The organism is Helicobacter saguini, assembly GCF_000762875.2.
GTDB classification, from domain to species: domain Bacteria; phylum Campylobacterota; class Campylobacteria; order Campylobacterales; family Helicobacteraceae; genus Helicobacter_A; species Helicobacter_A saguini.
Genome location: NZ_JRMP02000015.1, coordinates 1 through 57671 on the forward strand (window position 1 = coordinate 1; position 57671 = coordinate 57671).

52 protein-coding genes and 2 pseudogenes (1 of these 54 running past the window's edge) are annotated in these 57671 nt (G+C 35.1%); 16 read left to right on the plus strand and 38 right to left on the minus strand.

What is annotated here, in order from left to right; genetic code table 11:
• Positions 1 to 620: 620 nt before the first annotated feature.
• On the minus strand, positions 621 to 1514 hold the full coding sequence (locus LS64_RS08880; protein WP_034573982.1) for a tetratricopeptide repeat protein: 894 nt from the start codon (positions 1512 to 1514) through the stop codon (positions 621 to 623).
• Between the two features lie 240 nt (positions 1515 to 1754).
• On the opposite strand from LS64_RS08880, the gene LS64_RS08885 reads away from it, so the two are divergent.
• The gene (locus tag LS64_RS08885) at positions 1755 to 3971 is read left to right on the plus strand and encodes a carbon starvation CstA family protein (protein WP_034573980.1); all 2217 of its coding nucleotides are present in this window, start codon (positions 1755 to 1757) and stop codon (positions 3969 to 3971) included.
• Positions 3972 to 4068: 97 nt separating this feature from the next.
• Here LS64_RS08885 and LS64_RS08890 read toward each other — a convergent pair whose 3' ends face one another.
• Both LS64_RS08890 and LS64_RS08895 read right to left on the minus strand, forming a co-directional pair.
• The gene (locus LS64_RS08890) at positions 4069 to 5391 is read right to left on the minus strand and encodes a lytic transglycosylase domain-containing protein (protein WP_237416259.1); all 1323 of its coding nucleotides are present in this window, start codon (positions 5389 to 5391) and stop codon (positions 4069 to 4071) included.
• Positions 5392 to 5598: 207 nt separating this feature from the next.
• The gene (locus tag LS64_RS08895; protein WP_034573978.1) at positions 5599 to 7011 is read right to left on the minus strand and encodes a S41 family peptidase; all 1413 of its coding nucleotides are present in this window, start codon (positions 7009 to 7011) and stop codon (positions 5599 to 5601) included.
• Between the two features lie 241 nt (positions 7012 to 7252).
• Here LS64_RS08895 and LS64_RS08900 point away from each other — a divergent pair, with 241 nt between their 5' ends.
• A complete protein-coding gene (locus tag LS64_RS08900) occupies positions 7253 to 7576 on the plus strand; it encodes a hypothetical protein (protein WP_034571728.1) in 324 nt (107 codons plus the stop codon).
• Positions 7577 to 7583: 7 nt separating this feature from the next.
• Here LS64_RS08900 and folE read toward each other — a convergent pair whose 3' ends face one another.
• From folE to LS64_RS08915, 3 genes are all read right to left on the minus strand, one after another.
• On the minus strand, positions 7584 to 8132 hold the full coding sequence (gene folE, locus LS64_RS08905; protein ID WP_034574311.1) for a GTP cyclohydrolase I FolE: 549 nt from the start codon (positions 8130 to 8132) through the stop codon (positions 7584 to 7586).
• Positions 8133 to 8380: 248 nt separating this feature from the next.
• Entirely contained in the window at positions 8381 to 10201 is a 1821-nt protein-coding gene (locus tag LS64_RS13345; protein ID WP_237416258.1) for an MBOAT family O-acyltransferase, read from the minus strand.
• Between the two features lie 65 nt (positions 10202 to 10266).
• Positions 10267 to 11391 carry an acyl-CoA dehydrogenase family protein gene (locus LS64_RS08915; RefSeq protein ID WP_052062572.1) on the minus strand — a complete coding sequence of 375 codons (1125 nt, stop codon included), beginning with the start codon at positions 11389 to 11391 and terminating at the stop codon, positions 10267 to 10269.
• Positions 11392 to 11520: 129 nt separating this feature from the next.
• Here LS64_RS08915 and LS64_RS08920 point away from each other — a divergent pair, with 129 nt between their 5' ends.
• Positions 11521 to 13572 carry a hypothetical protein gene (locus LS64_RS08920; protein WP_034572799.1) on the plus strand — a complete coding sequence of 684 codons (2052 nt, stop codon included), beginning with the start codon at positions 11521 to 11523 and terminating at the stop codon, positions 13570 to 13572.
• 19 nt (positions 13573 to 13591) lie between these two features.
• Here the strand turns inward: LS64_RS08920 and mnmE are convergent, their stop codons facing one another.
• From mnmE to LS64_RS08990, 15 genes and pseudogenes are all read right to left on the minus strand, one after another.
• The gene (gene mnmE, locus LS64_RS08925) at positions 13592 to 15052 is read right to left on the minus strand and encodes a tRNA uridine-5-carboxymethylaminomethyl(34) synthesis GTPase MnmE (RefSeq protein ID WP_237416257.1); all 1461 of its coding nucleotides are present in this window, start codon (positions 15050 to 15052) and stop codon (positions 13592 to 13594) included.
• 36 nt (positions 15053 to 15088) lie between these two features.
• Complete coding sequence (locus tag LS64_RS13350) at positions 15089 to 16648, minus strand: Jag N-terminal domain-containing protein (RefSeq protein ID WP_034572802.1); 1560 nt, start codon at positions 16646 to 16648, stop codon at positions 15089 to 15091.
• A 46-nt stretch (positions 16649 to 16694) separates the two neighbouring features.
• Positions 16695 to 18446, minus strand: coding sequence for a membrane protein insertase YidC (gene yidC / locus LS64_RS08940; protein WP_118949282.1), 1752 nt, complete (start codon positions 18444 to 18446; stop codon positions 16695 to 16697).
• Between the two features lie 9 nt (positions 18447 to 18455).
• Positions 18456 to 18839 (minus strand): membrane protein insertion efficiency factor YidD, encoded by a 384-nt coding sequence (gene yidD / locus LS64_RS12820; protein ID WP_052062581.1) that lies wholly within the window; start codon positions 18837 to 18839, stop codon positions 18456 to 18458.
• Between the two features lie 68 nt (positions 18840 to 18907).
• A complete protein-coding gene (locus LS64_RS08945; protein ID WP_052062580.1) occupies positions 18908 to 20284 on the minus strand; it encodes an outer membrane beta-barrel protein in 1377 nt (458 codons plus the stop codon).
• Positions 20285 to 20293: 9 nt separating this feature from the next.
• On the minus strand, positions 20294 to 21403 hold the full coding sequence (locus LS64_RS08950; protein WP_138127313.1) for a hypothetical protein: 1110 nt from the start codon (positions 21401 to 21403) through the stop codon (positions 20294 to 20296).
• The gene (locus tag LS64_RS08955) at positions 21378 to 22571 is read right to left on the minus strand and encodes a hypothetical protein (RefSeq protein ID WP_138127315.1); all 1194 of its coding nucleotides are present in this window, start codon (positions 22569 to 22571) and stop codon (positions 21378 to 21380) included. The genes LS64_RS08950 and LS64_RS08955 overlap by 26 nt, the downstream gene beginning before the upstream one ends.
• A complete protein-coding gene (locus tag LS64_RS08960) occupies positions 22555 to 23529 on the minus strand; it encodes a hypothetical protein (RefSeq protein WP_052062577.1) in 975 nt (324 codons plus the stop codon). Before LS64_RS08960 ends, LS64_RS08955 begins: the two co-directional genes overlap by 17 nt.
• A 208-nt stretch (positions 23530 to 23737) precedes the next feature.
• On the minus strand, positions 23738 to 24361 hold the full coding sequence (locus LS64_RS08965; RefSeq protein WP_052062576.1) for a YigZ family protein: 624 nt from the start codon (positions 24359 to 24361) through the stop codon (positions 23738 to 23740).
• Positions 24362 to 24913 carry a flavin reductase family protein gene (locus LS64_RS08970; protein ID WP_034572842.1) on the minus strand — a complete coding sequence of 184 codons (552 nt, stop codon included), beginning with the start codon at positions 24911 to 24913 and terminating at the stop codon, positions 24362 to 24364.
• A gap of 303 nt (positions 24914 to 25216) precedes the next feature.
• Positions 25217 to 27052: pseudogene (locus LS64_RS08975) on the minus strand (TonB-dependent receptor domain-containing protein); the annotation flags it as partial.
• 224 nt (positions 27053 to 27276) lie between these two features.
• On the minus strand, positions 27277 to 27405 hold the full coding sequence (locus LS64_RS13680) for a hypothetical protein (RefSeq protein WP_272916639.1): 129 nt from the start codon (positions 27403 to 27405) through the stop codon (positions 27277 to 27279).
• Positions 27406 to 27509: 104 nt separating this feature from the next.
• A complete protein-coding gene (locus LS64_RS08980) occupies positions 27510 to 29114 on the minus strand; it encodes a DUF6056 family protein (RefSeq protein WP_272917823.1) in 1605 nt (534 codons plus the stop codon).
• A 240-nt stretch (positions 29115 to 29354) separates the two neighbouring features.
• Entirely contained in the window at positions 29355 to 31019 is a 1665-nt protein-coding gene (locus LS64_RS08985; protein WP_237416256.1) for a BspA family leucine-rich repeat surface protein, read from the minus strand.
• A gap of 28 nt (positions 31020 to 31047) precedes the next feature.
• Positions 31048 to 31665 (minus strand): hypothetical protein, encoded by a 618-nt coding sequence (locus LS64_RS08990; RefSeq protein WP_052062444.1) that lies wholly within the window; start codon positions 31663 to 31665, stop codon positions 31048 to 31050.
• A gap of 138 nt (positions 31666 to 31803) precedes the next feature.
• Between LS64_RS08990 and fliN the strand changes: the two genes are divergently transcribed.
• The 7 genes from fliN (at position 31804) to LS64_RS09025 (ending at position 37095) form a co-directional block, all read left to right on the plus strand.
• Entirely contained in the window at positions 31804 to 32199 is a 396-nt protein-coding gene (gene fliN / locus LS64_RS08995) for a flagellar motor switch protein FliN (RefSeq protein WP_034574226.1), read from the plus strand.
• 21 nt (positions 32200 to 32220) lie between these two features.
• Positions 32221 to 32877 (plus strand): flagellar biosynthetic protein FliO, encoded by a 657-nt coding sequence (locus LS64_RS09000; RefSeq protein ID WP_052062443.1) that lies wholly within the window; start codon positions 32221 to 32223, stop codon positions 32875 to 32877.
• A gap of 12 nt (positions 32878 to 32889) precedes the next feature.
• Positions 32890 to 33750: an energy transducer TonB gene (locus LS64_RS09005; RefSeq protein ID WP_034571432.1), complete on the plus strand. Its 861-nt coding sequence runs from the start codon at positions 32890 to 32892 to the stop codon at positions 33748 to 33750.
• A gap of 115 nt (positions 33751 to 33865) precedes the next feature.
• Positions 33866 to 35176 carry a bifunctional phosphoribosyl-AMP cyclohydrolase/phosphoribosyl-ATP diphosphatase HisIE gene (gene hisIE, locus LS64_RS13830; RefSeq protein ID WP_064773707.1) on the plus strand — a complete coding sequence of 437 codons (1311 nt, stop codon included), beginning with the start codon at positions 33866 to 33868 and terminating at the stop codon, positions 35174 to 35176.
• A complete protein-coding gene (locus tag LS64_RS09015) occupies positions 35177 to 36208 on the plus strand; it encodes a DUF2393 family protein (protein ID WP_052062442.1) in 1032 nt (343 codons plus the stop codon).
• Between the two features lie 146 nt (positions 36209 to 36354).
• Positions 36355 to 36828 (plus strand): hypothetical protein, encoded by a 474-nt coding sequence (locus LS64_RS09020; RefSeq protein WP_034571430.1) that lies wholly within the window; start codon positions 36355 to 36357, stop codon positions 36826 to 36828.
• Positions 36829 to 36882: 54 nt separating this feature from the next.
• The gene (locus LS64_RS09025) at positions 36883 to 37095 is read left to right on the plus strand and encodes a hypothetical protein (RefSeq protein ID WP_138127317.1); all 213 of its coding nucleotides are present in this window, start codon (positions 36883 to 36885) and stop codon (positions 37093 to 37095) included.
• Here the strand turns inward: LS64_RS09025 and LS64_RS13360 are convergent.
• Complete coding sequence (locus LS64_RS13360) at positions 37031 to 37456, minus strand: hypothetical protein (protein ID WP_034571428.1); 426 nt, start codon at positions 37454 to 37456, stop codon at positions 37031 to 37033. The genes LS64_RS09025 and LS64_RS13360 overlap by 65 nt on opposite strands.
• 4 nt (positions 37457 to 37460) lie before the next feature.
• Here LS64_RS13360 and LS64_RS09030 point away from each other — a divergent pair, with 4 nt between their 5' ends.
• The 4 genes from LS64_RS09030 to LS64_RS09045 all read left to right on the plus strand — a co-directional run bounded on the left by LS64_RS09030 (position 37461) and on the right by LS64_RS09045 (position 40337).
• Complete coding sequence (locus LS64_RS09030) at positions 37461 to 38441, plus strand: glycosyltransferase family 8 protein (RefSeq protein WP_275051262.1); 981 nt, start codon at positions 37461 to 37463, stop codon at positions 38439 to 38441.
• A gap of 74 nt (positions 38442 to 38515) precedes the next feature.
• Positions 38516 to 38755, plus strand: coding sequence for a hypothetical protein (locus LS64_RS09035; RefSeq protein ID WP_034571424.1), 240 nt, complete (start codon positions 38516 to 38518; stop codon positions 38753 to 38755).
• Positions 38756 to 38812: 57 nt separating this feature from the next.
• Positions 38813 to 39472: a hypothetical protein gene (locus tag LS64_RS09040; RefSeq protein ID WP_034571422.1), complete on the plus strand. Its 660-nt coding sequence runs from the start codon at positions 38813 to 38815 to the stop codon at positions 39470 to 39472.
• A gap of 37 nt (positions 39473 to 39509) precedes the next feature.
• Positions 39510 to 40337, plus strand: a complete 828-nt coding sequence (locus LS64_RS09045) for a prephenate dehydrogenase (protein WP_034571420.1) — start codon at positions 39510 to 39512, stop codon at positions 40335 to 40337.
• Between the two features lie 7 nt (positions 40338 to 40344).
• Here the strand turns inward: LS64_RS09045 and LS64_RS09050 are convergent, their stop codons facing one another.
• The 4 genes from LS64_RS09050 to LS64_RS09065 form a co-directional block, all read right to left on the minus strand.
• Entirely contained in the window at positions 40345 to 40608 is a 264-nt protein-coding gene (locus LS64_RS09050; protein WP_034571418.1) for an RNA recognition motif domain-containing protein, read from the minus strand.
• 18 nt (positions 40609 to 40626) lie between these two features.
• Entirely contained in the window at positions 40627 to 41622 is a 996-nt protein-coding gene (pseB, locus tag LS64_RS09055; protein WP_034571416.1) for a UDP-N-acetylglucosamine 4,6-dehydratase (inverting), read from the minus strand.
• 94 nt (positions 41623 to 41716) lie between these two features.
• Positions 41717 to 42196, minus strand: coding sequence for a DUF2147 domain-containing protein (locus LS64_RS09060; RefSeq protein WP_034571414.1), 480 nt, complete (start codon positions 42194 to 42196; stop codon positions 41717 to 41719).
• Positions 42197 to 42262: 66 nt separating this feature from the next.
• Complete coding sequence (locus tag LS64_RS09065) at positions 42263 to 42646, minus strand: group III truncated hemoglobin (RefSeq protein WP_034571410.1); 384 nt, start codon at positions 42644 to 42646, stop codon at positions 42263 to 42265.
• Between the two features lie 291 nt (positions 42647 to 42937).
• On the opposite strand from LS64_RS09065, the gene LS64_RS09070 reads away from it, so the two are divergent.
• Positions 42938 to 43897, plus strand: a complete 960-nt coding sequence (locus LS64_RS09070; RefSeq protein ID WP_052062763.1) for a FecCD family ABC transporter permease — start codon at positions 42938 to 42940, stop codon at positions 43895 to 43897.
• Between the two features lie 13 nt (positions 43898 to 43910).
• On the opposite strand, the gene LS64_RS09075 is transcribed toward LS64_RS09070, so the two are convergent.
• The 8 genes and pseudogenes from LS64_RS09075 to LS64_RS09105 form a co-directional block, all read right to left on the minus strand.
• The gene (locus LS64_RS09075; protein ID WP_064773706.1) at positions 43911 to 45635 is read right to left on the minus strand and encodes an HAD-IIIC family phosphatase; all 1725 of its coding nucleotides are present in this window, start codon (positions 45633 to 45635) and stop codon (positions 43911 to 43913) included.
• A 2-nt stretch (positions 45636 to 45637) separates the two neighbouring features.
• Positions 45638 to 46118, minus strand: a pseudogene (locus LS64_RS09080) (VOC family protein).
• Positions 46111 to 46338 (minus strand): acyl carrier protein, encoded by a 228-nt coding sequence (locus LS64_RS09085; protein WP_034571691.1) that lies wholly within the window; start codon positions 46336 to 46338, stop codon positions 46111 to 46113. Before LS64_RS09085 ends, LS64_RS09080 begins: the two are co-directional and overlap by 8 nt.
• 2 nt (positions 46339 to 46340) lie before the next feature.
• A complete protein-coding gene (locus LS64_RS09090) occupies positions 46341 to 47144 on the minus strand; it encodes a class I SAM-dependent methyltransferase (RefSeq protein ID WP_237416255.1) in 804 nt (267 codons plus the stop codon).
• 3 nt (positions 47145 to 47147) lie between these two features.
• Positions 47148 to 47705 (minus strand): TylF/MycF/NovP-related O-methyltransferase, encoded by a 558-nt coding sequence (locus LS64_RS09095; RefSeq protein ID WP_202391513.1) that lies wholly within the window; start codon positions 47703 to 47705, stop codon positions 47148 to 47150.
• A complete protein-coding gene (locus LS64_RS12955; protein WP_202391512.1) occupies positions 47665 to 47850 on the minus strand; it encodes a hypothetical protein in 186 nt (61 codons plus the stop codon). The genes LS64_RS09095 and LS64_RS12955 overlap by 41 nt, the downstream gene beginning before the upstream one ends.
• Positions 47844 to 49001: a hypothetical protein gene (locus LS64_RS09100; RefSeq protein ID WP_118949277.1), complete on the minus strand. Its 1158-nt coding sequence runs from the start codon at positions 48999 to 49001 to the stop codon at positions 47844 to 47846. The genes LS64_RS12955 and LS64_RS09100 overlap by 7 nt, the downstream gene beginning before the upstream one ends.
• A gap of 215 nt (positions 49002 to 49216) precedes the next feature.
• On the minus strand, positions 49217 to 49429 hold the full coding sequence (locus LS64_RS09105) for a hypothetical protein (protein ID WP_138127319.1): 213 nt from the start codon (positions 49427 to 49429) through the stop codon (positions 49217 to 49219).
• A 205-nt stretch (positions 49430 to 49634) separates the two neighbouring features.
• On the opposite strand from LS64_RS09105, the gene LS64_RS09110 reads away from it, so the two are divergent.
• Positions 49635 to 51986, plus strand: a complete 2352-nt coding sequence (locus LS64_RS09110; RefSeq protein WP_034574631.1) for a ribonucleoside-diphosphate reductase subunit alpha — start codon at positions 49635 to 49637, stop codon at positions 51984 to 51986.
• 13 nt (positions 51987 to 51999) lie between these two features.
• Here the strand turns inward: LS64_RS09110 and LS64_RS09115 are convergent, their stop codons facing one another.
• The 4 genes in view from LS64_RS09115 to LS64_RS09130 are tightly spaced (at most 34 nt apart) and all read right to left on the minus strand, a layout consistent with a single transcriptional unit that may run on beyond the window.
• Positions 52000 to 53697 (minus strand): ABC transporter substrate-binding protein, encoded by a 1698-nt coding sequence (locus LS64_RS09115; protein WP_034572560.1) that lies wholly within the window; start codon positions 53695 to 53697, stop codon positions 52000 to 52002.
• 20 nt (positions 53698 to 53717) lie between these two features.
• The gene (locus tag LS64_RS09120; RefSeq protein ID WP_081948345.1) at positions 53718 to 54557 is read right to left on the minus strand and encodes an NAD(P)-dependent oxidoreductase; all 840 of its coding nucleotides are present in this window, start codon (positions 54555 to 54557) and stop codon (positions 53718 to 53720) included.
• A 25-nt stretch (positions 54558 to 54582) separates the two neighbouring features.
• Positions 54583 to 55716: a metallophosphoesterase gene (locus tag LS64_RS09125; protein WP_034572557.1), complete on the minus strand. Its 1134-nt coding sequence runs from the start codon at positions 55714 to 55716 to the stop codon at positions 54583 to 54585.
• 34 nt (positions 55717 to 55750) lie between these two features.
• On the minus strand, positions 55751 to 57671 hold the 3' portion of the coding sequence (locus tag LS64_RS09130; protein WP_081948344.1) for a bifunctional proline dehydrogenase/L-glutamate gamma-semialdehyde dehydrogenase. The gene runs 1772 nt beyond the window's last position; only the last 1921 of its 3693 coding nucleotides appear in the window; its start codon lies off the right edge, out of view; its stop codon occupies positions 55751 to 55753.

Genomic DNA, 57671 nt, shown 5'->3' on the forward strand with positions numbered 1-57671 from the left:
AAAAGACTATATGATTTTTTACACTAATCTTAGTGATAAACATTTAGATTCTAATGTAGAAGATTCTAGAAAAAAAGTTTATGCTAGATTTATAAGTGTGAAAGCTTACTAAATCTCCCAAATAATCAACTAACTTCTTATATTTCCTGTGAATAAAATAAGAACCAACCAAAAGAGCCACAATGACAATACCACCGACCCATATTTGATTATTTTCTAGCTTATTCATATTAATCATAGCATAGCCAACAATCCCAAAAATAGAAGTAACAAAAAGCATTAAAAAAGCCTTATGAATGGATATATTTTCTTTAACCTTATCCTTTTTACTCATAAACTTTTTAATCCTTAAAATCACTACCTACATTTTTCATAAGCAAAACTATATCATAAATTTTGAAAAAAATGATATATATATGTAAAAATTTTCAATTTTTTATATACATATAGCTTTTTTTATGTTATTCAAAATCTTAAAGAAAGCTTAAAAATTGCCTTTAGACTTGCTTAAAACCATTCTGCTCTCGCATTCAAATAGAATCTAGATTCTATTGTTTATAAAAAATGGTGTTGGGAATTTAAAAATATAGAATCTAATTTAACTTATTCTAAGCCATTTCTTACATATCATTATAAGCTTCACAGGCGGTTTTATAGCCTAAGTCGCAGGATTTTTTAAAATTTTCTTTTGCTTTTTGAAAATCTTTTGTAACATTATCACCATTATAATAATATGTCCCTAAATTAAAACACTCCATAGCATTATTTTTAGCACATTTTTCCATCGCCACTTGCATTTTTTGTGTAAAATTAGCACTTACACCATCTTTACTACCATATATCGCATCCCTATTTTCACTACACACGATGTAGCTATCATCTTTATCACACACGATTTTAAAATACTTTTTTGCCTTGCTAATATTCTGTGGCAGCCCATTTCCACTTTCATACATACTACCTAAATCAAAACAAGCCTTTATCTCATTAAGAATGCAAGCTTTTTCATACAAATTTATATCATTTTTGCTTATCGCCACATAATAACAAGCCCATCCAAAGTCTTTATCACAGGCATTTATGTAGTTTTTAAAATCTTTATTTGGCTTAAAATTAGGACATTTTTTAGATTCTAATTTACAGATTTTTACTAGATAATAAAAGCTTTTGTTAAAATCTTTCTTAATATTTAATTCGTTTTTACCATCAAAATATATAGTATGCAACGCTTCACACGCTTCTTTAAAGTCTAAATTACAGGCTTTGTTATATAGCTCTAATCCTTTTTGCACATTTTGTTTTACATTATCCTTGCCATAAAGATAGTAGCCAGCAAGCCACACGCAACTTTCCCTACCATTATTATCGCATTGCTTCTTAAAATCATCTATTTTAGATTTCTCACTTATATATTCATTTTGCACGTAAATTTTATTTTTTTTGTTATCTTTATTTAAATTATCCGCTACTAAAACAATGCAAAATATGAGAAATACACACAAGATTCTAAACATTAATAGCCCCTTAAAAAGCATATATTATAATTAATTTTCCTTTAAAAAGTTACAATTTTTCACATAAATTCATAATCTTAAAAATTAGATTCTAATATGTAATTTTGCTACATTTCTAAACACTCTTACATTTTTCTTTTGTTTTTTGTTACTTTTTATTGCAAAAGTTAGTTTTTTTTATATGATATATAAAGGTTTATAGAATCTAGATTCTATACCAAACTGCAAAAAAGGAAGAGTATGAAGCCGCTTAGTAAAATTATCTGGCTTGTTATAGCTATTGTTGGGGCTTGTTGTTTTGGCGTGTTGGCACTGCATAAGGGCGAGAAAATCTCCGCACTCTATCTTGTCATCGCTGCTATTTGTATTTACGCGATTGCGTATCGCTTTTATAGCGCGTTTGTCGCGTATCGTGTGCTAGGCTTGGATAAAAATCGCATCACTCCTGCGGTCTATCACAATGATGGGCAAAACTTCGTCCCTACGCATAAAGCGGTGCTTTTTGGGCATCACTTTGCCGCGATTGCGGGCGCTGGTCCTTTGGTAGGTCCTATACTTGCCGCGCAAATGGGCTATTTACCATCTATGATATGGATTTTAGTTGGTGGGTGCTTGGCTGGAGCGACACATGATTTTGTCGTGCTTTTTATTTCATCTCGCCGCAATGGTCGTTCCTTAGGCGAAATGATAAAAGAAGAAATGGGCAATACAATCGGTCGCTTTGCAATGCTTGCCATTTTTGGCATTATGCTAATCATTATTGCAATTTTGGCAATGGTCGTGGTTAAGGCGTTAGCGGATTCTCCTTGGGGGACTTTTACGATTGCTATGACTATTCCTATCGCGATGTTTATGGGTGTGTATATGCGATTTTTACGCCCTGGACGCGTAGGTGAGGCTAGTATCATCGGCTTTATTTTGTTGCTTCTTGCACTTTATTATGGCTCTGTTGTCGCGGATAATCCTGTTTGGGCGGAGTATTTTCACTTTGAGGAGACGACTTTAGCCTTAATTATTATTGCTTATGGCTTTATTGCGGCGATTTTGCCTGTGTGGCTATTGTTAGCTCCACGCGATTATTTAAGCACATTTCTTAAAATCGGCGTAATTGTGGTAATGGCGATTGCCATAATAATCGTAGCCCCCGACTTGCAAATGCCAAAAATCACAAAATACATCGATGGCACAGGTCCTGTGTTTGCTGGTAAGCTTTTCCCTTTTCTATTTATAACCATTGCGTGTGGGGCAATCAGCGGCTTTCACGCGCTAATTAGCTCAGGGACTACGCCTAAAATGCTAGAGAATGAAACACACGCGCGAATGGTAGGCTATGGCTCGATGCTTATGGAATCTGCTGTCGCTATTATGGCACTTGTAGCGGCGTGTATCTTAGAGCCTGGCTTATATTTTGCCATAAACTCTCCTGCGGCAATTATAGGTAGCGACATCGCTGGAGCGGCAAAAACCATTAGTGAATGGGGCTTTGTAGTAAATCCGGCAGATATTAGCGGTATGGCAGATTCTATAGGAGAGCGAACGATATTAAGCAGAACCGGTGGTGCGCCAACTTTTGCGATAGGACTAGCGACTATCATTTCAAAAGTGCCGATATTTTCACTCGCGTCAATGGATTTTTGGTATCACTTTGCGATTTTGTTTGAAGCGTTATTTATCTTAACCGCTGTGGATGCTGGCACACGTGCTTGTAGGTATATGGCTCAAGATATTTTAGGCAATGTGTATAAACCTTTAGGGAATTTAGAATCTATTCCTGCTTCGCTATTTGCTACAGGCTTGTGCGTAGCTGGATGGGGCTACTTTTTATACCAAGGGGCAATTGACCCAAAAGGCGGGATTTACTCGCTATGGCCACTATTTGGCGTTAGTAATCAAATGCTTGCTGCAATGGCGTTGTTGCTTGTTATGGCGATATTATTCAAAATGGGCAAAGGGAAATTTGCGTGGGTGGTGGCTGCGCCGGCGGCATTTGTTTTAATAGCGACTTTATATGCTGGTGTGCAAAAAATCTTACCTGCAAATGGTGAAAGGGTGCATGATGCGGTAAGCCACGTAGCATTTGTCCAAAACGCCCCGGCAAAAATCGCTGCTATGGAATCTAAAATTGCGGACTTAGAATCTGGAGCTATATTACCAAAAGCAGCGGCGACTTTAGAATCTAACGCTTTAGATTCTAACACAGAGAGTGAAGGCGTGGGCGTAGATTCAGCCACATTAGAAAAACTGCGAGGTGAAGAAATCGCTAGCGTGAAAAAAGATATAGCAATCTTAAAGCAAGGCGTGGTAAATAACACACTAAATGCAATTTTATGCGCATTTTTTATGTTTGTAACCTTGCTAGTATTGATACAATCAATCCGCATAGCCCGTCAATGCAGTGAAGGAAAATGCGCTTACCCGTTGCGCGAAGAGACTTACCCCGCCCCAAATAACGCGTAATCGTTGGTAGATTCTAAACTTAAGATTCTATGAATGATAGAATCTTGTTATAAAAAGTTATGATAAATTAAATTTTTAAATTTATCTTATGTAAATTTTATTTCTTTTTGGTAGCTGTTTTTGACTTAGCATACTTATTTTTAGTGATAATATTTATGGGCTTTAGCGGGATTAGTAGCTTTTGATTGATTGAGAGATTGTTAGATTTTAGTTTGTTTAGCGATTTTAGTTTATCCACGCTTGTGTTGTTTTTTCGTGCGATGGATGAGAGTGTATCGCCCTTTTTTACGATGTATGTGGCTTGCAGGCTCGTGACTTCGACTACATCTTTAAAGTGTTGTTTAAAGTAGCTTAGCTTTTCATAAGGCAGATAGACTTGATAATCGCCGCTGCCTAGCGGAACAAAGTCGTATTTAAAATGCCGATTATAATTTTTTAGTGAATCTACGCTCATATTCGCGCCTTTTGCGATGTTTTTTAGCGAGTTGCCCGACTTCACACTTACGACCACGATAGAATCTGCCGCGCCGCGATTTAGCATATATTCCTTATCCATTTGCTTTAGCTCGTGCGCGTTGCTAAAGGCAAGGCTCATTGAGATAATTTTACGCAAATAATCGCGTGTCTCAAGCGGTAAATACTGCGCCTCCTCATCTAGCAAAACCTCGACATTATCGCTCCCAGCCTCTTTTATCGCGCGATTTAGCCGCCCAAGACCGCAGTTATACGCCATCGCAGCCAAATACCACTTGCCTGTGGCGTTATACAAATACTGCAAATAGCGAATTGCCGCAGCCGTGCTTTTAATGGGGTCGGCGCGCTCATCGATGTAGTCGTTGATTTTTAGCCCTAGCTCGCGTGCAGTAGCAGGCATAAATTGCCAGATTCCAGCCGCTTTTTTCACACTCAAAGCGCGCGCGTCAAACTCAGATTCAGCCATTGCTAAAAATAAAAACTCTTGCGGAATATCCGCGTCAAAAAGCATTTTTCGCAAAATGGGTATAAACTCGTAGCCATTGTCAAACTTGCGGCTTAGATACTGCCATTTACGCGTGTCAAAGGCAATGAGCCGCTCCTCTTTCTCCAAAGTGGCGATATACTCGGTAGGAATGCTAAACGCACTAATCGTCTCCTCATTAAAACGATTGATAACCTGCGTATTTATGGGCGTTAGCATACTATATTCGTTAAAATCGATTGAAAAATCATCGGCGGATTCTATTGTGTTATCTATCGTGTTTTTAGGTGTTGCAGGCTCGTCAAATACGCTATTTTGCGGGGTTTTAGATTCTATATGATTGATAGAATCAAGATAGCTAGAATCTTTTATAAGTTTAGAATCTTTTAAGATATGAGAATCAATAGATTTAGCACCCATAAAAGCTACAAAGCACAATAACAACAATTTAACACGACTCAATATAAATCCTTTAAAATTTCCATATTTCTATACAAAAATCTTAAGACTAACAAAAAATATTCCATAATTTAGTATTTTTTAGAATCTAGAAAAATTCTAATGATTTTTTTAGCAAAGACTTATTTATAAATACTATAACACATAATAAATTTTAGGTATTTTGCTTAAAAATATATTTTAATGTAGATTTGTTTTTTATTATAGAATCTACTTAGCGGTTTTAACACCGATGACGCCCCAGGTTTTCAGCACATCAATAGCGCTTTTCAATTGGATGTCTTTTACAATCATACTTTGCGTTATGTTTTTATTATCACTAGATTCAGTATTTTTAGAATCTTTAGAATCTGCCCCCTTAGAATCCGCAGAATCTGCGTTTGCTAGCTCATTTTTCAAATGCCGCTTCAAATCCGCCTCTTTAAACTCAAGCTGATTTTCGTTTCCCAGTGGCACTTCGCCCTCCGCTACGATAATATCAGGCTTAATGCCTACCGCTTGAATGCTGCGACCTGTCGGCAAGTAATATTTTGCCACGGTTAGCTTCAACGCCTCTTGACCCTTGTTGCCAAATGGCAGGACTTTCTGCACGCTGCCTTTGCCAAAGGTGCTTTCTCCTAGGATTATCGCGCGTTTGTAGTCCTGCAATGCCCCTGCTACGATTTCACTAGCTGACGCGCTACCGCCATTTACCAAAACGACTAAAGGGACGTCTGGGAAGTCCGCACCACCGCTTACTTTTAGCTCCATATTTTCGGTTTTCCCCTTTTCACTCACAACCACGCCGCTTTTGACAAAAAGGCTCACAAGTGATACCGCTTGGTCTAGCAAACCGCCCGGATTCCCGCGTAAATCAAGGACTATTCCATCGATTTTCCCTAGCTGTTTTAAGCCCTTTCGTGCCTCTTGCGTTACATTTTGGTCGAAAGTCGCCACGCGTAAATATGCGTAGTTTGTGTCTTCGATTTTGGATACGAATGTGGATTTTACCTTGATTTCATCGCGTTTTATTTCAAATTTTAGCGGTTTTGGCTCGCCACTTCGAATGATTGTAAGGACAACTTTTGTCCCTTTTTTCCCTTTCATAAGCGAGACGGCGTTATCGATTTTCATATCAAGGGTTGGCTTATCATCGATTTTAAGGATAATATCGCCGCTTTTTATCCCAGCCTTTTTTGCGGGGGTATCATCAAGCGGGGCGATGACCGTGAGCGCACCATCCTTGATACCGATTTGTATGCCTATGCCGCTAAAGCTGCCGCTAGTCTTAGTTTTCAAGTCCTCGTAGTCCTTTTGCTGCAAATACGCTGAGTGCGCATCAAGGTTGCTAAGCATACCAGAAATCGCCTTGTCAATGACCTCCGCGGTATCCAAATCGCTCACATAGTTATTTTCCACGACATTTACAGCCGCCATAAACTTCTGCAAAGCGTAGTCACGTTCAGCTTTCGTCAATTTTTTCTTAGGCGTTTTAGAATCTTGCTTATCATCATTTGCGGCAATCACTTGGATATTTTCGCCCTTGCTAAATCCTAGATTCTCACTTTGCGTCAAAGCAAAACCACCCACAAGCAACGCACTGCTAAGCACACCAGATAGAATATAAAAATTAAACTTTTTCATTTTTGTCCTTTTCTTGCGAGTGTTGTAACTTTTGCATTCGCTTTAAAATCGCTTTAAAATCGCAAAACATTTCGCAAAAATATAAAAGCTAAAATTGTATCATAAAATAATGTATAAAATATAATGCGGAATTTAAAATGCAAAATTTTGCTTTTATTATAATGAAAAACAAGAAAAACTATTGACAGCTTTTTTTTTTTTATATAATTACTTTTTAATTTATTTTAAAAAGGATTTTTTAATGAAAAAAATGTTACTTTGTGTTGGTTGTGCTTGCGTTGTCTTTTTTAGTGGATGTTCAAAACTTGTAGGGACAAAAGTAGATTCTAATGTTGGCTATATCGTGCAGTTTAATGGGAGTGATTTTGATGTGGGGGATGTTATCACCACAGAAATGCCTTATGACCCAAAGAATTTGAATATGACACAGACTTTGCTAAATAAGGCGATTACTGATAATAAATGTGATACAATCTTGTTGCCTCGTTACGAGATTATTTCAAAGACTTTTGGCAAAGACATTATTCGTGTGACAGGTAGAGCTGCTACATTTAAGAAAAAATAGGTAATATCTATTTTTTTATTAGCTGCATAAATTCTGTGCGGGTTTTAGAATCTTTTTGGAAAATGCCGCGAACGGCGGATGTTAAGATTCTGGCGTTTTGCTTTTGCGCCCCTCGCATCGCCATACACAAATGGAGTGCCTCACACACAATCATCGCGCCCTTTGGCTTTAAAGATTCCATAATGCTATCTGCGATTTGCTTTGTCAAATTCTCCTGAATCTGCAGCCGTTTGGCAAAGACCTCGACAAGTTTGGCAAGGCTTGAGATGCCAACGACCTTTTTATCCGGGATGTAGCCGATAGAAATATTGCCAAAAAAGGGCAGCAAATGATGCTCGCACATTGAGTAAAACTCGATGTCTTTAATGATAACCATCTCGTTAAACACGCCATCAAATTCATTAAATGTGTGGCTTAGAATCTCGCTAACATCGGCGTTGTAGCCACTATAAAGAAAATCATTTAAATCCATTAGCCGCTTTGGCGTTTTTGCTAGGCTCTCTCGCTTTGAATCTTCGCCGATTTTTTGGCATAGATTTTCAAAATAAGATTCTATACTTTCTTTGTAAGATTTGTTAGATTCTATAGAATCTATTTTGCTAGATTCTTTATTGCGTTTTTTAGAATCTTTTTTGGAATTTATACGTTTAGATTCCATAATTTCGCCTTTTTTTTAGAATCCTTGTTTTTTTAGAATCTCTTATAGAATCCTAAAAGTACAATATTAGAAAAGTGTTTGTTAGGTATTTTAGCAATTTAAAAATAATAAGATTTTTTTTATAGCTTAAATATCGCGTTTTGCTCTTAAAAATTAAAATAAATAAATTCACTATATTGAAAAAACAGCATTTTGTAGAGTGAATAGCCCAAAAGCACCCAAATAAACGCTAGATAACCTGAAAATGTGAGTGCATTTTTTTGCGGATTAAAATTTTTTAGCAATGTGATAGAATTTTTGCAAACAAAAACTAGCAAAAGTGCAAACACTAACATATAAATAAGCGTCCTAAAATCCCTTGTATCCGCGAAAATTTGGCTATTTTTCCACCATTTAGATTCTATATTTATGGCATTTATAAAAAACATATTTTTGATTAGCGTTAGGGCTGTATCTAGCTTTTCCGCGCGGAAAAAAATCCACGTGATATTTATAAAGTTGAATGTGATAAACCAACATAGAATCTTATAGAATCTAGATTCTAAAAAGGATTGAATCTTTGGGCTTTTAGGCTTATTATTTTGTAGGGCGGTGGATGTTTGGTTAGATTCTATGTTTTCACTTAAAAGGGTGGTGGGTGGGCGATTAGGATTTATAAAATTAGATTCTGTGTTTTCTTTAGAATCTATTTTAGAATCTTGTAAATTAGAACCTACTTTATTTATTTTAGATTCCATTTTAGAATCTTGCAACTTAGATTCTATAGAATCTGTCAAATAATTCACATTAATTTTAGAATCTTTTAAATGAATGTCAAACATAGATTCTAAAAAATATCGATAGATTCTATGAATACACATTGCGACTCCATGCAAGATTCCCCAAATCACAAAGCCAAGACCAGCGCCATGCCACAAGCCACTGATAAACGCCACGATAAAAAGATTGCGAAGCGTTAGAATCTTATTTAGCATAGAAGCGGAAGTGTTGCGATTACCACCAAGCGGAATGTAGATATAATCACGCAAAAATCGTCCTAGCGTAATATGCCATCGCCGCCAAAACTCCGCAATATTCAAAGATTTATAAGGCGAGGTAAAGTTAATCGGTAACGCAATGTTAAACAAAAGCCCAAGACCGATAGCCATATCACAATATCCGCTAAAATCAAAGTAAAGCTGAAAGGTATAAGACAAAGAAGTCGCCCAAGATTCAAAGATATTCAAAGTCACGCCAGAATCTAGCGCGGCGTAACCAGCATTCGCCCATTTTGCAAAGCTATCGGCGATAAAGACCTTTTTAAACAAGCCGATACTGAAAATAAAAAGCCCACGTGCGATGTTATCATACTTTAGAATCTTGTTGCGTAACTGCGAAAATTGCGGCATCATCTCTGCGTGATGCAAAATAGGACCGGCAATCAAATGCGGGAAAAATGTTACAAAAAGTGCATAATTTATGATATTTCGCTCAACTGCGCGACCTTCATAACAATCCACCAAATACGCGATTTGAGTTATGGTAAAAAAGCTAATACCAAGCGGTAAGATTATATGCAAAAGTGCGATATTTGTGTGAAACAAAGCATTAAAAGATTCTATAAAAAAGTCCATATATTTAAAGTAGCAAAGCAGGCTTATATTAAAAATCAAAGCGATGATAAGCAACAATCTACCACGATTGTTTTTTATTTTTTGGGAGTGTTTAGAATCTAGATTCTTAGAATCTTGCGAAATTTGCATAGAATCTTTTGCCCTTAAAATTAGCCCAGAAATAAAATAATTAAAACTTATAGAAATTAGCAATAATGCAACATTTTTATACTCCCACCACGCATAAAAAACCACGCTCATAAACGCCAAAAAGCCCGTAGCCAACGCATATTTCTTATAATGATTTAGCAAAAAATAAACACAAAAAGTAATCGGCAAAAAGATAAAAATAAATTGATAAGAATTAAATAACATAAATTTCCTTAAAAAGCTCAAAATAAAACCAAAATCTTAGCGAAAAATTGTGTAATTTATAGAATTTACTCCCTAAAATTCATAGCGGTGTCTTTCCATCTTTTTGCCGCGCCATTGCCCTTATCTATGGAATCTAGCTCGCTTAAAATATGCCTAATTGATGGGCTAATGATTGCTACAAAATAAGATTCTAAAAGCAGCTTTTCTTGCGAAGAGTGCGCTAGATAGCCACTTGAGCCAGCATGCAGCATCGCAGTTTGTGCCGCATCCAAAGTAAGCCTGCTAGCCTTTAGCCGCAGCTCCAAAATAGAGCGTAAATATCCGCTATCACAAGTCCTAAAATTTGTAGCAAGGTCACTTAACTCACGCAAAAAATCATCACGAAGCGCGGTAAGTTTGCTCTCATTTAAAGGCAAAAAATTATTCAAAACGCCCTTTTTCACATTACTTTTTTTTATTAAATCAAGCGAAAGATTAATGCTACCAAGTGCCATTCCCATTTGCAGTAGCAAAAATCCAGATGTTACACTTAGCAAAAAAGACTCGGCTGGAAGCCCTAGCACATGGGCATTTGGCATAAAATAATCACTCAAAATCACGCTTTTAGTCGCACTCCCATCAAGGGCGATAAAGTGCGTATCTTTCAGTTTCACGCTTGCATTTTGCGGGTCACAGAGCACGATTCCAGCGACATTATAAGGCTTATCAAGCTTTGCTACCACGCCCAAAATATGATTAGATTCCAAGTTTGACACCCACGGAAGCATCCCATTTAGCACATATCCGCCATCAACTTTTTTTGCATTTAGCAGCATATTTTCAAACCCAGCATAGCTTTTCATAGGGTTGCTTAGCCCCGTGCCACCAAGGATTTCACCACTTGAGACCTTGCTAAAAAATTCAGCCTTAACATTCTCATTTTTCGTGCGGAAAAGATACCAGGCTAAAACACTTTGACACCACGCACAAAACGCGGTGTTACCGCAGGTTTGACCAATTTGAGCAATCGTTAATATAGAATCTAAAAGCCCATCTTTGCCAGATTCTAAAAAAAAAGAAAAAGCACCTATTTTAGCCATTTCTTGCAAGGTATCACGCGGATAGATTCCATCATTATGTATAGAATCTAGCTGAACTTTTAGGCTAGAATCTATCACATTTTGTAACTTTTTAGAAATTTTCGTTTCCATTTTTTCGCCTTTTTAATAATTTTCAAAAATTTTTCTTATAAAATTTGTAATTTATGCTTAAAATCTTATCATTTTTTTATCATTTTTTAGTATAATGCTAGAATTTTTATGGATTTTTAAGGAAATATTATGAGTGAAAATGAGAATAAGGAAAATAAAAGTCCCGCTCTTTTGATACTTTTGCTACTGCTTATCGTTGCCGCTGTGGGCGGGGCTGCGTGGTATTTTTTAAGTGGGGATAAAAAAGATTCTAATACAACAAATACTATGGATACTACTAATTTTCAATCTAACAATACCACAAATGAAATACCTACAAGTAATTATACATCTCAAGCTCTAGAATCTTCTGTGCAGTCTAATGAAAATTTTAATGCTCAATACAACAATATACAGCCAGAATCTAGTTATGCCCAAAGTTCTACCAATTTAAACGACACAAAAACAAATAGTCTTTCTAGCAGTAATAAAGAAACTGATGGTAGTGCAAACGCTTTAAATAATATGATAAATTCTAATAACAACAATAAAAATCTCACAAATACAAATAATATTCAATCTAGCAGAACAAATAAAGATGTCTTTGTGAATAAAACTACGCATAATAGTTTTAATCAAAACAATTTAAACAAGGATACTAAACAACTTTCAAGCATGGAATCTAGCAAACAAATAAACAAAGATTCTAAGCAAAATAATCACAATAGCAATGTAAAAACAGCTAATAAACAATCAAGCGAAGATTCTAATCAATCTAAAACTCAAACAAATGAAAATATAGATTCTAGCAATAACATAAATGAAAACTCTAGCAATGTAGAGTCAAATGAACAAGATACTACTAAATCAAATGAAAATATTAAATCCAACGATGAAATAATAAAACAAGATTCCATTAATAATGTGAGTGATACAACACAATACAATAAAGAATCTAGCCAAAATAAGAATATTAAGGATATAACATCAACAAATGATAAGTCTAAAGAAGATTCTATAAATGAAACGAATACTCAGTCTAACAAATACTCACATAATGAAAGCAAAACCACAAAAGAAAGTGATAAATCTAGTGATGATTCAAATAAGAAGTCTAAAAACACAGAATCTAACGTGCAAGATTTAATTCAATCAAATGAAAATATTAAATCTAACAGCAAGGATAATTCTACACAAATAAGTGAAAAATCTAGTAATGAAAGTAACAAGGATGATATACAATTTAGTAAGCAAAATAATGAAGCCAATAAAAATAACAATGAGAACACACAAAAAGAACACACAAAAGATAGCAATCAAGATAATACAACGATAGTGCATTCTAATGACACTTGCGATATAGCACCAGCGTGCAATCACGATGATGTTTCACAATCTCTTGTTATAGCTAGTCTTAAAAGTCATGCAATGGTAAGGGCGGATGAAGAGCTAGAAGTAAATGGTAGAGAGGCTAGAGAAAGATTCTTAGAGTTATGGGAAAAAACTCAAAATAGCATATTGCCAAAACTAACTTCGCATATCAGCAATATTAAAGATTATGGTTTAAGCGAGGATAAATCTCAAAGATTCTGCAATGCTAGCTATTATACTGAGGTCTTACAAGATTTTGGAAATGGTTGGAGAGATAAAAAAGGTGATAAATCACCAATTTACAGTGTTACTTATGATGTTTCATGTAAAAATTCTAAGCCACAAATTAAAATAATGCAAGATAGCATAAGATTAACTAATATGGATTATGATATATTTGACTCAATAGTGCAAAATAACAACAAAAAAATAAATAAAGATGTGCCACCGAAATGTGATGACATTCAAGTGCATAGGCAAATTATGAAAGCAAGTTTTGAATATCATGCGATAGCCAGAGCGGACGAACAAGAAAGAGAATTTGGCGTAGATGCAAGGGAAAATTTTATGAATCTATGGAATAGAACTCAAAATATTGTAATCCCAAAGCTTACTTCGCATGTGAGTAACATAAGAGATTTAGGAATAAATTCTAAGAATAATAGGACATGTGAGGCAAATTATTATACAGAAGTATTAGAAGATTTTGGGAATGGTTGGAGTGATAAAAAGGGTGATAAATCACCAAATTATCTAATATATTATAATGTTAAATATAATGATAATAAAGACATTGAAATAGAGGTAACAGCACAAAACAGATCTGAATAGTTAAAATTCTTGTTTGGTACTATTTCCCAACGCAGAATTGTGAAAACATAGAATCTAGCATTTCTTCGACATTGTAGGGCTTTGTGATTTGGCTTATGTTTTGCAGGGCATTTGTTAGTTCTAGGCTTGTTAGTTCTAGGGCGTTTGTTGGTAGTAAAGTAATAGCGGTTTGGATATTTTGCAGGGCAGATTCTAAGAGTAATTTTTGAGTGTGATTTGTTAGGATTAATGTATCTTTGTCGATATTAAAAGTTAGGATTTGGCTAATTTTATCCTTTAAAATATTAGCACAACTAGCTTCTTTTGTGCTAATTTTTAGCACTTCAAAGTTAGGAAATTCATAAGTATTTTTATGCTCTAAGTCAACCTTATTTAAAATTATTAAAATAAATTTATCATGCAAAGAATCTAAAAACTCTAAAATCTTAAAATCATCTTTTGTCATTTCGCTTGAAATATCAAAAATACATAATAAAATATCACTTTTATTAGCAAATTCGAAACTTTTTTGAATGCCTTGAGATTCAATAGAATCTTTACTATCCCTAATCCCGGCGGTATCAATGATTTTAATCAAATTGCCGCAAATATCGATATACTCGCTAATTGCATCGCGCGTTGTCCCGGCAATGTCGCTTACAATGGCGCGATTTTCATTTAAAAGCATATTTAAAATGGAGCTTTTGCCTACATTTGGACGACCTAGAATGCAAAGATTTAGATTCTGTAATTTGTTATATTTAGTTGTAGAATCTATAATATTTTTAAAATTAGATTCTATATTTTGTAAGTTTTTAAGCGAAATATTCAAAATATTAGAATCTAGCTCTTCTTCAGCATAATCGATATTTACTTCAATTTGTGCGATTATTTCTAGCAATTTCACGCGGACAGATTCTAAATTAGATTCTAATTTTCCGCATAAATTTCGCGTTAAAAGGGCTCGAAAGTTAGCATTTTTAGAATTTATTAGCGAAATAATTGAATCTAATTTGATTAAATCTAGTTTTCCATTTTTTAAGGCTCTTTTGCTAAATTCCCCGGGTTCTGCTAAAGTTGCGCCATAAAATAAGCACATTTTTAAAATATCATTTGCAATAATGCTACCGCCGTGACTTTGAATCTCGACTAAATCCTCTCCTGTGTAGCTTTTGGGTGCTTTAAAATAAATAATAATTGCGTTGTCAATTAGCTCATTTTTTTCATCATAAATGTTGCGTAAAGTCGCTACACGTGGGCTTAGTGGCGTTTTAGAATTTAAAAGTTTATAGGCAATTTCTAATGCCTTATTGCCACTCATTCTTACAATGCTTATTGCACTCTTACTTAAAGCGGTAGAAATTGCCACAATGGTAGGTTCAAAATCATTGCAATCTTTTAAATTTTCTAACTTTTTATTAAAATTATTAGAATCCTGCATGGTAGATTCTATAACTTTAGAATCCAAAAAGTTATGATTTTTAGAATTTTTAGATTCCATAAATTCGCCTTTTAGATTCTATAAAATCATAAAAATTTAGTATTTTGGAAAGCCATGAATATTAGGAAGCCCGATATTAACGCTATTTCGTGGCATTCCAGCGTTTAAAAAATCATTGATTGTAATGTATTTTTCTCCCTCCGGCGTATCGCGGAAAACGATGTATTTATTTGGCAGCGCCTCACGCAAGATTTTCAAAGCAATATGCGTTAAAATGCCATCAAGTGGCTTAGTTTGCGCCTTGCCCTCCGCCTTTGCAGTCTCAATTATGGGCTGCAAATATGCGTGCATCATTTCCTCTTGGTTTTTTAGGAATTGTGCTATTTCAAGGCGGACAGAATAGCCATACTTCGCATTTATCCAGTTAAAAAGCAAGTAAGATAACGATTTGTAGCGATAGCCTTTTTGCCCGATAAGTAGCGCGGCATCAAGCCCATCAATTAGGATAAAAAGCGTGTGCTCATCATGCACTCTCACCTGCACTTTGCTTAAATCAAGCGGCAAAAATTTTAGCAATTCTTTTAACTCAGCTTGAATTTCCTTGCAATCAGATTCCATTTTTTCTAAGTCAAACTCTTGCTCTTTAGAATCTATAAAGTTAGATTTTTCATAATTTTTATGATTTTTTATACTAGATTCAGTAGCTTTAGAATCTTTATAATCAAAGCTAGATTCTACAAAATCTTTTCTTTTAGAATCTTTATTTTGACTTTGCATATTTTTTAGATTGCTAAATCGCTCATCTTTAAAGTTATTTTGAAAATCTTTATTTTGATAGCTACGTTCTACTTCTTCGTATTCATCGTCATTTTGGGCGTTATATTTTGAGTAAATATTGCGATTTTTTTGATATTTATCTTTATTAAAATCTCTAGAATCTTTATTACCAAAATCTCTAGAATCTTGTTTAAAATTAGAATCTTTTTGAGCTAGATTCTGTGGCTGCGTTGTCGGTGTATACGATGTTTCAGTATCGTTATTATCCCAAGGGATTTTATCATTAGATTCTATATCAGCCTTTTTTGTATAGATAGAATCTTGTGGTGTTTTCTTAGCATAAATCGAAGCTGTTTTAGATTCTAACGCCCTAGATTCCACGTCTTTAAAAGATTCCGCACTCTTATTTACATCATTAGCACTCTCCACCGACTTAGGACTTTCCAAAGACGAGCTAGATTCCAAAGACGAACTAGTTTTAGAATCCAAACCACTAGAAGTTTCAATATTACTAACTTTTTGCTTAGAATCTTCGCTTACTAGATTAGCTTTAGATTCTATAACTTTTTCACTATTAATATTAGGATTTTTAGAATCTTCGCTATTTTTCTCCACATTAGCACCACTAGCGACAGGCAAACTATCAGCCGAACTAGACGACATAGCCACATTATGATTTTCCAAACTATTTTGTAAATTATTACTAGATTCTATAACCTTTTTATTAGCGACAATTATTACATCTTTTTTCCCAAATCCTAAAAATCCATTACTAGCATTCTGCGTAATTTCGTATTCTAACTGCGTTAGCGAACAATCATAATATTTCCTTGCCTCTTCTAATGCTAAATCTAAAGTTTTTGCTACAAATTTTTTCATTTTTATTCCTGTTAGTGATTTTATAACTATTTATGTAATTATATCGTTATTTTTTATGTTTGTGTGTATTTTTTGCCCCATTTTTTGCTACGTTTTTTGTGTGATGTTCCGCGATTTCTTTTGCCTTTTTAGCGTCCAGCATTTTATTAATGATAATTTGTTGCAAAATCGAAATAATGTTATTTATCGTCCAGTAAAGTATCAATCCAGCCGGAAAAGTAATCAAAAATATGGTAAAAATCACCGGCAACCACTTGAAAACTTTCGCCTGAATAGGGTCAGTAATCGCCGTTGGCGTAAGGCTTTGCTGCAAATACATCGATAGCCCCATAAGAATAGGCAACACAAAATAAGGGTCCATCACACTCAAATCATGCACCCAAAACATCAAAGGCGCATTTTTAAGCTCCACAGCGTTATAAAGCACGCGATAAATCGCAAAAAACACAGGGATTTGCAGTAACAAAGGCAGACAGCCCCCTAGCGGATTTGCCCCGTGTTTTTTATACAGCTCCATCATTGAAGCCTGCATTTTCTGCGGGTCGCCCTTGTATTTTTCTTGAATCTCTTTCATTTTTGGGGCTAAATCTTTCAATTTTTGCATCCCAACCATTCCTTTGAAGCTAAGTGGGAAAAGAATGATTCTAATGATAATCGTCAAAAGCACTATAGCCACGCCCCAGTTACCCACATAAGTGTAAAGCCACTCAAGCAAACTAAAAAAATACTTCGCAAAAAAGGTAATGCGACCATACTCCACAATGCTTGTTAAATGCGGATTTATGCTTTGCAAAACCTTGTAATCTTTAGGACCGATGTAGCCTTTAAAACTCTCCATTTGCTCTTGCACATTGATAAAAGGACGCGGCAGTCCCTTACCATAAGAGCCGATACTAACGATACCCAAAGTCCCTTCCGGCTTAAAAAGCACAGATGTGTAATATCTATCCGCACTAGCAAGATACAAGGCATCGCTAAAGTTTTCTCCCTCCTCTCTTGCATCGCCATCTTCTATTTTTTCAATCGTGCCATTTGCATTTTGCAGCACCACGCCATGAAAGACATAAGCCTCACTATCAGCATCAGGACGCATTCCATTGCTAATTACATAGTGCAGATTCTGACTTAACTCAATGCTAACATCATAAGTCATATTTGGATAAATTGTTAGAATCTTTTTTAGCACTACATCGCCTAAATCTTGCGTTAATGTAAGCGTTTGCGGCTCATTTTCTATCGTAATATGGCTTTTGTCCGCACTAAATTTATTTTGTATAGCCAAATCATTATATTTAGAATCTACAAAAAACATTTGCAACGGATAAAGCGGCACATTATTAGCAAAAAGCGGCAATCTATCTAGCTTTTTATTCTCTCCGCTAATCATTCCAAAAAGACGCCCTAAGTGCGTAAAAATCCCCTCTTGCGGGGGCTGGGTAAATTTATCTGCCTTTAAATAAACTTGCGTAATCGCCCCGCTAACATCAATATCCATATCAAAATCTTTTGCGCTAATCGTAGTCAAGATTTCCTTTTTTGTAGGAACGGAATTTGGTGCGCCTTTCATATTTTGCGTGTTTTGCGTGTTTTGCAGGGCGTTTGAGCTAGTAGCGGAGTTTGGCACAGCATTTGCGTTAGAATCTTGTTTTGTAGAATCTTTAGATTCTATACTCGCCTTAGAATCCGCTTTAGAATCTGTTTGGCTGGACTCTGGGGCGAAATATTTAGACCATAAAACGATAATTAAAAATGAGATAGCAACCGCTAAAATTAACCTTACATTACTTTGTTTATCCACTAAAAACCTTTAATTTATGTAAATTGAAATTATATAAAATTTTTGTGATTTAAGCAAATAAGTTTGCGATTTTATTAGAAAATATGTTACTTTTTGTGGAGACTGAATCGTGGGCTTAGTTAGGAAATTTGTTTGTTTAAAGGCATTAAAGCTATTAAATTTAGAATCTAATCCCTTTTTATAAATAAATGGAGCTTGAAAGCCACCTTTAAATAACGGATTACAAGATAAGATTCTAAAACTTGATTTAAAAAACGCCAAAAACGCATTATCATACTTAAAAAGCAGCAGGGCATACTGCGAACAGCTAGGATAATACCGACAATTTTGCCCCAAAAATGGCGAAATAAAAACCTGATAGAATCTAATAAATTTTAGGTATAAAAGTTTCATTTTTATTTTACTTTCAGTTATTTTCTTAAAGAAGTATATTATAAATTTATAAATTTATTTCTTAGATTCTAAAACAATTTCCGTTTGAAGCTTATGTTAAAGACGCTGCTGCGCCAGAAGTCGGGCTTTTGTGGTGTGCCTATTATGGGTTGTGGGGTTGTTGGGTTTTGTGGGTTTATGTATATATCAGATTCTGTGCCTTTTGCGGTATCACTTGCGACTTCTTTAAAGCCCGGGAGTTCTAAGAATGCTAAGGGGACAAAAAGCCCAAATTCTATGCGATTTTTATTGCTAATGGTAAGATTAAAGCCAAGATTTAGTGAATAATCAACTTGCAAATTATAATTCCAAATATAATTTGCTGGATAATATCGATTAAGCGTTTGCCCATTCACATACACGCTATCGCGGCGAATGTAGGGACGATAATACATAACACCGATATTTATACCGATAAATGCGCCGATATAATGTTTAAACTTAGAATCTAGTGGAAACTCAAAGAGTATATCCGCACTCATGTGTGCTAGTGCGTAGTAGCTATCGATGTCCTTGCCTGTGAGCGTTGTGGCGTTTTCATACATTCCTGTGTTTAGATTATACTTTTGCGTATCGCCTAGCCACGTGCTAAAGACGCCACCCCAAAGGCGTGTGCCTATGTAGTGATTAAAAAAGCGTTGATAGCCACCATTCCCACCAAAGACAAAGGGCTTAGTCTGCGTTATGGTAATATCACAGCCCTTTATTGTTTGTGCTGCTGTGCCACCTGGCGTATATTGTGGATTTTCCACATCTCGCATATTCGCACAGCCGCTTGTATAAATATCCACAAAGCCGATATTTATCCCCCCAAAAAAGCCACTTTTAGCCTGTGCGTCATTGTAGCCTTGCGCTAAGGTATTAAACTTATTATAGCTAGAATCTGAATCTATTATGTTTCCATAAGGAATATCCGCTTTAAAACTATCACCTAGCTGCTGTTTAAGGCTAAAGACTTCATATCTTAGCGAGTAAAGCTCACGCAATTTATCAGCGTAATTATCTTTTAGTGGTTCTAAAGGCTTTGCAACTTCTATAGATTCTAGAACTACGCTTTTTTTAGGCTTTTCTTTTGGCGGAGTTATAGGTTTAGATTCTATCACTTTTGGCGTTTCTACCTTTGGTATTATCACTTTTGGCTGTTTTGGCGGGTCTTTAAATGTGCGATTAGCATCTAGCTTTCCAAATGGCACAATGGCAAATGGATTTTGCAAATAATTTTCATCAATATTATATGGAGTTTCTTTTATAGAATCTACATTCATTCTATTATCATAGAATCTTGTCGTAGCCGACTTTCTATTATTGTTATTAAGGATAGAATCAAGTAAGATTCCATTAGTAGATTCTATAGAATCTGCATTTAATAAAAAGCTAAAAATAAATATCAATAAAATCTTTTTCATTATCTAACCTTAAAACACAAATGAGCCGCTAACCACATAGTTATTCCTAAAATCAAGTGGATGTTCCAAAGGATTTAGCGGATTTAAAATCAGTCGCTCAATCTCAAAGCGAATATATTTTGTAATACTAAAGCTAACGCCTAAGTGCAAATTAATACCGATATGCTCGACATTATTAAGCCACCCAGCCCCAAAGCCAAATCCCATAATAAACCCAAAATGGAAAGCATTAGTGAATCTAAATAAATTCACATCATGCAATAGGCTAAAACGCGTCCCTGCATAGTAGTTCACGCGTCCATTGTTCTCACCAAATAGGCTAAAACCCTCCACCTTTATCCCTATATCATTATTAAAGTAGCGAATGTAGCCTAGCTTTGCTATTCCTGTGAAATTCACACGAATTGCCTTTATACCTTCATTTCTATTAGGAGTATTTACAAAGTCCACTAATACACCACCACCTATGTAGTAGCCACTTCTAGCTGTATTTGCTATCCAGTCATGCTTTTCTTTCTCTTTAAAATAAACTTGTGAAGAAAGCATATATTTTTCTTTTTGTAGCTCATGGATTCTATAATCTATATCTTGTATTTGTGGAATCTTCTCACTTTGCTTTTTTAGTTCTTGCTCTTTTTTATACTCTTGTGCTTGTTTCTCCACTTTTTCACTTATAGGGATTTCTTTAGAATCTTTTTTAGAATCTAGTGCGACTTTTATTATTTTATATTCATTAGATTCTATAATCTTGTTAGTTTGCAAATCACCTAAGAAAACTCCGCTAGATTCTAATAAACTAGATTCCATAGAATCTTGTTTAGAATCTTCATATTGCTTTATAGAATCTAGCAGCTTAGATTCTATATTTATATCGCTAGGCTTTATAGAATCTAGACTATGCAATATTGTAGAATCTTCTACTTGTTTTATATGCGATTGTGGAGTCTCTTTTGTGCTAAAATCTTTTGGCATAGGCAAACTAGAATCCATTATAGTATCGCTATCTTGCTCTTCCCAGCCTGAGTTATAAAGCGGCGCGATTAACGCTTTAGATTCTAAAAACGTTATTAAAAGTATAAATAAAATTAAGATTCTAAAACACATAAACCCACCCCGCACTTAGCACCATAGGTTTAGCAAAGTCGCTATTTAATAAATTGTATGGTTTATCGACCACATTTTCTAATTTACGCGTTACATAATCACCATAGCTATAAAAAAATAGCTTGTAACCTAGCTCAATTTTATTACGATTATTTAACGTTAAATATGTAATCACACCAGCATTACTAGCAAAGCCATTAAGGCTATCCCAAAACTCATCATGATAAGTCATATACCCTACCCCAAATCCAGCACCGATACCAAAGCGAATGCGTTTAGAAATATTTACTTCAAACACTAGCTCCGCATTCACATTAGTCGCAGTAAAAGTCGTATCAATAAAATCAGCCAAAGGGTCATTTTTAAGCGACAATAAAATATTACTAGCCACATTAGTATCCGCATACACACGCACGCCATACTGACGCGCTAGAGAGCCAAAAAAGTTTTGGAATCCTACTTTTATATTAATAGTAGGAAGAGTATGGACGTTACTTGCTACCGCACTAAAAGTAATGCCACCATGCAGCCCTAAAAATAAATGCGTTTTAAAGTTATCAAAGTCAGCCTTATCGTGTGCTTCTTGCACTTGCTTTTGCGTTTTAGCACTAAGAGCACCTTCTTGCAAGGTTTTAGAATCTAGCTTTTCAGGCTTTATAGTGTGCATTAGCTCTCTTTCATGGACGTAGTTCATATCTTTTAACGCATTCTCACGGCGTTGCAAGTAAATATCCATCTTTTGATTTTTTTGTCTTATTTCTGTAATATCTTTTGTGCTACCATCATTTAGCTCATTAGATTCTATATTTTTAGAATCTTTTAAAATATCTTGCACCTGTTTTTTTATTTCCTTATCTTCTTTTGTATTCTCAGTTTTTAATGTGCGAGTAATATCTACACTTGGCTTTTTTGGTGTTATCTTTTTAGAATCTTTTTTAGATTCTATAGAATCCATTTTAGTATTTGGCGGAGTGTTTAAAATATCTTCTACTTCTTTACTAAAATCTTTTAGCTTTTCTAGCTCTTTTGTATTTCCCCTTTGTATAGAGTTGCTTTTAGATTCCATATTATTATTAAAATCAGCGCGATTATCTTGTGGCTTTAGGCTAGATTCTATAGAATCTTCGGCTTTTAAAAAGCCAACAAACATTAATAAGATTAAGATTCTAAAAAACATATTCATACCCTATACTTGGTATCCCACTTACAAAGTAGCTCTGCATTCCGCCCACACTGCTTATAAGTGAAAAATTGATTTTATTTTTACCATTAATTCGCACGCCTAAACCTATATCGATTTTCCCGGCAAATTCATAAATATTATTATTGCTAAAACCTGTGATATTTGCCGAGCCAAAGCCAAAGTTAATAAAAAAAGTCGCACCAAACTTCCCGCCATTAGTCTCAAAAAAGTCATAAAGCAGCCCGATATTTAAAGTCGTATAAAACACAGCTCCTTGCCCAAAGCTAGATGCAATATCTACAAAGATTTGATAGCCTAGTGTATTTAGCGGTAAAACCTGTCCCATATAGCTTTGATAGCCTATTTTTAGTCCAAAAAGTAGGTAGTTTGTATTTGTGATATATGGATTATTTAATGGATTTATAGAATCTAGATTTGCTAATAAACTAGCGGTATTTACATTGATATTTGCCCCCCATAAGATTCCCACAAATACGCCACTTTTCCGCTCGGCAATATCCACTTTTCTAATAGTCTCTTTTATATCGCTATCATAAAACTTGCCAGAGCGTTGTATAAAAGGATAATATTTTCTATCTAATGTCGTGTAGTCAATTAAATATGGATTATTATCAGGCAAAATATTTAAAGGCTTTTGCTTTTTTGCCTTTTTTATATCCTTTTGCAATTGCTTTTCTTTTTTCTTTTGCTCCTTTTCTTGCTGCTTTAATTCCTTCTCACTCTTGTCTTTATCTATAGAATCTTGCGTTGTAGATTCTATATTATTAGAATCTTTTTCATTAGATTCTATATTATCCTTAGAATCTTTGTTTTCCTTATTAGATTTTGCATTTTGTTTAGAAGTGTTAGAATCTTGGCTTTTAGATTCTATATTCTCTTTAGAATCTTTTATAGAATCTTTATTGCTAGATTCAGTATTTTCGTTAGCTAACAACATAAAGCAGCCAAAAAATAAAAAACAAATATGTAAAAAAGTAACCTTACCTTTTCCCACAACTCACCCCAAAAACCCCAAATCCACTTAAACCCTTAAGCAAACCCAAATTTAAATTCCATAATTATAAAGAGAAATTAACAACATTTCGCAAATTCACGAATTCTCATAATAATATTTTATGCAATTCTTACAAAGATAAAAAGAAATATTATAAATTGCAGTCATCACAAAATTCCTTTAGCTTTTCTTTTGTGCCGCTAAGGGTTAGAGTCATATTTTCCCCAAAAAATTCTTTATTTGTGATTTTAATATTTAGCTTATTTGCAAGATGTGAGATTTTATTAAAATTGGCTGCTTTAGATTCTATAATTTTTGTAACTATTGCTTCATAAAGTTTCAAATATCCTAACTTTTTTGCCATATTTATAGAATCTAGCACACTTCCAGAATACGCACGAACAAGCCCTCCTACGCCTAGTTTCACACCACCAAAATATCGCATACAAACACAAAAAATATTGATTAAACTCTCCCCACGCAAAACCTGCAAACACGGCTCACCACTACTGCCACGCGGCTCTCCATCATCGCTAAAGCCCTCTACCACTTGATTAAACTCATTTAAAACCCTGAAACTTTCCACAAAATGCACGGCTTTTTTATGGCTCTCACGCAAAGATTCTATAATCATTTTGCGGCTAGATTCAAAGCTTGTTATAGAATCTAGGGCGAATAAATGCGTGATAAATTTAGATGCCTTAACCTCAAAAATCTCGCCTTTAAAGCCCTTAAAACCAGCAATTTCAAAATTAGCACAATCCAAAACAAACATCTAAATATAGCCCTTGCCCACGCGACCGATATTTTGCAGGGTAAAATTTAGATTTTCATTATAGATTCTATCATCGATAAAAACTTCTTTTGCCTCCAAAAGTAACGTGTCCTGCGTGCTTGAAAAGCTTAAAATATCCTTAAAATCACAAAAAAACGCCACTAAAGAATCCTGCACCATCGGCGGAAAATCATCGTTTATTTCGCTCATAGGAATGTTAAACTGCGCCGGTTCGCTAATATTAAAAGGCAGCTCGCTGCTAGTTTGCTGCAAAGATTCTAAGAACTGCGGTTGCGCGGTAGAAATCGTGGCTTTTTTCGTCATTTTCGCATTCAAAAGCGTGTCTTTAAGGTCGCCATTGCTCTTATTCATAATGTTTATGCTAAAAATCACAGGGGCGCTACAAAGTGGGGCAAAAAAGCTAAATGGCGCGAGATTTACCACACCAGCGGCACTTTTGGTGCTAACCCACGCAATAGGTCGCGGCGTAATCGCATTGCTTAGAATCTTGTAATTTGCTAAGGGCGTGGAGTCTTTGAAAGTCAGTAGCATTTTTGTCCTTTGTGTTTATGTCGCAATTTTAGTGGGAATTATATACTAGATTCTATAAAGAGTTAGGAAACTATCGCATGTAGCCAATAAAAAGAGCTTATAATTTCAGTTATGGAAATTTCTATACGCAAAGACGTGTGAAATCACGCAGGAATGCAGATTCTAAAAATCATAGCTTATCGCAAGATAGTAGCGACGACCTTCATATATACTAGCATAGTTATTATATACCGTAGGAGAAGCGTTCCCAGTACGCAAAGCATAGTAATAATCTACAAAATTATGATTAAACAAATTGTAGATTCCAAACTGCATTCGTAAATTTTTAGTAGCATTATAATTTATGCCTAAATGCATTAAAAAATATGGTTTGTAGAATTTATCAATATTATTTAGGTTTAAAAATGCATTTAAGGCATCAAGTGAAGTTGTTACTTCATCGCGCACTTGATTTGCCCTAAACTCACCGCGAATATACATTCCTACAATATCATTATAGTTATAATTTAGCGACATATTTAACGTATGCTCTGGTATGCCTACAAGTGGTAGTCCTTGTGTAGTGCCACTTGTGGCTTCATTTTTATTCCAAGTGTATGATAAATCAAAGCCTATGTTACCTACACCTACATTTAAGGGTTTCATACTACCAAAAAGCTCTATTCCATAGCTTTTTGCCGTATCTACATTGATAGAATAGCGACAAGATGCCGCTACAGTTCCAACCTGCACAGCATCGCATGTAAAGCCACTAGGTAATGCACCGCCTACCACTACGGTTTGTGAGCTAATCTTATCATAGAAATTTGTATAAAATCCTATAAAAGAAATTTGTGCATAATCGCTATCGCTTAAGATTCCAAGCTCATAATTTAAACTAGATTCAGGTTTTAAATCAGGATTACCATATACTCTAATAGAGCCACGACCTGTGCTAGATGTCCAGCCAGGTGTTACATTTGTGATATTTGGCATTCTATATCCTGTGCTAACCCCACCTTTTATACTTAAATCACCTATATCAATTCCGCCCACGCTAAAATCTTCTAGCACGTTATAGACAATATATGCACGTGGGCTAATATTAAAGCCAAAGTTAGAGTTCATATTTAGTCGCATACCAAGCGTCAGTAATAAATTATCCAGCACAGCTAACTCATTTTCCGCATAAACCGCGTAGTTATGCCTTTGTATAAATCTTAAATTCGCTCCAAAAACCGTGTTGTTTAGTGCTGCGACACTATTATACATATATTGAAATCCAACATTTAGCTTACTACTAGAAATAGGCATACTTGTCCTATGCTCTAGTACTACATCATTACTCATTCTATTTCGTGTTTCATTATACATATTATTGTATTGAAAGCTTGTATCAGTTTTTAATAAGCCGTTACTTCCATAACTCCCTTGATGTCGTACAATACTATTATTTCGTGTAAAAAATGAATTTTCAAAATTTTCAGTTGCCCCTACAGGTGTAGGGTCATACCACTGCCCTGCGTGGCTATAGTCAATATAAAAGTAGTTTTTCTCATTCATTTCATATCCTACACGTGCCCCTACATTCCACTGGTCATTTTTACCACCACCGATTAGTGCAGCCGTATTGCTTGTAACGATTTGATTATTCGTTGTATTATTTGCTCCTGGCACTTGTATTTCAAAGCTTCGTGGAGCTAATTGATAAGTGTTTTTTGCCCTTATTTGCAAAGATAGCTTTTTGGCAGAATCTAGTGGACCACCTGTATATGCTGACAGGCTAAAAGAATGCCCAAAAAGCTTTTCTTCTTGCAGAGTTGTATTTAAAAGGATATTTGAACTCCATTTGTCAAAACTCTTTTTAAGTATCACATTTACCAAACCACCGATGGCATCGCTACCATAGATAGTAGAAGCAGGTCCTCGTATTACTTCAATTCTATCAATAGCTGAAATGGGCGGCATAAAAACAGCTTGTGAATAGCTAACATTAGGGAAAGTCTCGCTACTTGCATCTTGACGTTTACCATCGACTAATAAAAGAGTGTAGCTACTAGGCATACCTCGAATGCTAATAGCATATCCACCAAAATTTGTCGCACCGCCATCAATGCTAACACCCGGTACTTGCCCTACTGCCTCACCTAAATCACGCACAGGTCTAGATTCCAAACTTTTACCTTGAATGACTGACATGCTAGCTGGAGCATCGCGTAACTCTTGCTCAAAGCCTGTGGCAGATGTGACAACTGCTTGGAGTTTGTAGGATTTTTTAGCTTTTGTGTCTTGTTGGTTAGAATCTTGTGTTTTAGATTCTATATTTTCATTTTGAGTATTTGCTCTAATAGATTCTGTAGAATCTGCTAGGGCTACATTGCTAATTAAAACAAGAGAGAGAGAGAGAGAGAGTTGGCATTTTTACTAATGATTCTTAGTATCTTAGATTCTGTCTGTTTTGAGCCTATAGAATCTTTTGTCTTAGAATCTAATTTTTTTATTAACATTTCCATTTGCACTCCTTTTGAAAAAACTAATTAAGAATTAGTATTATAATATAATAAAGCTTAATTATTGCTTAATTATTACTTGAGTATAAATGTGAATTTATAAATTTCTATTTTTCTTTACTAAAATCAATAGCTTTAAAACTATTTACTTTGAAATAGTTAGCATAGCTCGTATTTGGCCACACATCTGCGTTTTTACCAGGACTCATCCAGTCGCCATAGCGAGAATATTTTGAGCCAAAGCTATTAGAATCTACCACAATATCTTTTTGTCCTAGTCTTTTTTGTGCGTCTATGCTGCCTAGCATTTGCTCCCATTTATAGCGAGATTCTAAACATTGAATAGATACTAAAGTCATTTTAATAACACACAAAATAATAAATACAAAACTTAGGAAATTCATAATTTTAGAATCTTTTAAATAATAAAATATAGCTAAAAATAAAGAAATAAATATAAAAACTATATGTAGCTTGGTACGAGAAGCTAGACCACCTAGCTGGATTATAGAATCTAAATATAAGCAAAGCAAACATAAAATAAGAGCCAAAATAAGAGATAATTTTGCAAAATTTTTATCAATATTTCTAAAATAATACGCAAAAATAATACACATTACAATGGAAAAATGTGTAAAATAAAAACCTAGTTTATAAACATAGCAAATAACACCAAAAATTATAAATAATGTAATTAATAAGATTCTATAAATACTATTTTTTGTAATTTTATAACTAAAAATTATCCAAAATATAGATATAGATATAATCACAAATTTAGTATAACCAATATAAATTTCACTTAAGCGATTTATAATGCCAAAGATTCCAAGATGTAAAACTTGCTTTAAACTTAAAAAAGCCCCACTTTCTACAAAATAAGACATTCGCCTTGCACTTCCCGGACTAAAATAAAGCAAGAGATAGCCACAAATAAAGCCTAAGATTCCCACATAATACCAAGTTGGAAATTTTACTTTTTTATAGAATCCAAATGCTAAAAAAATAAAATAAGTGACTATTATTGCAATATTTACCTCTTGACCCCATCCAGCGATAAAAGCTATAAAAAACAAAATAAGTAATTTTAAAAAACTATTAGATTCTATATTTTTAGGCTTAAAAGTTTCGATATTTTTAAAGTAATTATCCCAAAAGATTCTATAAGGAAGCAAAAACAAAAGGATAAAAAAATGCGCCCATAAATAATTATAACTCCCAGACTGCCAAAAGAAAATCGAACCAAAAGAAATAGTGCTACTAAGCATAAAAAATAACATAAAGCTTAAGATTCCAATATCTTGTGAAATGATAGAATCTTTTCTATCTAAGCTTTTAAGATTCTGTAAGTTTAGAATCTGTAACGTAGGAAACAGCGGAAAACGATTATAAAATAAAATAAAAAACAAGTATATCACACATGTGCCTATAAACGCATTTATAAAACTAAACGCCACGCTAGGACTAAGAGCTGCTCCAAAGCTAACACGAAATAAATCGCCAATTCTGCCATTCCAGCCCATATACGAGTTGTAAGCTGAACTAATTGCACTCTTAAAATCAGTGTATTTATCACCCAAATCATCGCTTTGCAATGGAAAAATAAAATTTAAGAAAAATAAAAAAACATATATGAAAATAAAGGGAAGTAATCGAAAAATTATAGGTTTTAATTGATTAAATTTGTCGTTTATTGTAGTGGGGTAGGGCAGAGTTGAGTTGAGTTGAGTTGAGTTGAGTTGAGTTGAGTTGAGTTGAGTTGAGTTGAGTTGAGTTGAGTTGAGTTGAGTTGAGTTGAGTTGAGTTGAGTTTCGTGCGAATGGTTATTAATATCTAGCTTACTTACATTATTTGTCTTTTTCATATTTTTCCTTTATTTGTAGAATCTATAAGGAAAAATTATAGCGATACTTTAAAAAGATTAGATTTATTTCAAAATATTAAAACACAAGCTATTTCGCCCAGGTGGGCAAGTCGGTCATCCCAGAGTTTTTGAAAATGTCCTTTTTACTGCGCACTTGCGAAGTAGTCCAATAGCTAAGATTTTGATTAAAACTTTTTGCATTTTCAAACATATTATCCATATACTGCACATCGCCTACCTGCCAGAAACGCAGCGGCTGATTGAATGCGGCGGCATCGCGAAACATATCACTCATATTCCACACATTGCCTGTGTTCCATTCTTTCAAGGGCTGGTTAAAACTACTTGCGCCACGAAACATCGCGGACATATTTCGCACATTTTGCACATCCCAAGATTCTATAGGCTGATTAAACGCGACCGCGCCCTCAAACATGCTCTTCATATCACGCACATTTCGCGTATTCCAACGCTCAAGGGGCTGATTAAACGCCCTTGCACCCTTAAACATATTTTTCATATTCTCAACATTGCTGACATTCCAGCGATTTATGTTCTGGTTGAAAGCCAAAGCGCCCTCAAAAACGCCCTGCATATTTTTGACCTTGCTCGTGTCCCAAGTGCTAATATTTTGGTTAAAAACTTCGCAATTTTTGAATATTTCATTGATATAAGTTACATTTTTTGTAACCCACTTATCAAGTGGCTGATTAAAACTTTTCGCCTCCTTAAACATCTCGCTAATATCCTCAAAATTGCTAACATCCCAGCCATTTAGCGGCTGATTAAAGGCTTTGCTCGCCCAAAACATCGCCATTGCATAACGCACATTTTTCACATTCCACTTTGCAAGTGGCTGATTGAATGCCTCGCTGTAGGCAAACATTCCCTGCATACTCTGCACGTTGCGTGTGTCCCACTTTTCTAGCGGTTGATTAAACGCGCCTGTGCTAGCAAACATATAGTCCATATTTGTGACATTTTGCGTATCCCACGCCTGTATATCGTGGTTGAAAAACTTCGCGCCATCAAACATCGCATACATATTTTTGACCTTGCTAGTATCCCAAGATTCTATACCGCTAAAGTCTTTGCGGCTTGAGTTTTTAAAAAGCGCGCTCATATCGGTAATCTCGCTGGTATCGATATTTGCAAGGCTTATGCTTTCATTTTCAATTAGCTTTTTTAGCTCGTTTTTATTTTTTGGTTTGTGTTTTGGCTCTTTTGTTTTTTGAGAATCGTTATTTGTAGATTCTATATTTTGGGAATCTATTTTAGAATCTTGCTCTTTGGATTCTTGTGTTTTAGATTCTGTATTTTGTTTAGAATCTTTGGCGTTAGATTCTATATTTTTTTTAGAATCTTTTGTGGTGGATTCTGTAGTTTTTATGGAATCTATCTTAGAAATTATTTTTGTTTTCTTATCATCATCTTTATTATCTAATGTGTTTTTTAAGGCAATGGAATTTTGCCATGTTATATTTATTAGATTGCTTAATTCTTTTCCTATATTGTAATTTACATTTTTTAATAGTAAATCGCCTATGTTTCCGCCCATTTCATTAGCAGTATTTTTTTCTATACTTTGTGTAATGTTGGAATCTTTTTTGGATTTTTTTGGTTGTTCTTTAGCTTTACTAAGTTTTACATTAGAATTTTTTGTGGATATTTCTTTAGATTCTATGTTTTTAGAGCAGTTAGTAAAAGAAATAATTATAAAACATATAAAAAGATGTAAAGATATAAATTTCATAATTTACCTTAAAAATCAGCTTAAATACCTATCTACTCCACAACTGGCTTTCGCTATAAAAATGCAAGATTATTATTTGTGTATCAACAATATATCCTTCCAGAGAGTCGCTATATCTATAATCTCTTCTGCTAGTGTGCATTGTATTAACAGAGTTTATAATAACTTTTGGTTCACTTTTATTTCTAAGTCTTTTTGCATACTCTATTTTATCCATAGCACTGATACCTATTTCATCGATTCCTCCCTCCATCACAAAGTCTTTTGCACCACTACCTATAGCATTTAATAATCCTATTTTAAAATCTCTATTTATTCTTGTGGCAAATAGATTAGAATCTATAAGTGTTAAGAAGGCATCTTCAATACTATAATTGTCAAAAATATACATTTTAACGCCTGATTGCGCACGGGATAGTGATACTGTTTGCTCATCAACTTTTGATATATTTCTGCTGATAGCCTCTCTCATTTTGAAGTCACATCCATCGCACGCTTGTTTTACATCACTTAGATTCCAAACTTCCAATTTTTTTTCTATCGTATTCTCTTGCGCCTCAGCATCATTTTCATACACAATAAAACAACCAACAAATAAAACACACATAAAACAAGGCAACAATACACCAATAAGTCTTTGCAACATTTTTAACCCTTTCGTATAATTAAGTGATAATTATATCCTTTAAGTTTTAACTTTTTTATTTCCTAAATGTAAAGAATGTGCTTTATTTATAAAAAATGTAATATAATTGCGTGTTATTTTACTTTTTGGAGCTACAAAATGGCGATAGAAAAACCGACCACACAAACAAAAGAGGACAAATACAACATTTTGGATAAAAAGCAGGTGCATACCCCGCGTGAAATCGAGCTTGCGTCATATTTAGAGGATATGATGAGCGATTATGAGGGGCTGCTTGATATGAAGATTTTATTTAGTGCGGATTTAGGCTCGACACAGATTCCACTTGCGGATATTTTAAAGTATGAAAAAGGTAGCATTATTGATTTGCAAAAGCCCGCTGGTGCGAGTGTTGAGATATATGTCAATGACCGCGTTGTAGGTAAGGGTGAGGTGATGGTTTATGAGCGAAATTTGGCGATTCGTATCAATGAGATTCTAGATTCTAACGCGATTGTGTATTATATCGCAAGAGAGGTTAGCGACCAAGATTAAGTTATAAAATTTGGAGCTACAATGTTTTATAAAATTCTTATTTTTATAGTTTTTACTTTAAATAGTTTTATATTTGCTAATAGTGTAGATTCTAAAAATTCTACGCAAAATATAGAATCTAAAAATATAGAATCTAGCAAAACAGATTCTAGCAAAAACTTACAAAATATAGAATCTAATTCCTTAAAAACTACAGATTCTATAACACAAGATTCTATAAATTCTACAAATAAAGACAACAAAGATGATTTTTTAAAAGATTATGAAATTAGCACGTGGCGGTATGTTAGCGTGATTTTTGTGATGGTGCTAATCTTAATCATACTTTATGTGATTAGACTTCGGCAAAATAAGGGCGAAATTATCTCAAACATCACGCTAGAACAGGCTAAAATCCTAGATTCTAAAAATAAAGTTGCGATTATAAAATATGATAATAAGAAATATTTAATCGGCTTAAATCCAAATGGTATAACTTTAATTGATAAAATATATGAAAATCATAACTTTAATAGTCATGTTGAGCAAGGCGAAACATCTAAAAAGCAAGATTCTAAAAAAAATAACGAATTAGAAAATACAGAATCTAACCCCAAAAAACCTACAAATTTTGAAACTATGTTAGAATCTAAATTACAAAATACGCAAGATTCTATAGAATCTAAAAACCAAACATAAAAAGAAAAATAAATGAAAGCCCTAGCCTATCAATACAATCCGCATTATCATTATAGATTCTATAAAGATAGATTTTTGCTTTCACTGAGCCTATCGATTTTAGCCCATATTATCGCACTTTTTATTTTTTTTCACTTGCCAGAAAAAGAGAAAGAGACCACTTTGCGACCGATTTCTTTAGGCGTTTTAAAGTCTAATCCTGAAGTAACAAAAGAGATAGAATCTAGCCTGCAAAACTCCCAGCCACAAAGCATTCCAACGCCACAAACACCACAAAAATCACAATCTAAGCAAAGAATAGAATCTAAACCACAAATAACGCCACAGCCCACACAAATACCACAACCCACGCAAATACCGCAAGAAACAACGCAAAGTCCAAATCCAAACATCGACTTAAACGCGTTAAATGTCCCGCAAAATCGCCCTTTTGACCCACTTGCCACGCCACAGCCTAGCCTAAGCCAGAGCCTGCAAGATGCCGCAAATCACGCCAAGATTTCAAACCTGCCAAGCCGTGTGCAAGACGAGCTTTACAAGCTTTATGGCACGGAGCTAGATTCTATGAGCAAGGAGCAGAAGGACTATTTGGCGGAGAGCTACTTTATGAATGCGGAGGTTTTTCAGCAGACTGCCGATAGGATGGGCTATCCAAAGCTTGCGGCGTATCTAAAGCAGCAGGGCAAGGGCATTATACAATTTACGCTGCATCCAGACGGGCACATTGACGGGGTGCAAATCATTACTAGCACGGGCTTTGAAGCCCTTGATGATTCTATGAAAGCGGTTGTAGAGCAATCCGCAAAATCGCTTAAACGTCCCCCAAAGCCAGTCACCGTGCGCCTCGGCGGCCACTATAAAATCTACCCGTAAATTTATTAAGAATTTATTAAAGTGTATTTTTTCACATAAAAACGATATAATACAACATTTATGCTAGAGATTTGAGAATATAAAAGTTATTTATTTTGTAATAAAAAGGTTAAAAGTGTTAGATATTTTGCAACATTTAAAATATGATAAATTTGGGCTTATACCTTGCGTTACGCAGGATTTTAAGACAAAAGAAGTGCTAATGCTTGCCTTTATGAATAAAGAGTCTATTGAAATGACGCTAAAAACGCACATTGCGCATTATTTTTCGCGTAGCAAACAGCGGCTTTGGCAAAAAGGCGAGATGAGTGGAAATGTGCAGAAAGTGCGTGAAATGCGGCTTGATTGCGACTTAGATTCTATCCTTTTACTTGTGGAGCAAAAGGGCGTGGCGTGTCATACAGGGAATAAAAGTTGCTTTTTTAAGTCGATTAATTTTGAAAATTTGGCTGAATCTAGCAAACTAGATTCTAAGAAAAAAAATAAAATAGGCGATAACGTGGGCAATTTGAGTGTGAATCTTAGCAGTGAAAATGCGCGTGAAACTTTTAAGGATTCTAAAAATATTAGCAATCTAAGTGATAAGCAAAGCATTCAAAAAAGTATTGAAATGTATGGAATCTTGGACACGCTCTATCACATTTTGCAAGAGCGAAAGGGTGCAAATCCCGATACTTCTTACACCGCGAGTTTGTTTGCTAAGGGCGAAAATGCCATTGCTAAAAAGATTATCGAGGAGGCGGGGGAATTTTGCTTTGCCTTTAAGGATAACGATGAGGGCGAGATTATTTATGAGGGTGCGGATGTGCTGTATCATTTGTTTGTGGCGTTGGCTAAAAGTGACATTCACCCTGATAGAATCTATGCGGAACTCGAAAAACGTGTGGGCGTTAGCGGCTTAGAGGAGAAAGCTAATCGTAGTAATAAAACACCTAAAAAAGTTACTGAATCTAGAACTTTAAATAATGAAAAAAAATCTAAAAAAGTTATAAAATTACCAACTTTGATTAAGAAAAATACTAAAGTAGATTCTAAAAAATCTGCAAATTTTAGCTTTAAAGATTCTAATATTTCTAATAAAAGTGATATAAAAGTTATTGCACTAGATTCTAAAAAAGTTATAGAATCTAGAACTTTTAAAGATAAAAAAGATTTTAGAGAAATTATAGAATCTAAAAATTCACAACGCAAAAAAGATTCTAAAAAAGTTAGAAAATTCATAACTTTTCAAAATAATTTAGATTCTAAAATTACTAACTTTAAAAGCCAAAAAATTATAAAATTTATAGAATCTAAAAATTTAAAAGATTCTAATATTTCTAATAAAACTAATATAAAAGTTATAGAATCTAATATCACAAATAACCCAAAAGATTCTAAAAAACTTACAAAATTTATAACTAAAGCACATTTTAAGAGAGCCTAAATGAAAGAAAAATTACTACATTTTACATCATATTTTCACTGGTATGACATCGTGCTAATGTCGGCATTCCTTATGATTGCGCTATGTTTTATCTTTTTGTCATTCATATTTTTCCGCCGAAAAATAATTTCCATTCCCATGTTTTTAATCGGCTTTTTGCTTATCATTGCGTTACCTTTTGTAACACGTTACATCCTAGAAGAGCGTTTTTACAAGGTAGAAATCGATGAAATTTACAACAAAGTCTATAACTACTCAGACGTCTATCAATACATCGGTGAAATCACAAATGTGGGTAAACGAAACATCGCTGGGTGCGTCTTTTCACATCAGATTCTATACGACACAAGCAAGGATAGCGGCTTTGTGAAATACAAGCACATGCTGCTAAATTATGTAAAGCCAAAGCACATTTACAACAAGGATATACCGATGAGCCTAAATGTCGGTGAGAGCGTGAAAATCTCGCAGGTGATGGAGGATTATCCGCACCGCGATGAGCCTTTTAGGACCAAAATCGAGTGCTATGGCAAGGGCAAGGCGGGTGAAAATGACAAGGTTTTGGTGGGATATAAAAAGCCACCAAAAGAGGAGGCTAGCGAGCCAAATCCTTTGGAATCTGCTACTACGCCAAGTGCTGAAAATGCCGAAAATAGCGAGGTTAGTGATACTAATGCGACTACGCAAGATTCTAATGCTTCTCAAAATGCTAATATAAATGCGAATGCGCCAAATGCTACTTTTGAATCTACGCAAGAGAGCACGCAAACACTGCAAACGCCGCAAGATTCTAATGATTTTAGCACCCAAGATTCTATAGAATCTACGCCACAACAAGTTGAGCCGCAAACGCCACAAATCATGCCGCCACCGCAAATGCCACCGCAAGAATCGCCACAAGATTCTATCCAAGATAATTCCGCCGAGCTAGATTTTCAGGCAGCTGAAGAGGCTAGAAAAGAAGAGGAGCGAAAAAGGCGTGAGGAGCGAGATAACTTCCGCGTCCCGATGCTAAAGGAAGCCCCAAGGTAGTGATAGAATCTGCACTAAAGATAGAATCTATATTAAAAGGAAGCCAAAATAATGATAGAATCTATATTAAAAGAAAGTTCAAAAAGGTGAAATAAAAACGAAATATTAAAAAGTTTCAAAATTCATAACTTTTAGAAAGGAAAAATATGAAAAAATTTGCGATAGTTTTAGCGGTTGAGGCGGTGTTGTATGTGTTGATTTATGCGTATTATCAAAATTATGAGAAAAAGCTAGATTCTAAAAAAGTTACAGATTTTATAACTTTTAAGCATATAGAATCTATGAAATTAGCAAGAAATGATAGATATAATTCTAAAGATTATAAGGAGGATTTTTTAAAAACTTATAAGGATTCACAAAATAAAGACTTGATACTTTATCCAAATAGCAGGGAAATTAGCAGTGATGATTTGCAAAATTTGCAAGATGAGGATTTGCTACTTGCTCCGCCAAAGCCAAAAGAAAAAGAGCCTAGCGAACTGCTAAAAGATGAAACTAGCCGCAATGAAAAATGGAAAGGCTTGTATAAATATCCAACGCCAGATGAGTGGAATCGCGGCATACCCTACCTTAATGATGACCCTGCTATTATGGATATGCGCCGCTTTCATGGAAATTAGTTTTGGGAAATTAAACTTTGGGGAATTAAGCAATTTATAAAAAAAGGAGAAAATATGTATCACATTGTGTTTAATTGCAATGATAATTATGTGAAATATACCGCTGTGTTAATACAAAATATTATTAATTATGTGGATAAAAATAAGGCGTTTGGCGAGATTAGCGAAGATGTGATATACACGGGGGGGGGGGGGGGGAATGCTACACCATTAATGAAAAACGCCCTAACATTGCTAACAAAAGCGAATGCGACAACTCTAATATAGAATCTAAATCGCAAAATACAGAATCTAAGGGAGATTTAAACCAAGATTCTAAGAATAATTTCAATATAGAATCAAACCAAGCTTCTATAGAATCTAACAAGCCCTTAAGCCTAGATTCTAACAATTTCAATATAGAATCTAAAAATCTCGTTTTAAACGAAGCAAAAAATCTAGCTAAAAATAAAAAAGATTCTATAGAATCTAAGTCGCAAGATTCTAAAGATTCTAAAAATTGTATAGAATCTAATACCCTATCGCCCGCCCACCACCCTATTAATGGAAAAGATTCTATAGAATCTACAAACCAAACGCCCACTACTAAAAAAATAGATTCCAACATAGAATCTAACACAAACACCAAACAAATCGAGCATTTCCACTTTCATATTATAAGCGATGGCTTAAGCCAAAGCAATCTACAAAATCTAAAAATCTTAGAATCTAGCCTAAATAAAAATAGCGAATATTCTAAAATCACGCTTCAAAGCACAATCCACACTCACATTATAAGCACAAATGAGTTTGACAATCAGGCAAAATGGGGCTTTGAGGCTACACAAAGTCATAGTGCGTATTTTCGGCTACTAATTGATAGAATCTTGCCTAAAAATATTGAAAAGATTCTATACTTAGATACTGATATGCTCGTGCTATGCGATGTGCGGGAGCTTTTTAGGCTTGATTTAAAAGATAAAATCTTAGCATCTAGCTCGGGATATATCACGCCAACGCCTTCTTTTAGGGAGTTTCAGCCATTTGATAAAACAAAAGAGCCTTTAAAAATAATGATGAAAAATTCCTTTTGTAGCGGACTAATGCTAATAAATATGAAAGAGTGGCGGGAGCAAAATATAGAATCTAAAGCCTTAGATTTTCTACGCGATTATAAAAGTGAATTTGCCGACCAAGATGCGCTAAATGCGGTGATTTTAGATTCTATAAGCCTTAAAGGAAGCTATGGAATCTTAATTTATCAATACATCCTAGCAAGTAAGCAAAAGCAAAAAGAGTATGAGCAGATTCTAAACAATATAAAAATCATTCACTGCAATGGTCCAGCAAAGGCGTGGAGCAACTTTTTTTATTTTGCAGATTCTAATATCAAGCATTTGGTGTGTGATACGTGGTGGGAAATCGCCCTAGGGACGAGTGGCTTTGAGGAGGTTTTTAAGGATTTGCATAAAAAATTGCAAGCAGATGCCCTTAGCTACTGCGTGAAATATTTACGCAATGATATGGAATCTATAAATGTAAAAATAGAATCTTTACAAAGAAAAGTGTTTAGAATCTCCTATCCACACAAAGCTTTTAGGAATTTTTTAAGGAGAATTTTTAACATAACTTAATTTTTTTTTGATTAACTTTGTGTATATTTTATTTTATTAGAATGCACGACTTAGTTTTATGTAAAGGATATTATATGAAAAATCTTGTTGTTAATCTTGGCAGTAAACTTATTGATATTATGTTTATAATTTCTTGTGTTTCTGTGATTATATCTGGTATTAATTGGATGATTTTTATTTCTAGCGGATTTGGTGGTTTTCTTATGGCGTTAATTGGAACTATTATTGGACTTTGTGCGGTAGTTTTAATATTTTTTTTGGTGTATGTAATAATTGATATTCGTGATAGACTTACACAAATTACTGAAAAATAATTTTTGATATTTTAGCTTTAGCCGATATAACATAAATTTTTATAAAAAGGATTGCTTATGTTTATAAAAGGATTTAGCAAGATTATTTTAAGTTTTGTTGTTGTAGGATTTTTTTCTAACGCTACTGCTGCTAATGGAAATGGCTTCTTTCTGGGGCTTGATGTGGGCGGGGCTATCGGTGGTTTGAGCAATAGTAATTTTAATGTGACTACGAATATCGACCCAAATCTGCCGCCAAAAGATACCCTGCAAATCAACGCTGGTTTTGGGCTAAATGTGCGTATCGGCGGGCAGGGCTATTTTAATGAGAAAAATGGTATGCGGGGCTATCTTAGCGTGGGTGGCGTGTTTGGTGCGCCAAGTTATGCCTTTGGTGATTTGAAAGCGACTGGGATTACGGCTGTGGCGGACTTTAATGTCGATTATCTGCATGATTTTGTGGTGAGTGAGACGTTGCGTTTTGGGCTTTATTTTGGTGTTTCTAGCGGGTATTTGATGACTTTTTATCCGGGTGGGAGTGCGTTAATCATTGCGGATAGGGATATTCCGCGATTTCGTGGCATTACTGCTGGGCTAAATTTTGGCTTTAGAGCGGTGGTTAGCAATCACAATCAGTTTGAGTTTTCGACAAAATCTGTTATTACGAACTCCGTAGCCACCGAGAATATCTTTGGTTTCCAAGTCTTTATCGGCGCGAATTATTCTTATATTTTTTAGATTCTGTAGAATCTAACTTTTAATTTTAAGGACAAAAATGCTAGCAGGAATTATCGGCTTGGGGCTTATCGGCGGGTCTTTGGGACTTGCGTTAAAAGAAATAAAAATGTTTAAACGCGTTTTAGGGCATGACAAAAAGTCACTGCATGAAAAGCAGGCGTTATCTTTGGGGCTTGTGGATGAGTGCGTGAGTATGGCTGAAATTAGCGAGTGTGACGCGATTTTCATCGCTGTGCCACTAAGTCAGGTCGCACATATTGTTAATTCTTTCACAAATCTTAGGATAAGTCAAACTATCATTGATTTAGGAAGTGCAAAATCTGTAATTAATTCGCAAATAAGTTCTAAAATTCGAAAGAATTATATCGGCGCACATCCTATGAGTGGGACGGAATTTAGCGGACCAAAGGCGGCGAAAAAGGATTTATTCAAAAATAAGATTCTAATACTTAGCGATATTGCGAGCTGTGGGGAGTTTCAGATCGCTTTTGCTAAAGAAATTTTTGTGAATCTAGGAATGCAAATCATAACGATGGATAGCGTTAGCCATGATAAGCACATCGCCTATATCTCGCATTTACCGCACATTTTGAGTTTCGCCCTTGCTAACACGGTGCTAGCTCAAGAGCAGCCAGAGAATATTTTGGCGTTAATCGGTGGTGGATTTCGCTCGATGGCGCGCATTTCAAATAGTTCGCCTATCACTTGGCGCGATATTTTTAAGCACAATCGCGAGTATCTTTTGGAATCTCTCTCGCAGTTTCAAGGTAGCTTTAGCTACGCCCACGAGCTAATTTTGAATGAAAAATGGGATGAGTTAGAATCTTGGATGAAAAAGGCGAATAGTTTGCATGAGTTTTTGTGATTAGATTCTATAAAGATTTAAAAGTATTTTTATTTTTTGTGGCTTCTCTTACAATGATATTTCTACCCATAAAGACATCATTATTTAACATAGATATAGCGGTGTTGGCATTTTTATTTTCCATTTCTACAAAAGCATATCCCTTGCACTGCTTGGTTTTTTTGTCTCTAATAATTGAAATTGAGATGACCTCACCAAATTGTGCAAATAAATCCAAAATCTCTTTTTGCGTCACATAATCAACTAAATTGCCAATGTAAATACTTTTCACTTATTCTCCTTTTTTTGATTATTGCAACTTTGCTAACTCTTCTAACACTGAATCTTTATCCAGCCACTCTTTATTTGTGTTACTTGCGTAGGTGAAATTTGGCGCAACTTTCACGCCCTTTTCGCCCAAAAGCGTAAGCGAATAATCAATAGGCGTTTGAAACATAATGCTAGGGCTAATCACAAAAAAGTTATCAAATTCATAACTTAAATACGCATCATCTTCACTTATCATAACTTCGTGCAGTTTTTCACCCGCACGCTTCCCGATAATCTTAAAACTAGCCTGCGGTGCGATAGCTTTCGCTAAATCCGTAATTTTAATGCTCTTAATTTTTGGGATAAAAATCTCGCCGCCGTGCATTCGCTCTAGGTTTTTAATCACAAATTTCACACCCATATCAAGCGAAATAAAAAATCGCGTCATATTCACATCAGTTATAGGCAACTCTTTTGCCCCCTCACGCGCTAAACGCTGGAAAAACGGCACAACACTGCCACGCGAACCGATAACATTACCATAACGCACCACGCTAAACTTGCACTCGCTGCTGCCCTTGATGTTATTCGCGCTCACAAACAGCTTGTCACTGCAAAGTTTTGTCGCGCCATAAAGGTTTATGGGGCTTGCGGCTTTGTCTGTGGAGAGTGCGATGACATATTTTACGCCTGTTTTTAGGCAGGATTCTATCACATTGCTTGCGCCATTTATGTTGGTTTTTATGCACTCCATGGGGTTGTATTCTGCGATGGGGACATGCTTTAACGCGGCTGCGTGAATGCAAATATCTACGTCTTTAAGCGCAGATTCCAAGCGATTATAATCGCGCACATCGCCCAAAAAATATCGCATACATTTGTCGTTATAAATTTGTGCCATTTCGTATTGTTTTAGCTCGTCTCGGCTATAGACAATTAGACGTTTTGGCTTGTAGTTTTTTAGGGCGATTTCGACAAATTTCTTACCAAAACTGCCCGTGCCACCGGTAATTAGGATGTTTTTATTATTTAGCATTTGGGTCCTTTTAATCTTATGTATACACAGAATCTAGATTCTAACATAATTATAAAAAGATTATTTTGCATAAATCTAAATAAAAACATAAAAATTATTTTGGAATATCCAATGTATTCACATCAATTCGTTTGTCCGCGATAGCACTAAGCTCGTTTGCATTTAGCTTTCGCCATTTTAGCGTCTTACCAAAAATGCCAGCTGAATCCTTGCTTGCCACGACTTTCAAAATATTGCCATCTAACTTAGCACTAGCATGATAAAGCTTCCCATCTTTGTGATTATAAATCGTGCCATCCTCAAACTTATTCTCTTTTTCCTCGACAAGATTCCACATAAATACCACGCGGTGCAGGTTTCTGTCACGCAGTTTTGGGTCTGGATTATTCACATCCTTGCCACCCTCGCTACCATCTTTATTCGCAAAGCCCACAGCGTAATACTTGTTATTTTTTTTAAAGACCTCCACATAGCTCTCAGTCTCGCCAAAAGTGAGCGCATAAACGCCCGAAATATCCACCGCAAACGCCACATTTAACGCCAAAAGCAACGCCAAAAACTTCAATTTTTTCATTCAATCTCCTTTAAAATAAATGCGAAATTGTAGCACATTAATCTTAAGAAAATTGTCATAATTGTGTTAATGTGGAAATTCATACATCATTTTTTGGAATCTTGCCGCAATCATATTTGCCCGCGAAAGCACGAGTCCTACGCACTCCGGGTTATCATAAACCTCATTTAAACTCTCCTCAAAAAGCCCAAGCCAAGTGTTAAAAAACTCGCGTGGAAATGGGTCAAGCTCTAAGTGCGCTTTCATAGGATAGCCATTGTAGCCTTGCTCACCTAGCAGCTGCAGACGCCAAAATGACGCGATTTTCGCCTTGTGCGCATCCCAAGAAGCCTCGTCCGTTCCCACTTTGCCATTGAAAATAGGACCAAGCTCTGGGTTTATGCGCACTTTGTTATAAAAAACATCCATTAATTCGTTGATAGAATCATCATTTACTTCGCTAAATTTCATTTTTTCTCCTTTGGATTTTAAAGTTAAAAGCAAGATTCTATCATTTAAAAAGTGCATTTTGGATTAACATTTGTTAAGACAAATATTGTTATTTTGCATAAAATTTTGCATAAAATAAAATAATTATGTTATCATTCTAAGTTTAATCACTAAAATAAGATTAATTATTAGATAAAATTTAACAGAAAGTAAAGTGAAAATATGCAAAAAAGTGCAAACATCTTATCAAACCTAGATTCCATAAAAAAAGATTCTAAAAATATAGAATCTAAGGCGGATTCTAAAAGCGAAATCAAAGAGAAAACTCAAACCGACAAAATACTTGTAGGACGCATTTTGCTAGTTGTCGTGGCGATTTTGGTGATATATGCCATAACGCTTGTGATTGCCTTTAGCTTTGGTGGCTCGACATTAGAAGAGCTAGGCTTTGAAGTATTGCTAGAATTGCGTGGCTCACGCATTTTCATGGCGATTTTAATCGGTATGATGCTAGCAAGTAGCGGCGTGGTGGTGCAGAGCGTCTTTGCAAATCCACTCGCTGACCCCTACATCATCGGCGTGGCAAGTAGCGCGACTTTGGGCGCGGTCACTGCGTATTTACTGCAGCTGCCTGATATTTATTATGGAATCTTTGGTTTTGTTTTTAGCTTGGCGGTGAGCTTTATGATTTTTGGTATCGGGCGAAATCGCGATATGGCGACGCTTCTTATGCTAGGTGTCGCAATTAGCGCATTTGTGGGCTCTTTTACGACTTTTGCGATATATCTTATCGGCGAGGATAGCTTCAAAATCACGGCGTGGCTTATGGGCTATCTTGGCAATGCGAACTGGGATAGGGTGCTTATTTTGTGCGGCGCGCTGGCGGTTTGTGGCTGGTATTTTTTTGGCAAACGCTTGGAGCTAAATATCCTGCTTTTAGGCGATGAGGAGGCGCGAAGTCTTGGTATAAATGTCGGTCGGCTAAAGATTCAGTTGCTTATTGTGGCAAGTCTTGCGGTTGGCTTTTGTGTGGGTTTTAGCGGGCTTATCGGCTTTGTGGGGCTTATTATTCCGCATATTTTGCGGCTTATTTTGGGCAATAGTAATCACGCGATTATTCTGCCTTTGAGCTTCCTTTTGGGTGGGGCGTTTTTACTTGCTTGTGATACTTTTGGACGCATTGCGTGGAGTCCGATTGAAATCCCTATCGGCGTTATCACTGCCTTTTTTGGCGCTCCATTTTTTCTCTACTTGGCGTTGAAAAGGAAATAGATTCTATAAAATTTTAAAAACTAGCGTAAGTTTTTGTTGTGATGTTTAGGTTGTTGGTTTGGATGGTTTGCAAGGTTTTAGAATCTAGGGTTGTAGATTGTAGTGTTTTTAGATTCTGTAAAGATGTGTTAGTTAAACTTGCTAGTGTTTGTAGAAATGGTAAGTTTCGCTCACCTACCTTAAAAAGCAGTTTTATAGAATCTACGCACTTAGAATTTGTGTTTATAGAATCTAAATTAACGGAATAAATTGAATTTATAGAATCTAATTTCACATTAGAATCTAAAATACATTTAGAATCTTTAGAATTGTTAGAATCTAAACTCTCAAACCTTTCTTTTATAAGTTTAAAAGAGTAGGGTAGCATAATAGATTCTAAGTGTCTGCCTAATGCTCTGCAGCTTATGGCTATATCTTGTATTTCACATATTCCATTATTTAGATGTCCTATAATCACGCCGACATTTCCGCTATCACTTAGCTTATCTTGCAAGTAAATGCTAATTATCACATAATCTTTAGAATCTAAATATAATTTTATGCTCTCTAAGGTTGGTCTTGTGTAGTTTGATATAAATTGATTTGTTTTATTTAATAATTGCGTTATACGCTCGGCGTTTTCTTTATCATTTATTCTAAACTCTAACTTTATTTGCAATGTTTCAAAGTAGGCTTTAGAATCTAGATTCACTAATGCAGCCCTTTTCTCATTTGCCCTTATATCATCCGCCCTTAAAGTGTCTTCTTTATTAATCTTACTTTTTGTCATTTGTGGGAAAAGATTTAGCACATTTAATACTCTTTTTGGGCTTGTAGCTAAAATTGTTTTTACTCCTAAATGCTCCACATTTGCAATCTCTGCGATATTATCATCAATAAAAAGCATAGAATCTAATCCTATATTAAAATATTTTGCAATTTCAATAATATTTTGTGCTTTATTATCCCAGTTTGCCTTTATGCAGTCAAAATCTTTTAGTTGCAAAGGAAAATCACTTCGCTTTTTAAACATAAGCCTTACATCATTTTCATCATTTTTACTAACTAAGGCTAGTAAAAAGCCTTGTGTTTTATATTCCAGCATTTTTTCTTGCAATGCTTTAAAGTCGCTATTTAGCTCCAAATTATCTATGCCATCTTCGCCTAAGATTCCATTATATAATGTATTATCTAAATCAAGTAAGATTGCCTTTAGCGTTGGTAATATCATAAAAGGGATTAGTTTTAAGCCTAGTATTTGTGCTAGGTTTATACAAGCGGTGTTGCTTAGATTTGTCCCTGTGATATTTGCATTTTTAGAATCTAAAACGTTTTTAGAATCTAAAAGCTGTGAAATATAAAAAACTTCGCATTGTTTAGAATCTATTTTGACTTTAGATTCTATATCTAGCAAGATTACAAGTATCGGGGCTTTTGAGAGTGTGGCTAAATATGTTATTCTTTCATTTAAAAAGCCGCTAATATCGCTACTATATCGCCCTAAGTCAAGAAAGATAAGTTCTAAATTAGCATCTTTAAAATTGCCAAATTGCAAACTATCATCATAGCTACTAAGATTAAAATTAGCCCTTAAATTAGCAAAATGCAAAAATGGCGTAATAATAGATTCTATAGGCTCAAAGGCGTGATTGCGATATACATTGATATTTATATCTTTGCACTTGCTAAAATCAAGGCTTTTAGCATACTTTAGAATCTGCATTCGTTTTAGGCAGTTAGAAAAAATATCAAAATCCATTTTTAGCTCTCCTTTAAGCTTACTAATTCAATTAAGATTCTATTTGGTAACATAACAAAACATATTTGTTTGAAATAATTAGCATTTATTATAGGCACTATTAAACGTGCCTTTTTTGGCTTTTTAGATTCAATAGATTCTATAAAATCTTTACGAGTAGGCATTTCCCCCCCCCCCCCCGTTTATGTGATTAAAATCTATGCTAAGTATAGAATCTAAATCCTTTTTTATATCTTGTGAGATGAAAGCGATATGATACATTTTGATATTACCATTTAGATAATTATCTAATGTATGTGAACTTGGTAGATTTTCTAAAAGCTCAAGGCGAAAATCTCCCTTAGTAATAAAGATTCCCCGCACGCCTTGTGTAGAATCTACAAAGCTAGATTCTATATCAAAGCCTAAATTAGCAAAAATGCGTAATTCATTTTCAATATTTTTACTAGCAAATCCTATGTGATGAAAGGGTAGATTAAGCATTTTTAAGCTCTTTTATAGAATCTACTAAGGCTTTTAGCGAAGTAAGATTGACTAAATCATCTTGCTTAAAGCTAATCTCAAATTCTTCTTCTAAACTCATAATAATGTCAATATGTGCTAAGGAAGTCCATTCCTTACAATTACTCATAGCAATATCATCATAAATCTCAACGCCTAAAATCTCCCCTAAAATATCCCTAACCTTAGAATCTACATCCATAACTATCTCCTTTCTAATACGATGAAATATCTACTATATGTCTTATTTGTCATTAAATCAATGTGCTGCATTCTTTGTCCCCATTTTAGATAAAAGATAGAATCTTTTATAAGATTGTGTATTTTATTTTCATTAAAAAAGCTTTGAATAGTCCCAAACTCATGTGAATCTTTAACGACAATCTCACCACTAAAATCTCCGCTAAGATTACTAAAAAGGCTTGTAGAATCTTCACCTATAAGTGATAGAAAAATATATTTTTTAGAAACCCTACACATTTCATTAAATAAGCTCTTAGCCAAGCTAAAAGGCATACTATCTAACACACCATAGCTCATGCTAAAATCAAAAAAGTTATCATCAAATGGAATCTTTTCTCCATCATAAACGCTAAAATGTGGCATTTTTATAGAATCTAGATTTTTTACAAAAAGATTTGCTAGATTTTTTGCTTCATTTATCGCTTCACTTGAAATATCTATGCCATAAGATTCTATATGAAACTCACTTAAAAGCAAGCTCTGCCTACCGATACCACAGCCAAAATCAAGGGCACTCAAAGGGGCTAAACTAGACATATTCGCCCCCCCCCCGTGATTTATAGCGATATTAGATTCTATAGAATCTACAATTCCCACACCTGATTTATACATATCACCCTTATAAATCACATCAATAAAACTATTAAGCCCAACTCGCTTTCTAATAAAACGATTGATAAATTTCACCACTTCATCATGCGGATAAAATATAAAATTTTCTTTTCGCTTATAGCTTTCATTCCATTCATTAATCTTTTTGTCCATTTTCTACTCCACAATCATATAAGATATATTTGGCTCAAAAGAAAAGCTTTTAATCTCACATTTATTAAAACTCTTAAAATACTCTAAAGCCGCCACACTCTCGCCATGCCATCTGTCATTATTAATCTCATCAAATGCTATAATTCCGCCCTTTACTACGCGATGTGCTAAACACTCTAACGCCACTTTAGTAGGCTCATATAAGTCAAAGTCAAGGAATAATAGCGATATTAAAATATGCGGATTTTTCTCCACATATTGTGGTATCGTTTGTGTTGCATCGCCTTTTACTAGCTCGATTTTAATAAACTGATTTAAAAAGCGATTGCTATCAAACTCATCTATGCAATCTTGCATTTCATCCAAAATAGATTCAAAGCTATTAAAGCCGCCTTTTTTAAGGGCGTTTAAATCATCTTTTGAACTTAAATCTTGCTTAGATACATTAGGAAATCCACAAAAAGTATCAAATCCTATAACTTTTCTATTGATATTAAAAATATCAAGGCTAGCACACAATTTAGCAAATGCCATGACCCCCCCCCCCCCATTGAACGCCACATTCTACAATATGCCCCTTTGTGCTTTGAATTATTTTAAATAATTCATAACGTGCTAAAAACCTTGCTAATGCCTGTCTTGGCACATATTTTTCAAAGTTATTTAGCTTGTCTTTCATATCATAATTATATTTTTGTATTAGCATGTTGCTCCTTTGTGATTAGATTCTATAAAGTTAGGTCTATCTTGGTCGCTATCGCCCTTAAAAAAGGTGTAGTTTTTATTTTTGCTTTTATAGGCAAATGAAATATCCACATTATCTTTTACAAATGGCTCAAAATAATTTGGGATAATTTCACCCTTTTGTTTTAATCTAAAGCCAGATTCTATAATTTCACTTTGGTTTGGCACGTGGCATAAAAGGTCGATATACTCGGCATTTCTTTGCTCTAATAACTCTTGCAAACTCTCACTTATATCACACTTTGGAAACTCGCCTAACATATCAGTGATTCTAAGACACTTAGAATCTAAAGCTTGAACTTCACGGAAAATAAAGATAGTTTTAAGCTTATTGTTAATATAGATTCCATAAGCTTCATATTTATAGAACTTATGATTTATATATCTATTTATAAAATAAGTTATAGTTTTTGTAGGATAATATTTATAGTCTAAATTAGATTCTATAATTTCTTGTTTTGTTAATATTTTGGCTTTTATAGAATCTTTTGTTTTAGAATCTTGATTTGTTTTAGATTCTATAAATGTAGCAATTTTAAAGTTATTTATTTTATTGTTTTTGATATAGAAATGTTTCATATATCCTAAGTTATATCTTAACGCCTTATAAAATTTTAACCCACTAGATGAAATGCCAACTGCTCCAATGCTATCAAAATCTTGCTTTTGCAGATATAAAATAAGCTGTAGCCCAAGGCTAGGGCAACTCTCCTTAGCCTTCCAAATAGCAAGCCAAATGTCTTTAGTCTTTATATTTTTATCATAAAGCCTTGTGATAATAAAGCCAAGAAGTGCATCAAAGCCTTGTGTTTGCTTATTTATCGCCACTAAAAAATTATAATATTGATTCTGCTTAGAATCTATATTTTTAGAATTTTTAGAATCTTGCAAACTAGATTCTATATTTTGTTTAGAATTATTAGAATCTTTTACATCATTATAATTAAGCGATTTATTGAAATCTTTTTTAGAATCTTTGTTACTAGATTCTATATTTTCCACATTAGGCGAGTGCGAAATATCTGCGTTATGCAAGCTAGATTCTAGAATCTCTTTAGAATCTTTTATATTTTTATTAGAATCTATATTTTTAGATTCCTTAGAATCTTGCAAATTAGATTCTATATTTTGTTTAGAATTATTAGAATCTTTTACGTCGCTAAAACCAAACGAATTTATTTCTTTAGAATCTTTATTTGTAGATTCTATGTTTTCTTTAGAATCTTTTACATTATTATAATTAAGCGATTTGTTAAAATCTTTTTTAGATTCTATGTTTTTTATAGAATCTATCTTATCATTATAGGTAGCATTATGAGAGCAACTACTTACCCCCCCCCCCCCCTATTTGCAGGGCTTAAAGGTGCTTCCAAGACATTTATAGAATCTAAATGCTGAAAATCAAGCAACTCAACACTACTAGCCAAAATATGATTATGTTTCCAATACTTATCAATAAAGTCTTGCAACTTATCTTTTTCATTACCATAAACTAATCTAAACTCATATCCCATAAACTTCCATCCACCAAAAAATCCCAAAATTATACCCTAAAAACCACGTTTTTAAAATGTTTTCTACTTAATCTTACAAAAACTTACATAATAAAAACTCATACTTCTTTTCCAAATTCAAGCTTTTAAATTAACGCAATCTAAACTTTTATATTCTAAAATTCTAAACGCAAAATTTTAATTAGTTATTAAATCATAATAAAAAGCCCAAAGGATAATACAAATGTCAAAGATTTTATATGTCAAAAAGAGAGATGGTAGGATTGAAGAGCTAAATATTGCTAAGATTCAAAAGCACACAAGCGATGCGGTCAAAGGTTTAAGCGGTGTTAGCCAAAGTGAGCTAGAAGTCGATGCTAAGCTTAACTTTTTTGATGGTATCGCCACAGAGCAGATTCAGCAAACGCTTATAAAAACGGCGGTGGATAAAATCGATGTGGAAAGCCCAAATTGGACTTTTGTCGCGGCGCGTTTATTTTTGTTTGATTTGTATCATCGCGTTAGCCATTTTACTGATTATACTCATTTACGTGACTATTTTGAGAAAGGTGAGAAGCACAATCGCATTATTAAAGGTTTAAAAGAAAAATATGATTTAGACTTGTTAAACTCTAAAATTGACAAAGATAGGGATTTGCAGTTTAATTATTTGGGGATAAAAACGCTTTATGACCGCTACTTACTAAAAGATTCTGATGGTAATCCTATTGAGTTGCCACAGCACATGTTTATGGGAATCGCAATGTTTCTAGCGCAAAATGAGAAAGATTGCAATGAATGGGCGATTAGATTCTATGATATTATTTCAAAATTTGAAGTGATGTGTGCTACTCCAACGCTTTCAAACGCACGCACGCCGCGACATCAGCTAAGTAGCTGCTATATCGGCTCTACGCCTGATAATATAGAAGGGATTTTTGATGCGTATAAAGAAATGGCGTTACTTAGCAAATATGGCGGTGGCATTGGCTGGGACTACTCACAGGTGCGCGGGCTAGGAAGCTTTATAGATGGGCATAAAATGGCAGCAGGGGGCATTATCCCTTTCCTTAAAATCACAAATGATGTCGCCATAGCCGTAGACCAGCTAGGCACAAGAAAGGGCGCTATTGCCACATATATCGAAGTGTGGCATAGAGATGTGCAAGAGTTTATCGACTTGCGTAAAAATAGTGGGGAAGAGAGACGAAGGGCGCATGATTTATTTCCAGCGCTTTGGATATGCGATTTATTTATGAAAAGAGTTGAGAAAAATGCGTCATGGAGTCTTTTTGACCCATATCAATGCAAGGATTTAACGCAGTGCTATGGTGAAGAGTTTGAGAAAAAATACATAGAATACGAGCAAAATAAAGATTTAGTGGTAGAAAAGATTCAAGCACGCGATTTGTGGAAAAAGATTCTATTAAGCTATTTTGAATCTGGCGTGCCATTTTTAGGCTTTAAAGATACAGCAAATAGGGCAAATCCAAACGCACATCATGGAATCATTCGCAGTAGCAATTTATGCACCGAGATTTTTCAAAATACAAATCCTAGTCATTATGTGGTTGAAGTCGAGTTTGATGATGGTAGTAAAATTGATTATGAAGAATTTGAAAATATCAAGACTGATAGTGGCGTAATAAAACCAGCAAATAAGCTAACTAGCATAGATTCTATAAATAATAAAAAAATCTTTATAGCCCAGCGCGTGGCAAAGGGCGGTGAAACAGCAGTGTGCAATCTAGCTAGTATAAACTTAGGGCGCGTTAATACAAAAGAAGACTTAGAGCGCGTAATCCCTATTGCCGTGCGGATGCTAGATAATGTAATCGATTTAAATTTCTATCCAAATAGAAAAGTGAAAGCTACAAATATGGCAAATCGCGCCATAGGCTTAGGCGTAATGGGCGAAGCTGAAATGCTAGCAAGCCAGCTAATACATTGGGGTAGCAAGGAGCATTTAGAAAAAATAGATTCTATAATGGAGATTGTTAGCTATAACACGATTAAGGCTAGTAGCACTTTGGCTCGTGAGCGTGGGAGCTACTGCCTTTTTAGCGGGTCAAACTGGAGCAAGGGGATTTTCCCTATTGACAAGGCAAATGCGAATGCTTTGGGCTTAGTGGATAGGATTTTTGAGTATGATTGGGACTCTTTGCGTTCCTATGTGAGTGAAAATGGTATGCGAAATGGCTATCTTATGGCTATCGCGCCAACAAGCAGCATTAGTATTCTAGTTGGGACTACACAGACTATTGAGCCGATATATAAACAGGCGTGGTTTGAGGAGAATTTAAGCGGTTTAACGCGAAGTGTCGTGCCAAACCTAACACTTGAAACGATAAACTACTATAAAAGTGCCTATAACATAAATCAGCTAAAAATCGTAGAAGCAGCCGCCGTGCGACAAAAGTGGATAGACCAAGGGCAAAGCCTAAATATTTTTATGCGACAAGAGGAAGCCGATGGTAAAAAGCTAAGTGATATTTATCTTAGTGCTTGGAATCTAGGGCTAAAATCCACATACTACTTGCGTAGTGAGAGCCCAGAAGTAGATGACAAACTTGATAGAAGCATGGAATGCGTTAGCTGTCAATAAGGCTTTATAGAATTTATTCATAAAACTCCCAAAAGGGGATTTCATAGATTTGCACGCCGATGTTTATGCCTTTTATGGTTTTTTTTGCGATGGCGCGATTTGTTTGATAATAAAGTGGAATGTAGATTCTATCATTATCAATAATGTTTAAAACTTTGAAAATATTAGAATCTAAAAGTTTAGAATCTTGTAACTTTTTAGAATCTAAATTAGATTTTTTAAAGCTTTTAGAATCTTGTGAATTTCTAACACTCAAAACTTTAGAATCTTTCAACGTTTTAGAATCTAACTTTTTAGAATCTTGCAAATTTCCTAACTTTTTAGAATCTAAACTTGCAGATTCCATAATATTAGATTCTAACGCGTTATCAATCGCATTATTTAACGCACTAAAATCACTCAAAAACTTATGAATAGAAAAAACATGTCCCCCTGCTTTCATCGCATTTAGCATAATTAGCGGCTCATAAGGCACGCCCCACGTGCTAGAAAAGCACATATCAAAATTCGCACCACTTTGCAAATTCGCATAAATGCTAGGCTCACGCGCCGCAATTTTCAGCGAAATGCCGATATTTGCCAACTGATTTTGCAAAATTTCAGCCATTGCTTTTTGCAGTGCATTATCGCCCTCATATATTAATTCTAACTGCACTTTTTTATAATCTTTATAGTAATATTTATCATTTCCTATTTTATAACCACTAGATTCTAATATCTCTTTTGCCTTGTTTATATTATATGAAATATCTAACTTTTTATCCTTAAAATTATAAAAAATAGAATTTGCAAGATTATTATCATTATAAAAAATAGCCTTGTTTAACGCGACTTTATCAATGCTAAAATTTATCGCCAAACGCAAATTAGATTCAATACGCGCAGGATTTAACGCCAAAAACACACTAGAATTAGGGCTAGAAGTAAAAGTATTAAAATTTTTATCACTCATAAACTCGCGGAAAATCTCAAGCGGAATACTCTCACTACCATAAATAATATCGATGCTACCGCTCTTTAGGGCAATCACTTTTGCCGTAGATTCTAAAATATGACGCATAATAATTTTATCAAAATAAATTCCATTATAGCTATTTTTATCCCAATAATTCTCATTTTTGATAAAGCTATCAGCCACGCCTTTTTGAGATTTTTCAAACTTATAAGGTCCCGTGCCAATGGGCTTTACTCGTGCCTTAATCAAGTCAAAATCGGCTGGAATTTGGCTAGGGGCAATAAAGCGAAATGGGCGGATAAGTGCAAGCTCGTTAAGTGCCGCAGAATAGGGCTTTTTAAGACTAATCTCAATCTTAAAATCACTTAAGATTTTCACATTTTCAATCAAGCCAGAAAGCCTAGCCCAACTATGCCTACTTTTATTTTTTAATATAGAATCAAAGTTTTTTTTCACCGCTAACGCGTTAAATTTTTCACCATTTGAAAAGCTCACATTTTCACGCAAAATAAATGTATAGATTTTAGAGTCTTTCACATCCCAAGAAGTCGCTAGGGATGGCACAATCTCGCCCTTTTTATTGACTTTTACTAAGCCCTCATAAATCATATTTTGTGCAAACATTTGATTTTGCCCATAGCCTTGCGGATTAAGATTCCCAACAGGGCTAGAAATGCCAATTTTAAGGACATTCTCCGCATTTAGAATCTGCACGTTTATCAAAACTAGCAAAAAAAGATTCCATAACATTCGCATAAACTAAACCTTTATAGAATCTATAATCCAATCACACCCACGCGCTGCTTATTAATTTTAGAATCTTTAATAATATCCACAATGGCTAGGGCGTAATCTGCATAGCTTCCAGCCGATTCGCCCTTAGAGTTTGTCTCAAATTCTTCACCTATAATCTTATACTTCCCACTCTTTACACCATCAAAGCGAAAGTCAGCTGGCGGGCTAACATACACCCAATTTATCGCCCCTGCCTTAGAATCTTGAGCGCGCAAAAAGTCCAGCACTTCCCCATGCGCCTTTGCCACAGGCAGATATTCCTTTGGAAAATCGGGCGTATCAAAAAGCTGCTTTGTGTGACTTTTGTCAAGATAAAGGCTACCAGCGCCGCCAACGATTATAAGACGCGCAGGATTGCCCTTTAAAATGTCGTGCAAATGCTGTATGTGCTTTACAAAAAGGCTAGGGTCTTTGACCTCGCCAAAAGCATCCACAATGCTATCAAAGCCGCTTAAATCCTTAGAATCTAGCGCGAAAATATCCTTTTGCTTCACGCTAAATTTCTTAGAATCTAGCTTATTTTTTTTGGCTAAATCTTGCAGTTTTTTGGCGTTTCGCACGATTGCAGTCACGCTAAAACCGGCATTTACGCACTCTTTTAATATCAAAAATCCAGCCTTGCCACTTGCGGCTAACACCGCGACTTTTGGTTTAGAATCTATTTTAGAATCTGCTTTGCTATTCTGCGAGTTAGATTCTATATTTTTAGAATCTTTTTTTTGCGACTTAGATTCTATAGAATCTTTAGCCAACAAATTCACCCCAAAACCACCAGCCACAACGCCCAAAAACGCATATCTTAACACACTTCGTCTATTCATTTTCTACTCCTTAAATTAGATTCTATCACTCACCAACAAGCCTTAATAAACTAATCTCCCTGCGTGAGAAAAGACGCATTGGCATCCCCCACCAGCCAGCGCCACTGCTTATATAAATTTGCGAGTGCTGCCCATCATGCTCAAACTCATGCAAACCCTGCAAAAAAGGCTGGTCAAGCAACACTAGCAAGTGAAAAGGGAAAAGCTGCCCGCCGTGCGTGTGTCCGCTTAGCACCAAGTCGATTTTGCGGCTGCCTAGCTCGCGGATGATTTTAGGCTGGTGGCTTATTAAAATCGTAGGATATTCGCTATTGCTAGAGCTTAGCGTCTTATCAAGGTTTGGGGCTAAAATGCTATCCTTAAACGCCCCAAAACGCCCCATCAAATCCGCCACCCCAGCGACATTTAAGCCTAGATTATTTAGCACCATTGACTGATTTATAAGCGTATTTATGCCAAGATTATCAAGCGATTTTATAATCGTGTAGGTATCGTAGTGATATTCGTGATTGCCAAGTGCGTAAAACACGCCATATTTGCCCTTTAGATTCCGCAGTTCAAGGACAGAATCTTGCACGATTTTATAATAATTATCCACAATATCGCCGCCTAGCACGACAATATCGGCATTCAAAGCGTTTGTTTGCTCCACGATTTTAGCCACACTTTTTTTATCCATTAGCACATCGATGTGCAAGTCGGTTATTAACGCAATGCTTAAAGGCTGCTTTAAATTAGCGATTTTTATCTCTTGCTCCACGATTTTAGGCTCACGCGCATTGATGTAAAAACTAAGCGCGACAAGGGCAAATATCGCCACCCACGCCACAAGCAAAATCTTGCCCTGCCACTCATATAGCGTAAGATAGCCAAAGCCTAGCCGCACAATCGTATTGACGATAAGCACGAGCAGGGCGACATTTACGCATATCCAAAATACGCCGATGCTACTAGATAAAATCGTGTAAATTGCAGCATTCATCTGCGTGTGATAAAGCCGCAGGAAAATCGCTATGCAAAGGAAATTAGCAATAACGATAAACTTGCCTAAATGCTTTATCGCAGGGGTCGGGCTAATATTTTTAAACAGCATAAAATAGATAAAAATATGCAGCAGCACAACAACAATAAAAAAAACAATCCGCATACTTATGGGCATTTATGTCCTTAAATTTGTTTTTAGAATCTAGATTCTAAGATTTAGATTCTATGGAGCGGGAGCCTAGGTTGCCATAGCGGTGGAATGCGATGCTTGCGGCGCGTTCTGTAAAGTAGTAAAGTAGCTCAAAATAGCCATTTGTATAGGGCTTGTGATTTGCTATTAACTTGCCCCTTGCTTTGCCATCTTTAATTAAACCTTTATATATTTCTTGCGTTTCTATATTATTAGAATTTATAGAATCTAAATATCTAATAAGTTCAAATTCACTAGCTTTTTGTATAAAAGATTGCGTATTTTGATACTCTATATTTATATTAGTTAGCCCTATATTTTTTAGGTTTTCTAGCACAAAGCCTAAATCTTCGCTAATCTCAGTTGGCTTAAAGCTAAGGCTTAAACTCGCATTTGCAATAGAACTTGCCGCAATAATTAGCAAAATATCACGCAAAGAATCCTCTTTTCGCACACGATAAATCACGCTACTAACATTTTTGTAATAAAAAAGGTTATCCTCGCCCCTGATATGAACGAAATCGCGTTTCTTAGAAAATTCATTATCATAAAAATATGCGTAACTTTTCACGCTTTTAATTACAGATTCTATAACCTTTTTATTAGAATCACTAGCCAAAGTTAGCAAATATGTAAGTCTATCAATAATGCTATGACTTGCATTTAATTCGCTAGATTCTATAGAATCCACACTTTCAATATTCAAAAACTGCGTTACATAATTATAGCTCCCAGCCTTTCGCCCAAAGCCTACCGCACTCTTTTTAATACCACCAAAGGCTTGACGAAGCACGATAGCGCCCGTTGTAGGCTTATTGATGTAGATATTTCCAGCCTGTATATTTTCCAAATAATATTCCCACTCACGCTCATCAAGGCTCTCAAAGCCGCTTGTAAGTCCGTAGCCTGTGGCATTTGCTATTGCAAGGGCATGTTTTAAATCACGCGCACACATAACCGATAAAATCGGCGTGAAAAATTCAGTGATGTGCGAATAACTGCCCTCTTTTACGCCATATTTTATACAAGGTCGCATTGCGTAAGGGTTGTTATTTTCGGCGTTACTTGGCGACAACGCCCACTCTTCGCCAGATTCTAATTCTAAGCCTTTCTGCACTTTAGAATCTATCTTATCACTCAAATATCCTAATTTATTTTTTAAATCAAAAGGATTACCTACACTTAAGCTGTCTGCCGCGTCAATTAAGGTTTTTCTAAAGTTAGAATCTTCATAAACTTCCTTTTCTAAGATTAGCAAAGAAGTAGCCGAGCATTTTTGTCCGCTATTAGAAAATGCCGAGTGTATCACATTTTTAGCGGCTTGGTCTCTATCTGCCATTTTGCTAACTATCGTTGCGTTTTTACCACCGGTTTCAGCGCTCAAAAATAGCCCCGGGTTTTGCTCTAAGATTTTATATGCGGTATCTTCGCCACCTGTAAGTATGCTAAAATCAGCCTCTTTTAGCGCGATTTCGTTAATATCACGCCCACTTGCTGGGAGATACACAAGATAGTCTTTTGGCAGCCCAGCGTCATAAAAGCACTGCGTTAAAAAATGCCCTGTGATAGCGGATAAATTTGAAGGCTTGTATATCACGCGATTACCACTTGCAAGACTAGCGGCAATGCCCCCGACACTAATTGCCACAGGGAAATTCCACGGGGTGATTACCACGCCGATACCTTTTGGGGAGAGTTTTACATCTTTGTGATTTTGCAAAAGTTTATACATTGAGTGCGGATAGAATCTTAGAAAGTCAATTGCCTCGCTTACTTCAGCGTCTGTTTCAGCAAAGGTTTTGCCTACTTCTAAAGCAGAGATTCCTATTAAGTCGTTTCTGCGTTCCGCGACAATTTCAGCAGTTTTTAATAGAATCTGCCCTAACTCTTCAAAGCTTAAATCTTTTTTAGAATCTTTTAGCAATTTTATAGAATCTTTT

Coding starts and splice junctions, on each gene's coding strand:
- LS64_RS08880 (WP_034573982.1), bottom strand. CDS start 1,514: ATGTTTAGAATCTTGTGTGTATTTCTCATATTTTGCATTGTTTTAGTA.
- LS64_RS08885 (WP_034573980.1), top strand. CDS start 1,755: ATGAAGCCGCTTAGTAAAATTATCTGGCTTGTTATAGCTATTGTTGGG.
- LS64_RS08895 (WP_034573978.1), bottom strand. CDS start 7,011: ATGAAAAAGTTTAATTTTTATATTCTATCTGGTGTGCTTAGCAGTGCG.
- LS64_RS08900 (WP_034571728.1), top strand. CDS start 7,253: ATGAAAAAAATGTTACTTTGTGTTGGTTGTGCTTGCGTTGTCTTTTTT.
- LS64_RS13345 (WP_237416258.1), bottom strand. CDS start 10,201: ATGTTATTTAATTCTTATCAATTTATTTTTATCTTTTTGCCGATTACT.
- LS64_RS08915 (WP_052062572.1), bottom strand. CDS start 11,391: ATGGAAACGAAAATTTCTAAAAAGTTACAAAATGTGATAGATTCTAGC.
- LS64_RS08920 (WP_034572799.1), top strand. CDS start 11,521: ATGAGTGAAAATGAGAATAAGGAAAATAAAAGTCCCGCTCTTTTGATA.
- mnmE (WP_237416257.1), bottom strand. CDS start 15,052: ATGGAATCTAAAAATTCTAAAAATCATAACTTTTTGGATTCTAAAGTT.
- LS64_RS13350 (WP_034572802.1), bottom strand. CDS start 16,648: ATGAAAAAATTTGTAGCAAAAACTTTAGATTTAGCATTAGAAGAGGCA.
- yidD (WP_052062581.1), bottom strand. CDS start 18,839: ATGAAACTTTTATACCTAAAATTTATTAGATTCTATCAGGTTTTTATT.
- LS64_RS08945 (WP_052062580.1), bottom strand. CDS start 20,284: ATGAAAAAGATTTTATTGATATTTATTTTTAGCTTTTTATTAAATGCA.
- LS64_RS08955 (WP_138127315.1), bottom strand. CDS start 22,571: ATGAATATGTTTTTTAGAATCTTAATCTTATTAATGTTTGTTGGCTTT.
- LS64_RS08960 (WP_052062577.1), bottom strand. CDS start 23,529: ATGTTGTTAGCTAACGAAAATACTGAATCTAGCAATAAAGATTCTATA.
- LS64_RS08965 (WP_052062576.1), bottom strand. CDS start 24,361: ATGTTTGTTTTGGATTGTGCTAATTTTGAAATTGCTGGTTTTAAGGGC.
- LS64_RS08970 (WP_034572842.1), bottom strand. CDS start 24,913: ATGCTACTGACTTTCAAAGACTCCACGCCCTTAGCAAATTACAAGATT.
- LS64_RS13680 (WP_272916639.1), bottom strand. CDS start 27,405: ATGGAAATGTTAATAAAAAAATTAGATTCTAAGACAAAAGATTCTATA.
- LS64_RS08985 (WP_237416256.1), bottom strand. CDS start 31,019: ATGAAATTTATATCTTTACATCTTTTTATATGTTTTATAATTATTTCT.
- LS64_RS08990 (WP_052062444.1), bottom strand. CDS start 31,665: ATGTTGCAAAGACTTATTGGTGTATTGTTGCCTTGTTTTATGTGTGTT.
- fliN (WP_034574226.1), top strand. CDS start 31,804: ATGGCGATAGAAAAACCGACCACACAAACAAAAGAGGACAAATACAAC.
- LS64_RS09000 (WP_052062443.1), top strand. CDS start 32,221: ATGTTTTATAAAATTCTTATTTTTATAGTTTTTACTTTAAATAGTTTT.
- LS64_RS09005 (WP_034571432.1), top strand. CDS start 32,890: ATGAAAGCCCTAGCCTATCAATACAATCCGCATTATCATTATAGATTC.
- LS64_RS09015 (WP_052062442.1), top strand. CDS start 35,177: ATGAAAGAAAAATTACTACATTTTACATCATATTTTCACTGGTATGAC.
- LS64_RS09020 (WP_034571430.1), top strand. CDS start 36,355: ATGAAAAAATTTGCGATAGTTTTAGCGGTTGAGGCGGTGTTGTATGTG.
- LS64_RS09025 (WP_138127317.1), top strand. CDS start 36,883: ATGTATCACATTGTGTTTAATTGCAATGATAATTATGTGAAATATACC.
- LS64_RS09035 (WP_034571424.1), top strand. CDS start 38,516: ATGAAAAATCTTGTTGTTAATCTTGGCAGTAAACTTATTGATATTATG.
- LS64_RS09040 (WP_034571422.1), top strand. CDS start 38,813: ATGTTTATAAAAGGATTTAGCAAGATTATTTTAAGTTTTGTTGTTGTA.
- LS64_RS09045 (WP_034571420.1), top strand. CDS start 39,510: ATGCTAGCAGGAATTATCGGCTTGGGGCTTATCGGCGGGTCTTTGGGA.
- pseB (WP_034571416.1), bottom strand. CDS start 41,622: ATGCTAAATAATAAAAACATCCTAATTACCGGTGGCACGGGCAGTTTT.
- LS64_RS09060 (WP_034571414.1), bottom strand. CDS start 42,196: ATGAAAAAATTGAAGTTTTTGGCGTTGCTTTTGGCGTTAAATGTGGCG.
- LS64_RS09065 (WP_034571410.1), bottom strand. CDS start 42,646: ATGAAATTTAGCGAAGTAAATGATGATTCTATCAACGAATTAATGGAT.
- LS64_RS09075 (WP_064773706.1), bottom strand. CDS start 45,635: ATGGATTTTGATATTTTTTCTAACTGCCTAAAACGAATGCAGATTCTA.
- LS64_RS09085 (WP_034571691.1), bottom strand. CDS start 46,338: ATGGATGTAGATTCTAAGGTTAGGGATATTTTAGGGGAGATTTTAGGC.
- LS64_RS09090 (WP_237416255.1), bottom strand. CDS start 47,144: ATGGACAAAAAGATTAATGAATGGAATGAAAGCTATAAGCGAAAAGAA.
- LS64_RS12955 (WP_202391512.1), bottom strand. CDS start 47,850: ATGCTAATACAAAAATATAATTATGATATGAAAGACAAGCTAAATAAC.
- LS64_RS09115 (WP_034572560.1), bottom strand. CDS start 53,697: ATGCGAATGTTATGGAATCTTTTTTTGCTAGTTTTGATAAACGTGCAG.
- LS64_RS09120 (WP_081948345.1), bottom strand. CDS start 54,557: ATGAATAGACGAAGTGTGTTAAGATATGCGTTTTTGGGCGTTGTGGCT.
- LS64_RS09125 (WP_034572557.1), bottom strand. CDS start 55,716: ATGCCCATAAGTATGCGGATTGTTTTTTTTATTGTTGTTGTGCTGCTG.